Raw genomic sequence first — 57433 nt, 5'->3', positions numbered from 1 at the left:
GAAAGGCCAGTGGCCTGTATATGCTTCGAATGCGGAATCTTGGCAGCTATTTCGGCTCGGCCGTGACCGGGTCGTAGGTGATTTCGACTTTCGCCTTGTCGGTCGTGTAGTAAGTGACGGTGTAGGCGCCGCTGTCCCAATCGACCTCTTCCACATAGCGAAAATCATTGCGCTGCTCGACCTTGGCGATGATTTCCGACAGCTTCTTGGCATTCGGCGGCGGCAGTGGTCCGTCCGCGGCAAAGGCCGATCCGCCGAGGAAGAGAACGGCGACACCTGTTGCTAGGACAAGACTGGTCGCCAAAACAAATCTGGACATGGCTTTCCCTCACATTTCGATGAATAGAAACTCGTTTTCAGGCGGGTTTGTTCCGGCATCGCCGATGCGCCGCGCTATCGTGCAGGTGCCTTCAGCCTGACCTGCATCCCTCGGAAGAAAGGCAGCTTGCCGCGGAAATCGTGATCCGTATTTCCTGTAGGCACGAGAGCAGCGGAGACACGTTTTCAAGCCGATTTGCTCCACCTCCTGAAATTGCAACTGTTCCATTGTGCCACCATTGTCGCATCTTTCACCAGAGGCCGTCTCAAAATGCAATCTGGAGCGCGGCCCAAGTCGATAAAGTTGTTTTATTTCAATGCGTAAGGGTGATTATTTTACCAACAATTTCGAACAACGGCCAGCTAGGCATGGATGGTCCCGCGGCCTCCGACATATTAGCTGGTCGTGGTAGAGATTTTACCAAGACCCTGTTAGGTTCATGACAAGGCAGGGCGGCATCGGCGCGTTGCACCTGCCGGGCATCTTCTTCCAAAGCGGCGACATCTTTAGGGGCAGGTAGTCGCCTGCGCTGGCGAAGACCAGAAAAGACCGGGGCTCAGACATGGCTGAACGGAACTACACCCGTCAGCTTGCGACAATCATTTCCATAGACGCCGTCGGGTTCTCGCGGCTGATGGGTCTTGACGATGAATCGGCCGTCGCCGCGTTCGAGGAACGGCGCGACATCATCGCCGACAGTTGCAGCACCTTTGGCGGCCGGACCTTTGGCGACGCCGGCGACAGCATCATGGCCGAATTCGGCAGCCCGATCGAAGCGTTGCGCGCGGCGTTCGATTTTCAGGGCCGCATCGTCACGCTCAATTCATCGGTCGACGAAGCCATGCGCATGCCCTTTCGCGTCGGCATCAACACCGGTGACGTCATCGTTCGCGAAGGCCGGCTCTACGGTGACGACGTCAACATCGCCGCCAGGATCCAGGAGTTCGCGCCGCACGATGGTCTTGCCGTCTCGGAAACGACCTGGCACCACGTGAAGGACAAGACAGCGGCCGAGTTCATCGATCTCGGCGAATTCATGCTGAAGAACATCGCGTTGCCGGTGCGCGTTCTGATTGCGGGGCGCATCAGCAACGGATCGGCGCCCGCGACATTCGTCGCGGCCACGCCCCCAGCCAATGGTCAGCAGAAACTGTCACCCAAAGGTCCGCCCGCGATCGCGGTGCTGCCGTTCCGGGGCGATGGTGGCGAGCGCGACGTCGACTACATGGCGGACGGCATCGCCGAAGACATCATCTATGGCCTTTCGAACACCAGATGGCTCTCGGTGATCGCCAAGAGTTCCAGTTTCCAGTTTCGCGATGACACACTGGGGACGCGGGTGATCGGCAATGCCCTTGGCGCGCGCTACATTGTCAGCGGCACATTGATGCGCAATGGCGGACAGATCCGTCTGAATACCTCGCTCGCCGACGTCTCAAACGGGCGATTGGTGTGGTCTCAGCGTTTCGATCGCGACCTCGTCGACATCTTCAGCCTGCGCGACCAGATCGGCGCGGAGATCGTCTCGATCCTCGACAAGGAGGTCGACCGGGCCGAGCAGGCGCGCACCTTCCAGGTGCCGTGGGAAAGCCTGGAAACCTGGCAATTGGTGCGGCGCGGCCGCTGGCACATGAACCGGCGCACGCGAGGCGATACTGAAATCGCCCTGGACTTCTTCGAAAAGGCCTACCAGGAGGATTCTAATTCGAGTGCCGTGCTGAACGAACTGGCGTGGTGGTATTTTTGGCGGGCCTGGCTGCGCTTCGGCGACAATGACGATCTGAACAAGGTCGAGCAATACGCGCGCAAGGCGCTGCTGATGGACAGCCTGGATGCGCGCCCGCATGCCCATCTTGGCGCCATCGACATCATGCGGGGAGAGCCGCGGGCCGCGGTCGAGCACCTGGGGGAAGCGATCCACATCAATCCGAGCTTTGCCTTCGCGCGCTCGGCCATGGGCAGTGCCCGCCTTTTGCTCGGCGATGCCGCCGGCGCAATTCCGTTCTTTCTCGATACCGAGCGACTGAGCCCCTTCGACCTCTACCGGTTCCACAATCTGGGGGAATTGGCGGCGGCCTACAGCTTCGTCGAGGACTGGCCGTCGGTAATCGCCACCGCTGACCGTTCGCTCAACCTGTCGCCAGGTTATTTCTACGCCAGGTTCCTGAAGATCGGCGCTTTGATGCGCAGCGGCCGCGAGGAAGAAGCCAGGAGGGAAATGGCCGTTTTCGCAACCAGGCACCCGGATTTCTCGGAGCAACGGGTACGCTGGATACCTTTCGCCGACAAGGCGGCGAATGAATTCCTCATCGGCAATTTCGAAATGGCAAGGGCCCGCAACATGATCGAAGCGGGCGGACACTAATAACAACTGTGAGGGAATTCACATACGCGCAACCGCTGCGAACCTAGGCCAGAGGTAGCCGATATCGCAACAATGTGAACGGCCGGGGGGCTTGAATACGCATGTTCAGGATCAAGTATTTCGATGCTGTCCGCGAGGCCCGGGAAAACCAGCGGCCGCTGGCGGAAATGCCGCCATTCGACCTCGGACGGCTGCGTTCCAGCGGCCTCGCGGCGCGCATAGCAGGCTTCCTTTTCAATGATCCTCGCTGGGCGCTGGCGCTGCTGCGCCGGTTCTGGCCGAACCTTGCCTTCGGCAATTTCCTGCTCGTTACCAGGAACGCCGACGTGCGCGACATACTGGAGCGCGGCGACGAATTCCAGACACCTTATGGACCCGAGATGACCGAACTCGCTCGCGGGTCGAACTTCATCCTCGGCATGCAGGACGGCGCCGACTATCGCCGCATGAAGTCGTCGGTGCTGAGCGCTTTCCCGCCGGCCGAGGTCGAGGCCGCCGTCAGGCCGATCGCCGCACGCTATTCCCAGGAGATCATGATCCGCGCCAGTCCTGGCTTCGATGCCATCTCCGGGCTGATGAAGATCGTGCCGGTGCATATCTGCCGCGATTATTTCGGTCTCGAGATCGACGACGAATCCGAATTCGCCGACTGGGCAATCGCCTTGAGCGCGCTGTTCTTTTCCGATCCGCTGGCAAAGCCGGTCACGCGCGAGCTTGCAGTGGTGGCCGGCGACCGGCTGATCAAGGTCATAGACCGCTCCATCGACGCGATCAGGGAAAGGAGCGCGAAGGCCGAGCAGCCGCTGCCAAGACTTGTCGCCCTTCTCGATCAGGGCAAGCTGTCGCTGCCCGACCTCCATTCGATCATGCTCGGCATGATCGCCGGCTTCGTTCCGACCAATGTGCTGGCCGGCGGCAATTGCCTTGACGTGATCCTGTCCCGGTCCGACGCACGAAAGGCTATCGATGCGGCGCTCGCCGGGGACGACACCGGCAAGCTCGACCGGGCAATCCTCGAAGCCATGCGCTTCAAGCCGATCTGGGTCGGCCCTTGGCGCTATACGTCGCGCGACACCACGATCGCCAAGGGCACGCGCCGCGAGCGCCTGGTGAAGGCAGGAACGGTGGTCATGCCGGCAACGCTGTCGGCAATGTTCGACGCGGAAGCGGTGCGAAACCCGAACGCGTTCGACACCTCGCGTCCGCAACGCGACTACATGGTGTTCGGCCACGGCATTCATCTGTGCATTGGCGCCGAAATCGCCAGGGTGCAGATCGGCGAAAGCCTGCGTGCCCTGTTCCAGAAGCAGGGCGTACGCCGTGTCCGCGGCAGGGCCGGACGCATGACCAGCGTCGGCGCCTATCCGGAAAGCCTCAAGATCGACTTCGAGCGGCCCGCACTTTGCCGCACCGTCGACCATTCGATGGTGACGGTGGTCTGCCCAATCACCCAGACCGCGCCGCTGGACGCCATCCGCGACAAGGTCGCGGCGCTCGGCAATCCGGCCAATGAAGAGATCAGCACCGCGCTCCGCATTGCCGGCACCATACATTTTACCAGCCTGACCGTTGCCGGCACTGGCGAGACCGATGATGCGTCCGGTCTTGAGAAAGGCGTTGTGGTTCTCGAAGTCTCCGGCGACGGCAGCAGCGACGAGGTCATCGACACAGTCTCGCGGGCCATCGGTCACTGGTTGCTGCCGATTTTGGAAGACGTCTGCGGCCTGCCCGATGGCGGGGCGCTGAACGACTTCCTGCGCAAACACAATGTCGAGATATCGCCGTCTTTCGGCAGCAATGCCGGGCTGGTGTTTTCCGGCACGCCGGGACATTCGGTCCGCCGCATCCTGGCCGAAGCCGAGCTCGCCGACACCATTCGCGACGTCGTCGAACAGCCGCGCTATGGCAATGGCGACGCTGCCGCCGTGCTCACCGAGGCCCGCCGGCATGTCCAGTCGCTCGGCAGGTTCGACTGGGCGTTCCAGCCAGCCGAAAGCCTGCTCGAAAGACCGCCGGGAAAATGGTGGCAGGCCATAACCACGACGCTGCTGGCGCCGGCCGTGCTCATCACCGTCGCGCTGGTCGTGCTTGCCTGTTGGCGCATGACCTATGTGCTGGTGTTCGGCGATCCTGACGGCCTGACCTTCCCCAACATCGCCATTGCCGGTACGGCACTTCTGTTGGCCGTGCTCGGCCTGCTGGCGATAGCGATCGCGGTGATCGGCCTGTGCTTCGTCGCCTTGCGGCGTGTCGAAGACATCGATCGCCCTCACAACACGCCTGTCGACCTCGATGCGCTGGACAAGATTATCGTCCACGAGGACCGCACCGCCCAGAACCATTTGACGGCGATCTCGACGATGAAGGTCGGAACCTTGCGGCGGCTTGCGCTCAGGCTTTCCTTCTACCTGATCTCGATCTCGGCGCAGAAGGTGTTCAAGCCGGGCTTCCTTGCCACCATCAACACCATCCATTTCGCCCGCTGGGTGCTGCTGCCGGGCACCAACAGGCTGATGTTCCTTTCCAACTATGGCGGCAGCTGGGAGAGCTATCTCGAGGATTTCATCGCCAAGGCCGCGTCCGGGCTCACCGGTGTATGGAGCAACACAGAAGGTTACCCGCGCACGCGCTGGCTCTTCCTCGACGGTGCGCGCGACGGCGATCGCTTCAAGCGCTGGGCACGGCGCCAGCAGGTACCGACGCTGTTCTGGTATTCGGCCTATCCGGCCCTCAACACCATCCGCATCCGTACCAACTCCCGGATCAGGCGAGGGTTAGCGACCGCTACGGACAGCCAAGCGCGCGACTGGCTGAGTCTGTTTGGGTCATTGCCGCGTCCGGTGGCCCCAAGAACCGCCGTCCAAAAGACTGCCTCGTTGCTGGCGGATATAAGTTCGGCGTTTCCCGCGCCTCTCGAACAACAGCTGGAAACCGGCGAGATCCAATCCATATTCTTCGGCCCATTTGGTTCATTGGGCCATGCCCACATGCTGGCGATAGCCGTGCCGGATACACTTTCCCGGATCAGGCGCAAGGCGTGGCTGGAGTTCGTCGTCGCGCAAACGAGCTTCGGCGACGGCGCGCCGGCAAAGCGCGCCATGACGGTGGCGTTCGGCCCTGACGGCCTTCGCCGTCTCGGCCTGGAGGGTGGGGCCGACGACGATCCGCTGGGTACCTTTCCGGTCGCCTTTCGCCATGGCATGGGCAATCCCGAGCGCAGCCGCATCCTCGACGATGTCGGTGAAAGCGTGCCCGACAAATGGCGGTGGGGCTCGCCACGGAAACCGGCGGATGCGGTCATCGTCTGCTATGCCGAAAGCGCGGAGGTGCTGGCGGCCGAAATCGCCGCCCTGAAGCGAAAGACCACGGGCGCGGGGATGAAATTCGTCGCGGAACTGCCTCTTGCGGTGAAGCGCGAGGGCAAGCGCGCGGTGGAACATTTCGGCTTCGTCGACGGTGTTTCGCAGCCGATCGTCAGGGGCACGGCGCGCGCCAATGCCGGCGCGACACCGATGCATCTGGTGGCGCCGGGCGAGTTCCTGTTCGGTTATCGCGACGAGCACGGCTTCTATCCGGCCTCACCATCCGTCCGGGCCTCGCAGGACCGGTCCGGCATCCTGTCGGCGGTGCGCCGCAACCGGCAGATCGCAGGCCAGCCACCGCCGCCGCACGATTTCGGCCGCAACGGCTCCTTTCTTGTCGTGCGCCAATTCGAGCAGCACGTCGACATATTCGATGATTACTGCAAGGCCGCGGCCATGCAGGCGGCAAGTGAAACCGGCAACCCGGCCATCACGCCACGCTGGGTCGCCGCCAAGATGCTTGGCCGCTGGCCCGACGGCAGCTCGCTGGTGCGCAATCCCGACGGCCGACCCGGCCGCCCGGCCGACAATGATTTCGCCTTTGGCGCCGAGGACCCACAGGGACACCGCTGTCCGCTTGGCGCCCATGTCCGTCGCTCGAATCCGCGCGATTCGCTGGGCGAAGACCGAGAGACGCAAATCAGGATCGGCAAGCGCCACCGCATCATACGGGTCGGCCGCACCTATCTGAAACAGGACAAGAAGCGCGGGAAAGTCGAGAAGGGCCTGCTCTTCATGTGCCTCAACGCCGACATCGAGCGTCAGTACGAATTCATGCAGCAGACCTGGGTCTCATCGACCTCGTTCCAGGGGGTGGCTGGCGAAAAGGATCCGACCATCGGCTCGCGCGACGGCGGCGGCAGGTTCACCATCCCCTCCTGGGAGGGCGTCACCGTGCTGAAGGGCATCCCGCAATTCGTCACCACGCGGGGAGGGGGCTACTTCTTCATGCCGGGCAAATCGTCGCTGCGCTATCTGATTTCGCGACTCTGATTCGGGGACGCGTCCCCGAATCGGATTCGAGGGCGCACCCCGAATCACCGGATTCAGTCATCGCCGTCCTCAGTCGTCGTCCTGCGAAGCGGCGATATGACTGAGCGCCCTGGCGTCGATGATGCGCAGGCCGCCGCGCTTGATGGCGATGATCTGCCGGCTACGCCAGTCGTTGAGCGTCTTGTTGACCGACTCGCGCGTGGCGCCTAGGAACTCGCCCAGCTCGGACTGCGAGATCGGTATCCAGCCGGCGGCGTCAGCTATGACGCCGCCCAGAAAGACCAGTCGTTTTGCCAATCTCGCCTCGATGCCGAAAAAGGCCTGATCCCCGAGTTCACCGCTGACCCAGCGCAGCCGTGCGCACAAAAGTTCGATCATGGCGCGCGCCAGGGACGGATTTTTCTCCATTCGATCAAAGAGTTGTGTTCGGCTGAGCGAAACCAGCTCGCAGGCGGTGAGACAGATCGCGGTGGCCGTGCGCGGGCGTCCGTCAAGTGCCCCGATCTCTCCGATCAAACTGCGCGACAGCTCGATATTGGCCACCAGCTTTTGGCCACCAGGCGAATAGATCGAGATCTCCACCGTGCCCTTCATCACACCATAGATGCGGTCGGCGGCATCCTCCTGGACGAACAGATGCTGGCCGGCGGCGTAGCGTTCGAGTTTGCAACCGCTGAACAACAGATCGAACTGGCTCGGGTCGATACGCGCAAGGCGCGGCAGATCATCTCTGTCGTTCGCGCCAGCAAAAGCCATGTCCGTGCCCCAATTTCCGTAACTGCTAAAGTTTACGGCAAGAGTGGACGGCATCAAAGCCCGGTGTTCATCCATGTCACGGCTCCTTCGAAAGGCATGGGATCGGACACCGGCACCGTCCGGCATCCGATCCGCCTGCGTTGAAGGCCGTCTGCACGCGCGGCGGGAGGAGCCGAACGCGCAGACGGCAACTGTGAAATGCCTAGGTGATCAAAAACCCCGCCTTGGGCCGGTTGCATTCCGGGCCTCGAAATTTTGTTCCGTGCGGCCAATCGAATGTCGGCCGAGCGGGGTTAGTTTGCTCGAAAACCGGCCGCGGTCTGTGAAGGGCGTTACACAGCCCCTTTGCAGCAGCCGATGCCGCGCCGGCTCATTCTTCCTCGTGGAAGAGATGGGCCAACGCTGTGTCGAAGGTGAGTTCCAGAGCGTCGCCCGGTTCGAAGATCTTGTCTTCGTCGAAGGCCGCTATGAGGTTGCGACCGTCGCGAAGTGTCAGCTCAACGACCGTTTCGCTGCCCAACCGCTCGGCATGTGCCACGGTGCCGTGCAGCATGCCTTTTCCAGATTGCGCTGCCCTGAGATATTGCGGACGGATACCGAGGATGGCCTTGCCGTCCTTGCGGAACGGTCGTCTCCTTGTCGCCACCCTGATCGGGTCCAGTGACGGGTTGCCAACGGTTGCCGTTTCGCCATCGAGGTCCAGGATTTCGACGTCCAGGAAATTCATCGACGGGGCCCCCAGGAAGCCGGCTACGAACCTGTTGGCCGGCTCGTGATAGAGTTCCATTGGCGCTCCGATCTGCATGACTTGACCGTCCCTCAGGACGACGATCTTGTCCGCCAGCGTCATCGCCTCGACCTGGTCGTGGGTGACATAAATCATGGTAGTGCCCAGTTGCCTGTGCAGCCGGCCGATCTCCATGCGCATGTCCATGCGCAGCGCGGCGTCGAGGTTGGAGAGCGGCTCGTCAAACAGGAATACGGACGGTTTGCGCGTGATTGCGCGCCCGATGGCGACTCGCTGGCGCTGGCCGCCCGAAAGCTGGCTGGGACGGCGCTCGAGCAGATGTTCCATTTGCAGGATGCGTGCGGCCTCGGCGACCTTCCGCGCCTTTTCCTGCTTGGAAGCGCCGGCGATGGTGAGACCGAACGCCATGTTCTCGCGCACGGTCATGTGCGGAAAGATGGCATAGCTCTGGAACACCATCGCCACACCGCGTTCCTTGGGTTGAAGTTCGTTGACCGTCCGGCTTCCGATTTCGAGGATGCCTTCGGTTATGTCCTCGAGCCCGGCGATCAGACGCAGCAAGGTGGATTTCCCGCAGCCCGACGGTCCGACAAAGACAACGAACTCGCCATCGTTGACGTGGATATCGACTCCTTTGATGACGTCGACACGACCATAGGATTTCTTGACACCCTTGAACGAGACCTCAGCCATGACCGGTGGCTCCCGTTTCCTGGTTCATGCGCGGCAACTCTGGATCACCGATGGATCTGCCGGCCTTGAGGAGCGGGACATACCAGCTGTGCGGAATCCACTGGTCCTTGAGCGCGAGAACCATGTAGTCAGCCCTTCACACCGGTCGAGGCGATCGACGCGATGAAGGCGCGCTGCAGGAAGAGGTAGAAGATCAGCACCGGGACGGTGATAAGGGTGAGATAAGCCATGACCTCGCCCCAAGCGACGTTGAGTTGAAAGAAGTAGCCGAGACCGACCATGACGGGGCGGTAGTTTTCCTGCTGCACCACGATGAGCGGCCAAAGGTACTGTTGGTTATACATGACGAGGAATTTGAGGATGGCGGCGGTAGCCACAACCGGCCCCGAGAGCGGCATGACGACGCGATAGTAAACCTGCCACCAGCTCGCGCCCTCGACCCGGCTCGCCTCGATCAGTTCGCCCGGCAGGCCTTTGAAATACTGTACGAACAGGAAGATCGTCAGTCCGTCCGCGATCCAGGGGATGATCTGCACCCGGTACGTGTTGAGCCAGCCCCATTCCAGCCCATCGATCCCGATCCAGGGCAGTTTCGAGACCAGGAGCAGGAGCGGGATAGCGATGGTCTCGAAAGGGATGATGAATGTGGCGATGACGATCGAGAGCACCATGTCGCGCCCTCTCCACCGCAGGAAAACGAAGGAGAAGCCGGCCAGCGAACAGATCAGCAGCGACAAAAACACGGTCACCCCAGTGACCAGGACCGAATTGAAGACGAACAGACCGACAGGCGCCCGCCTGAACGCCGCGAAATAGTTGTCGAGGCTGATATCCCCGACGGGCAGGAAGGCGCGCAGGCTGGCGGTGTCCGCAAGGAGTTGACTGTCAGGCTTGAAACTCGAGGTGATCATGAACACCAGCGGGAGGATGAAGATCAGCGCGATCAGGCACAGCACCAGATAGCGGACGAAAAGCCTCAGGCCGTGATTGTCGGGATTGATGACCATGCTAGCGCTCCCGTGTCAGCCAGCGCTGAACGAGTGAAATCGTTAGCACGATGGCGAACAGAATGACCGAAATGGTCGAGCCGCCCGAGATGTCCTGTTTGCCGTAGCCGCGCTCGACCATCTGGAAGACGAGAGTCTGGGTGCTGTCGCGCGGACCGCCCTTTGTCATCACGTCGATCTGGGCGAAGACCGCGAAGGACTGCATGGTGATCACGACGACGACGAGCACTGCGGTGTTGCGCAGGCCCGGCCAAGTGACATAGCGGAAGGTCTGCCATTTCGAAGCCCCCTCGATCGCGGCGGCCTCGTAGAGCGTGGGGCTGATCGTCTGCAACCCGGCCAGCCAAATGACCATATGGAAGCCGACAGCCTGCCAGATCGACATGGCCATGATCGCCGGCAGCGCGGTCGAGGGGTTGCCCAACCAGTCGACGGGCTGGAAAAGGCCGAAGGTAAGGCCATGGAGGAGGGTGTTCAAAAGTCCGCTCTGGCCGGCATAGATGAACCGCCAGAGGAGCGCGACCACGACGATGGAGACCACAACGGGCATGAAGTAGATGGTCCGGAACAGGTTCATGCCCCTGACCTTGCGATTGATGAGCAAAGCGAGCACCAGCGCGAGGCCGCCCTGCACCGGCGCCACGACCAGGGCGAACAGGAAGGTGTTCACCAGCGCTTTCATGAACACGACGTCGCTGGCGATGACGACCATGGCGTTCCCGCCGGACTGCCAGCGGAACCACTCACGCATGCCACGATACTGGGGATAGGCGTCGCTGCGGGTGATCTCACGCAGGCGGGGATACTGGATTTCGCCGGCCCCGTCCCGGACCACTTCGCCGGCGTCGTTGCGCTCCGGCTCGAGCGTTACCACCCCAAGACCCAGGAGTTGCCTGTAGTTCTCCAACCCGACGAACCGGGTGGGATTCGGCGAGATCAGCCGCTGATTGGTCAACGAGAGACCGATCGCGAAGAAGAACGGCAGGATGATGAATGCGACGATGAGTGCGAACCCGGGCAGGGCGAATGTCCAGCCTGTCCGGTTCGAAAGGGTCAGTTTCGAGGCCATTTGCGATATCCGCCTCAGGAAGCCAGAAAGCGTGGAGTCCGCGGCAGGCGCGGACCCGGCGGCGCGACGGAACTACCGGTGACCGTAACCGCCATTGTTCGTGATATCGGCGTCGATTTCGTCGACCGCGGCATCGAGCGTGTCAGCCACGTCGGCGCCATTGGCGATGTCGGCCAGTGTCTTGGTGAAGACTTTGGACTGGACCACGTAACCCGGAGTGACCGGGCGTACCAGAGCCTGCGCCTTGGAGAGGTCGAAGAACACCGCGAGCGGGCCGCCAGCCTTGTAGTTCTTTGTCATCTGCGCCGCCGAGGGGGTGGACGGGATCAGACCGATACCATCGGAGAAGGCAGCGAGATACCTGTCCTGTGTGGCGAACTTGATGAATTCGGCAGCACCGTCCGGATGCGTGGACTTGGCCGAGACGCCGAACTGCCATGAACCGGCGCCGATCTTGTTGCCCGCGCCGAAATCGGGAGCTGGAAGGAAGACCACGTCATCCACGGCCGCCATCGTCGCCACCGCGCGCCAGTTGCCGTTCCACTGGAAGGCGAACTTGCCGTCGATGAAGCCGGTCTGTTGATCGGCGGCGTCCTCACTGGTGCCAGGCGCATAGCCTTCGGTGAACAGTGATTGCCACCACTTGCCAAAGGCCTGCGCGGCCTCGCCGTTCAGCGCGCCTTCCGCGGTCTGGTAGGTCGAACGGTCGACGATATCCCCGCCGAAGCTCTGCAGAAACGGCGAGAAAGCATAGGGATACCACTCGGTCTGATCGTTCATGCCGAGGTCGAGGGCATATTCATACTTACCGGAGGCCTTGGCGGCATCGAGCGCGGCCATGAATTCGTCGCGCGACCAGGGCTTGTCGAGGGTCGGGGTGCGCAGACCCAAACCATCCAAAGTCGACTGGCGTGCAAAAAGCGCCACCGCAGCGTCCCATAGACCGATCGAATAGAGCTTGCCATCCCACATACCCTTGGTGCCGGGCAGGAAGTCGGCGAACTCGCTCTCGTCGATCGGCAGCGGCTGCAGATAACCGGCCCAGGCCCAATTGGGCATGTTGGGGCCGTCAACGTCCAGGATGTCGGGCAATTTGCCCGCCAGCGCCGCCGCCGCGATGGAATCGTTGTAGCTCGCCTGCGGGAAGCTCTCCATGGCCACCGTCCAGTCGGACTGGCTGGCGTTGAAGTCCGAGATGATCTGTTTGAGGATCTTCGACTCCACCTCATTGCCGGCGCCGTGATACCACATGGTCAACTCCGTCTGCGCCAGCGCGGGCACACACAGGCAGCTCGACGCGAGCATCGCACCGGCGAGGAGTCTTGTCAGTTTCATCGCTTGTTCCTCCCTTTGGACTTAAGGACGCTGGCTGAAATTCAGGGGCCAGGGACCGCCAGGACGCAGGGCCGGAGCCGGCGTCCTGATTTCAGGCCGGCATTTGCGGCCTATGATGGGATGCCGCAATGTTCGCGGATGCGGGAAGCTTTTGCAACCGCGCTGTTTCACCTGGTCGGAGCAGGAGATCGTTGACGATTTCCTGCCGTCACACAGCTCATCCAGAACGAGATAGCAGCTCACCTAGGACGACTTCATCGTCCGTCAACGCTCTCCACCGGCCGTATTCAATATGCGGCCTGAGTGATTCCCAGGATAGATAGTGCTTGAAGTGTCGCCGACCGCCTGACGCATCGCCTGGACCAGGGCCGAGGCCAAAATCCAACGGCGCGATTTGCAGGCTGGGGTCCGACTGCGTTAAATGTCTGAATTTGCGAATGAAATTTGGTGGGCGATGCAGGGATTGAACCTGCGACCCCACCCGTGTGAAGGGTGTGCTCTCCCGCTGAGCTAATCGCCCGCTCGTTGCCCGAAGGCCAAGCGCGCCGCGATATAAGGGAGGCAGGCCCGCGAAGTCAAGGCGATGCCCGCAGGCGATGTCCCACCTTTGGCGGGGACCAGAATGCGATCGCGGCAGCGCGTGCCGCTCAGTGTGCCGCCGCGGCGATCAGCCGTTCCGCGAGATCCAGCGTCAGCGCGTCGAAATGCGAGATCACCGCCGACGGTTCGAATTCGCGCACATGACGATCAGTGTAGCCGAAATCGACGGCGACTACCGGAATGCCGGCCGCTTTCGCCGTATCGATATCGGTCTGCGAATCGCCGACCATCAGCGCACCGTTCGGGTTGCCGCCGGCGAGCGCGATGGTATGTGTGAGATGGCGGGGGTCAGGCTTGCGGAAAGCGAACGTGTCCTGGCCGCAGATCGCGGCGAAATGGCTTGCCAGGCCGAGCGCCTCGATCAGCGCCACCGAGTTGGCCTCGTATTTGTTGGTGCAGATGGCCAGGAGATAGCCGGCATTCTCGAACCGGGCTATCGCCTCGACGACACCGGGGTAGGGGCGTGACTTGCCGGGGATGTTGTCGGTGTAGTGATCGAGGAACAATCTCAGCAAGCGGTCATGCTCGTCCACCGCAAGCGATCTTTGCTGCGCGGCATGGGCTCGCTCGATCATCACCCGGCCGCCATGGCCGACGAAGCGCTTGAAGCCGGCCTCGTCGACAGCCGCGAGCTCACTGGCGGCGAGACTGTGGTTGAGGCTGTCCAGCAAATCCGGCGCCGTGTCGATCAGCGTCCCGTCGAGGTCGAACACGATGATCGGTCGAGTCATGGCCTGTCCTGTGACGATTGCATTGCGCAGGCGATACCCCCTGCGGTCCGATCAGGCAAGCCGGCCCATGCAAGCCGTCTGGACCAGTCCACAGCCAAGGTCTTTGAACGGGCGGGCAAAAATGCTAGGAGCGCGCAAACAAAAACGGGGCGCGACAGGGGCATGGATGCGAGGCAATTGAAGGTCGAGGCCGCGCGGGCAGCCCTTGCCCATGTCAGCGACGGCATGCGGCTCGGCATCGGCACCGGCACGACCGCCGAGGAATTCGTGCGGCTGCTCGCCCAAAAGGTCGCCACCGGCTTCACGATCGTCGGCGTGCCGACCTCGGAGCGCACCGCCATCCTTTGCCGCGAGCTTGGCGTGCCGCTGTCGGACCTGGAGGAGACGCCCGAACTCGACCTCACCATCGATGGCGCCGACGAGGTCGACCCGGCGCTGACATTGATCAAGGGCGGTGGCGGCGCGCTGCTGCGCGAGAAGATCGTCGCGGCGGCCTCCGCACGCATGATCGTCATTGCCGACCGTTCGAAAATGGTGGAGATGCTCGGCCGTTTTCCACTGCCCATCGAAGTCAATCAATTCGGCCTGCGCGCCACCGAAATCGCGGTCGGTGCGGCGGCCGCGGGACTCGGCCTTTCCGGTCCTGTCACATTGAGGATGACGGGGAGCCAGCCTTTTGTTACAGACGGCGGCCATTTTATCCTCGATGCATCTTTTGGCCGCATTCCGGATACAAGAGCGCTTTCGAATGCTCTCCACGCCATTCCAGGCGTTGTCGAGCATGGTCTTTTCATCGGGCTGGCGTCAGCGGCCATCATCGCCGGCGGCGACGGCATCCAAACCGTCCATGCCGCCCGAAAACCAGGGAGTTCTACCGATCATGATGTTGCATAACCGGGTTCGCCGTCTTTCCGCCATTGTCGCGGCTTCGGCCGTCTTGGCGTTTTCCGCGCCGGCATTCTCGCAGGACGTCACCGACGCGCATTTGAAGGCCGCGCGCGCCGCGGTCGCGGCGATCCATGCGACGGATCCGTTCGACAACATCCTGCCGCAGGCCGCGGCCGCGCTCGAGCAGCAGCTCATCCAGAAGAACCCCGACATGCAAGAGCTGATCGGCAAGACGATCAACGAGAAGGCGCTGTCGCTGGCCGCACGCCGCGCCGACCTCGAGAAGGAAGCAGCCCTTGCCTATGCCAAGGTGTTTTCCGAACAGGAACTCAACGACATCGCCGCCTTCTACAATTCTGCGTCCGGCAAGAAGCTGCTCGACAGTGGCCCGGCCGTGACGCGTGACCTGGTCAAGGCGGCCGACATCTGGCAGAACGGCCTCGCCCGCGATCTCGCCCAGCAGGTCGGCGAAACGCTGGCCGCGGCAGCGAAAGCCAAGGCGACGGCGGCGCCCGCGGATGCCGCGGCTCCAGTGGACGGCACACAGCCGGAAGCACCAAAGAACTGATTTCTTTCCGCGGCGGTTTCGCCACTGGACCAGAAAGCCCGGCTTGTCCGGGCTTTTCTTTTGATGCTTTGCGGCCTACCTGTCTCGAACGTTTCGAAGCATGAGGAGCCACGGCATGGCCGGTTACGACTACGATCTTTTCGTCATCGGTGGCGGCTCCGGCGGGGTCAGGGCGGCGCGTGTGGCGGCAGCGCTCGGCAAGCGCGTCGGCATTGCCGAGGAATACCGGTATGGCGGCACCTGCGTCATCCGCGGCTGCGTGCCGAAGAAGCTCTATGTCTATGCCTCGCAATTTCCCGAGCATTTCGAGGACGCCGCCGGCTATGGCTGGACGGTGCCGCAGGCAACTTTCGACTGGCCGACCCTGGTTGCCAACAAGGACCGCGAGATCAGCCGGCTGGAGGCCATCTACAAGAGGAATGTGCAAGGCGCCGGCGGCGAGACGTTTCATTCGCGCGCCGTGCTGGTCGACCCGCATGCGGTACATCTTCTCGGCGAAGACCGCACCGTCACGGCCGACCAGATTCTGATCGCCACTGGCGGCCGCCCGGCACCGCATCCGGCTCTGCCCGGCCATGAGCATTGCATCTTTTCCAACGAAGCCTTTGACCTCACGGAACTGCCGAAGGCGATCATGATCGAGGGCGGCGGCTACATCGCCGTCGAATTCGCCAACATCTTTCACGGCCTCGGCGTCGAAACCACGCTGGTCTACCGCGGCAAGGAGATCCTCTCCCGCTTCGACATGGACCTCAGGTGCATGCTGCATGAGACGATGGAAAAGAAGGGGATAAGGATCCTCTGCCATGCGGTGTCGGAATGGGTCCGCAAGCGGCCGGACGGCCGGCTTGACGCGGTTGTCAGCGGCGGCAAGGCGTTGACGGTCGATCAGGTCATGCTCGCCATCGGCCGCATCCCCAACACCGAAAACATCGGCCTTGAAGGCGTCGGCATCGAATTGACCAAGACCGGCGCGATCAACGTCGACCCATATTCGCGCACCAACATCGACAACATCTGGGCGATCGGCGACGTCACCAACCGCGTGCAACTGACGCCGGTGGCGATCCATGAGGCGATGTGCTTCGTCGAGACCGCCTTCAAGGACAATGCGACCGCGCCCGACCATGACACGATCGCCACCGCTGTTTTCTCGCAGCCGGAGATCGGCACGGTCGGGTTGTCGGAGGACGAAGCGATAAAGCGCTTTGCCGACATTGAAATCTACCGCGCCACTTTCCGGCCGATGCGGCACACGCTGTCGGGCCGTGACGAAAAGATGCTGATGAAGCTGGTGGTCGATGGCCTCTCGAAAAAGGTGCTTGGCGCCCATATCCTCGGGCCGGACGCCGGCGAGATGGCGCAGCTCCTCGGCATCCCGATCAAGGCCGGCCTCACCAAGGACGATTTCGACCGCACCATGGCCGTGCACCCGACCGCGGCGGAAGAACTCGTCACCATGTACAAGCCAACCTACCGGGTGAAAGATGGCGAGCGCGTCTGACGATGCCAGCCTTTTGCGCCCCACCGCGGCAATCGCGGTGGGGCGCAGGGAAAGGCTACAGGAGCGTTCCGCGCAGGATCACCATCGCCACCGAAAAATAGATCACCAGGCCTGTGACATCGACCAGCGTGGCGACGAAAGGGGCCGAGGCGCTTGCCGGATCGAAGCCGACCCGTTTCAGGGCGAACGGCAGCATCGATCCCGACAGCGAGCCGAAGGTGACGATTCCGACCAATGCCGCCCCGACCGTCGTGGCGATCAGCGGCCAGTGCGGACCGTAATCGTAGAAGCCCAGATACTGCCAGAGCGCGATGCGGCAGATGCCGACGACGCCGAGGATCGATCCGAGCACCAGACCGGTCGGCAATTCGCGCAAGGCCACCCGCCACCAGTCGCCAAGGCCGATCTCGCGTAACGCCAGCGCCCGGATGACAAGCGATGTCGCCTGCGAGCCGGAATTGCCGCCAGAACTCATGATAAGCGGTATGAACAGGGTGAGCACGATCGCCTTTTCCAGTTCGCCCTCATAGCTCTGCATGGCGTTGGCGGTCAGCATCTCGCTGATGAACAGAGCGCACAGCCAGCCGGCGCGTTTCTGGATCATGGCGAGAAAGCTCATCTTCATGTAGGGCTCGTCGAGAGCCTCCATGCCGCCGAAACGATGCACGTCCTCGGTCGTCTCCTCGATCATGGTGTCGATGATGTCGTCGATGGTGACGATGCCGAGGATCTTGCCGTGGTCGACGACCGGAACCGCGAGCAGGTCATACTTGGAGATCGTCTGCGCCACTTTTTCGCGGTCGGTCAGCGGTGACACCGTCACCGGCATGCGATCGGGGGCGATCGCCATGATCAGATCGTCCGGCTCGCCGGTGATCAGCCGGCGCAGGCCGGTCGAGCGCACCAGGACATGCGTCTTGGGATCGACGATGTAGATCGCGTAGACGGTCTCTCGTGTCCGCTCGACCTTGCGGATGTAGTCCAGCGTACGGCCTACGGTCCAGTCAGAGGGCACGCTGACGAACTCCGTCGTCATGATCGAGGCAGCGCTGCCTTCGGGATAGCCGAGAATGGCAAGCAGCGTCGAACGCAGCGGCGGCGCGAGGCCGCCGAGCAGTTCGGAACGCGCCGGCTCTTCCAGATCGCGCAGAAGGTCGGCGGCACGGTCGACCGACATGGCGGCCAGCAGCTTGCCGGCCTTGACGCGGGGCAGCGCCTCGACGAGGTCGGATGCGCGGTCGAGTTCCGGCTGGTCGAAAATCCCGACCAGCCGCTCGAACGGCACTTCACAAAGCAGCTCCGTCGCCGTTTCGCGAGGCTCGTGGTTCAGGGCCTCGACGACGTCGGCGACGTGATCGTTGGCAAGGATACGGGCGATCGCGACTGCATCGTCGCCCGCTACGGGGGAAAATTCGTTCATGGCTCACTCCTTGCCGTCCGGCAGGACGTGAACCTGTCAGGTCACGTCTAGGCGGACGGCGGTTGCGTTCGACTGTGACTGTCGCCAGGCATGGCGCGGTGACCTTTCTGCTCGCGGGTTTGGATTGGGATCTGCAAGCCGGCGCAACATAGGAGCGCTTCTTGCCGAGTCAATTGCTGTCAGGGCTGAAAACGGCAGCGAACGGGCCTCATCGCGAGACTGTGATCGGCGTTGGATTGCTGGCACTATGCCATCGTGTCGAAGCTATCTCTGCTTCAGCCGACGGGAGAAACGCAGCCATTTGTCCTCGACCGGCGTTGGCTGTGCGAGGATGGTGGTGAGTTCGCGAGGCAGGCTCGGAACCAATGGCTTCTTGGTCGCAACGCCATCCGTGATCGAGACCACGCTGTGGTAGAATTCGGCGCCTGAAAGCGATCTTGGCGGCACGGCCTCGTGCATGACGCTGATGACCGTCACATCGGGGCAATTGTCCTTGATCGCCTGATGGAAGGCGATCTTTCCGGCGGGATCGAGCGCGCCGGTCGCTTCGTCGAGGAACAGCAGTCCCGGCTGCTGCAGCAAAATGCGGGCGACAACCAGCTTCTGCTTCTGGCCGCCGGAGAGAACCTGATCCCAGATCTTTCCCTCGCGACTTTCGTCGGCCATGTGTTCGATGAAGTCGCCAAGGCCGGCCCTGTGCAGCGCCGATGCGACCTGTGTATCGGAATGATCGTGCTCGGAGCCAGGCAGGCAGGCCAGTTGCTTCAGCGAGACCTGCTGCAGCTTGACCTCCTGGGCGGCATAGAAACTCCTGACGCTCTCCGGGAAGACGATGGTGCCGCGGCCATAAGGCCAAAGCCCGTTGATCGCCTTGATCAACGAGGTCTTGCCGCAACCGGATTCGCCCTTGAGGAATGTCCATTCGCCGCGCCGGAAGCGCAGATTGGCGGCGCTAAGGAACGGCGATGCGTCTTCGCCCTGATGCGCCAGCTCAAGCTTCTGGATGGTCAGGCCGAAGACCGGGTTCTGACTGGCATAGCGGAAATCGGAAAGGCCGGTCTGCCGGTAGAATTCCTGCGGATGCTGGACGTTTTCAATGGCGTTCGCCAATTCGGTCACACGCTGGCTGTTGGCCCGGAGCGCCGCGATGGCAGGCATGACATGGATGAACCACGAACATTGGCTGATCAGCGAATTGACCATCTCGGAGCCGGTTATGTAGCCCTTGAGATCGAAGCCGTTGTGGATGAAGGGCACGAGGCCCGGCCCGTAAGCGACAATGCGGGCGCCGATGAAATTATAGATCAGCTCGAACGAATTGTAGCTGGTGTTGACGATGTTCAGCCGCGCCCAGGTGCGATCGATGTCGACATAGCGCTGGCTATGCATGGTCCTTTGCACATCCTCGCCGCGCGATGCGGCGACGTGGAAGCTGCGGCGTAGAAAAGTGGTCAGCTCGCCGCGATAGCTGCCTTCGGCCTGCTGCATCCTGACGTTGAGCCGTTCCAGCAACTTGCCCAATTTGACCGCGATCCAGGTGTTCAGCGGCACATAGGTAGCGACCGCCAGAAACGCCAGGACGGCGCTGCCATAGCTGCCGAGGAATTCCAGCCCTCGGACCTCCGCTGAGTTTTCAAGCAGTTTCTGACCAACGAAATAGAGCGAGGTGGCGACGGCCAGAACACCCATGGCAAGCCCAATGGCGCCGCCGGTCATGTCCTTGATCGATTCCTGGATGCGCTGGTCGATGTTGTCGGGAGCGGCGGAGCCGGACGAGCCATGCTGGGCATGGAAGTGCGTGTGATTGGGGTCAAGCAGCGCTTCGTTGAAGCGGCTGTCCAGCCAGCCGCGCCATTTGCGATGCAGCGTCGTGGAAACGAGGGTGCGGATGCCGGTAAAGCCGGCGTCCTTGAGCACAACCAGAAGGACAAGTATGCCGGCATTGGTCAGCAGCGACCGAAGCGGCGTGGTGTTTGCGGCATCGTGGAAGAAGGCGATCGAGTTGACCAGTTCGCCGGATGCTTCGGCGAACCAGACGCCGGATTTGCTGGAGAGCGCCGTGAGCAGCGCTATGATCAGCGTCAGCGTCCAGGCTTCCTTCCAGCGATCCGAGAACCAGTAGGCCCGCATCAGCCCCCAGAAGCTGCGCATGGAGGACACCGGCGTCAGGGGCGACTGCCTTTCGACATCGCGAAGCCATTTTTCCGATATTGAGTGTCGCTCTGGTCTACCGACCCGAATCACGATCCCGCCCAAACCTTTTTAGTTTTGTTACGAACAGTAACACCAATTGATCATTTTCTATTAATTTTTCTCCGGCTGCAGCGGATTGGCCTGACGGCCGTTGCCATGAAGCAACAGATTACGAGGCTGCAATGTCGTGTGATCAATTGTCGGAAGGCTGTTTATCCTTATAATTTCAGATAGTTGTCAGGTGGCACGCAGAACAGCAGACGTCTTACCTTGGGGAAGCTTCTCACACGGTTTTGTGAACGTCATCATCCACTCGAAGAACCAGGACTCTCGCTTTCAGCTGACGGAAACAGCTGAAAATGGCTCGGGATGATTCGGCTTTTCCTTACGTCACCGCACATACCGAGGGGCGATACGTGACCGGAAAAGTATTGCCGCACTCTGTCAAAGCGGCCCGCCGGAGCGACATGCGTCGTCGGCCAACTGCGCGGGCAGCAATGGCCATGATTTCTTCGTCAGCACGGCCAAGGAGGGGGAGGGACTCAGTCGACCTTTTCCAACTCGCCCCGCACCTTGGCCGCCGCCACCTGGCGAATGGCGTCGGTGAGCGTGCCGGCGTCCTGCGCGCCCATCACCGCATATTTGTCCTCAAGCAGGAAGCACGGCACGCCGGTGATGCCCATGCGCGAAGCGGTAGCGATTTCTGTCCGCACCGCGTCGACATCGGCGTCCGTCGGCAAAAGTGTCTCGACCACGGATGCGTCCATGCCGGCCTCACGGGCGGCTCCAATCAGCACGGCATGATCGCCGAGATTGGCGCCTTCCTCGAAATTCAGCTGGAACAGGCGCCGCACCAGCCGGTTCTGCACGGCTTCGCCGGCGGCGCCTGCCCAGCGGATGAGGCGATGCGCGTCCAGCGTGTTGGGCGCGATCTTGATCGCATCAAAGGCGAAGGAAATCCCTTCCGCCTCGCCCAGCGGCTCGATGCGGGCATGGATATCACGGATGCGCTGCTCGCTGCCGAACTTGGCCATCATATACTCGCGGCGGTCCTTGCCTTCTGGCGGGATGGTCGGATCGAGCTGGAACGGCCGCCAGCGTATATGCACCTCGACATCGCTCGCAGCGGCGACGGCCTTGTCCAGCCGCTTCTGGCCGATGAAACACCATGGGCAGACGACGTCGGAGACCACGTCGACCGTGATGGAGTTGTCGGCGCTCATGGTCGTCTCCTTGGCTTGTCTCAGTTGGGCTTCCGCCACCAGGTCGGCAGCTGATAACCGAATATGGGTGTCTTTTGCGGATGTTCCAGATAGGCCCAATAAGCGAGCCATTGTTGCGTGTTGTATTGCATGGGCACCATGTAGTTGCCTGAGATCAGCAGCCGGTCGAGAACGCGCACGGCAGCGACATAGTCTTCCTTGGTCCGAGCATTCAACATCGCGTTGATCGCAGCGTCGACAGCAGGATCGGCGACACCGGCGAGGTTGAACGATCCCTCGGTCTTGGCAGCGGCGGATCCCCAGCGCCCGAGTTGCTCGATGCCGGGCGACAGCGAGTTGTTGAAGCCGCTTGTTCCGATCAGCATCTCGAAATCGAAGCGTTGCTTGCGAGATTGGATCTGGTCGCCGTCGAGGGCGCGGATGGTGACGTCGATGCCGATCTTCTCCAGCGTGCGCTGGTAGATGGCGGCGAGGCGTTCTTCGTCCTGCGACGCCGTCAGGATCTCGAAGCCGAAGGGTTTGCCCTCGGGATCGAGCATCACCCCATCCTGCACGGTGTAGCCCGCGCCTTTCAACATGTCGAAGGCAGCCTTCAGCACCTTGCGGTCCTGGCCCGAACCGTCAGCGACGGGCGGCCGGTAGGTGCCGTCCATGACATCGGCCGGCACGCGGCCAGGGAAGGGCGCCAGAAGCGCCTTTTCCCGATCGTTGGCCGGGTGGCCGAGCGCGGAAAGCTCCGAGTTCTGCCAGTAGCTCATGGTGCGCGAGTATTTGCTGCCGAACAGGTTCTTGTTGGCCCATTCGAAGTCGTAGAGCATGCCGAGCGCGCGCCGGACGACAGGGTTGGAAAACTTCGGCAGCCGCGTGTTGAACAGGAAGCCGTTGACGACAGGCGGAATGCCCATGTCGAAGGTCTCGGCGATCACCTCGCCCTTGTGGAAGGCCGGGAAGTTGAGATCGCGCTCGCGCTTGACCGGATCGCTGTCATCGTCGATGGCGCAGATGCCTTTCTTGAACGCCTCCAGCTTGGCGTTGGCGTTGAGGAAATATTCGATGGTGATCTGGTCGTAATTGTCGAAGCCACGCTTCGATGGGATGTCCTTGCCCCAATAATTCGGGTTGCGCTTGAAGACGATGCGCTGGCCGGGCTGCACCTTGTCCACCGTGTAGGGGCCGCTGCCGATCACAGGCTTCAGCGTCGTCCTGTCGAAGGTGTCCTTGTCGAAAGCATGCTTCGGCACGATCGGCGTCAGGGCGATGATCAGCGGAAATTCGCGATTGGCTTTGTCGTTGAAGGTGAAGCGCACGCTATGCTCGCCGGTCTTCTCCAGCTTGGCGATCATGCTCATGCGGTCGCTGTAGGGCGGGCGGCCCTTGTCGGTGAAAACATCATAGGTGAACAGCACGTCCTCCGGCGTCACCGGCTGGCCGTCCGACCATTTTGCCTTGGGATCGAGGTGGAATTCGATGCTCTTGCGCTCCGGATCCATGTCGGCGCTGCTGGCGAGCAAGCCGTAGAGGCTGAAAGGCTCGTCATAGTTGCGCTGCATCAACGGTTCGAAGACCAGATTGCCGTAAATCGTGTCGATCATGCCTCGCGCGGTCGTGCGCAGGCTCTTCAGGATGAACGGGTTGAGATTGTCGAAGGTGCCGACGACGCAGTAGGTGATGCTGCCGCCTTTCGGCGCATCGGGATTGACATAGTTGAAATGCGTATAGCCGGCCGGCAGCGCCGGCTCGCCCTGCATGGCGATCGCATGTTTCGGCTCGGACAGCGCCGGCTGGAGCGAAAGGGTGACAAACGAGATCGCAGCGATCAGCCAAACAAGAATGCGGCCCATGACCGTCTCCTTACCGGGTCGGCTTGATGATTCGGAGCGCACACTAGCATGAGGCGGCCGCGCGACAGCCAATCGCGTCTTCAAGAATTGCGGCTATCGGGCTGGATTCGGCATCGCTTGCAGTGTAACACGCCGTCCGAAGTCATTCTGTTGCCTCATTTCGGCAACAGGTAGCTGGACCACACGGCGCGAAGAAGCCGGTCCCCGGGATCATTTGAGAGGAAGTGCACGACATGACGAGCCTGAACAGCAACGCATACCGCCTTTCGGCCATGGCCGCTGGCGTGGTCGGCTTTCTGGTCGCCGGGCTTCCTGCCGCCTCCGCGCAGCAGCAACAGCAGATTCCGCAAGGCTGGTTCAAGGCCTGCACCAAGCAGGAAGACGTCGACATCTGCAATGTCCAGAACATCACCACCGCCGGCAACGGCCAGCTCATCACCGGCGTCAGCCTGATCGAGTTGAAGGGCAAGGTGAACCGCAAGGTGTTCCAGGTCACGGTTCCGACTGGCCGCCTGGTTCCTCCCGGTATCGGCCTCCAGATCGACACCGGCAAGGCGCAGAAGCTCGACTATGTGATCTGCTTCCCCGACCGCTGCGTGGCGGAAGTGCCGTTGACCGACCAGCTCGTCGCCTCCTTCAAGAAGGGTTCGAACCTGACGCTCACTTCGGTCAATTTCCAGAATCAGCCGAACCCGATCAAGATCGCATTGACCGGCTTCAGCGGCGCCTTCGATGGTCCACCGCTGCAGCAGTCGGACATCGAGGATCGGCAGAAGAAGCTGCAGGATTTCGTCGCCAAGAACAACCAGGACTTCGCCAAGAAGCTCAAGGAAGAGCAGGACAAGGCAAAGACCGCCAACTGATCGGCGCGTTCTCGGAACAAGAAAAAAGCGGGGCATGTCCCCGCTTTTCTGTTCTTGGCCGATTCCGGAGTGCCGTCAGTGCCTTAACTGACGTTTCGGCTCGTAGCGGCCGTCCGGGCGTTTGTCGAACATCTCGCCGATCTGCGGATGCCGTACCGGTTCGCCAGACTGGTCCTCAAGCAGGTTCTGCTCGGACACATAGGCAATGTATTCCGTTTCCGAATTCTCGGCGAGCAGATGGTAGAACGGCTGGTCCTTGCGCGGCCGTGCCTCCGCGGGGATCGCCTCGTACCACTCCTCGGTGTTGGCAAATTGCGGGTCGACATCAAAGATGATGCCGCGGAACGGAAACAGCCGGTGGCGAACCACCTGTCCGATCGAGAATTTGGCCGTTTTCATCGTACTCACCACTTAAGTCTCAGGCGTGCCCCGCGCTCTTTGCGCAAAAAGACGCTCTAAGACCTTGAATCTACGCATTATGCCACCAAAAATCGAGCCCGACTTTAAGGCTGATCTCCGCTCTATTTGGCGCATGCGCCGCCTCAATTCAATCCCGGAGCGCTTGACGCGCGGTTAAGCTACGGGCTAGCCCGGCCCAAGGGTTTCAGCCAGCGCAAAAATGTCAGACGTCATCGGTCTCGTTCTTCCGTTCTTCGGTTTGATTTTCATGGGCTTCCTGGTGGCACGCATCACCAGGCAGCCGCTGGAAGCGCTCGGCTGGATGAACACTTTCATCGTCTATCTCGCGCTCCCGGCGCTGTTCTTCCAGCTGCTTGCCAAGACGCCGTTCGAGCGGCTGACGGAATGGAGCTTCATCCTCGGCTCGGTGTTGTCGACCTATGCGATCTTTTCATTGATGTTCGCATGGTCGGTGCTGACCTCGCGAGGCGAGATCGCGCAATCAACGATCAAGGCGCTTGCCGCTTCCTATGGCAATATCGGCTATATGGGACCGGGGCTTGCGTTGCTGGCGTTCGGCAAGGACGCCGCGGTGCCAGTGGCTCTGATCTTCTGTTTTGAAAACATCATCCATTTCGCCGTCGCGCCGATGATGATGGCACTTTCCGGCGACGACAAGACATCCCCGTCGCAGCTCATTCTGGGCGTTCTCAGGAAGATCGTGCTGCATCCGTTCATCATTGCGACCGCCTTGGGCGTGGTTGCCGCCTATATCGGCTTTCGCCCGCCGGAACCGGTCGAGCGTTTCCTCGATTATCTTTCGGGCGCCGCGGCGCCCTGTGCCCTGTTCGCCATGGGCGTCACCCTGGCGCTAAGGCCACTCAATCGCGTCCCGCACGAGCTGGCCTTGATAGCGGCGCTGAAGCTGATCCTGCACCCGTTGCTGTGCTATGTCGTGCTGAGCTGGATCGGCAATTTCTCGCAAACCTGGATTTTCTCGGCTGTGCTGCTGGCGGCATTGCCGACCGCAACCAATGTCTTCGTCATCGCCCAGCAATACGGGGTCTGGGTGCAGCGTGCCTCGGCCAGCGTGCTGATCACGACTTGCCTCTCGGTCGTGACGGTGACCGGGCTGCTCTACATGATCCGCCAGGGTGTGCTACCGGCGGACCTGTTTCCTTAAGCCGCCGGCAAGCGCGGCAAAACCGCTGCCGGGCCGCAACCCCTCGCGCATGAAGAAGGCGCGCAGCGGCGCGAAGCCGCCAAGCACGCCAAGGCCGGCGCTGCGCGCCAACTGGGCCGGCAGCATGTCCGAGAGCAGCGACCTGTTGAGGAGATTGACCGCGCTGCTGCGCGCCAGAATGTCGGGCCGGCGCCTGAAATCGTAGGCTGCGAGCGACTTGACCGCACCAGGGTCATCTTTATTTTTGCAGGCGATTTCAATCAGATCGTCGATATCCCTGATACCGAGATTGAGACCTTGCGCGCCGATCGGCGGAAACACATGCGCGGCCTCGCCGACAAGCGCCACCCGGTTGCGCGCAAAACGACGGGGCGTCACGCCCGAAAGCGGGTAGACCTGCCGGCCAGGCTCAACTGACACCCGGCCCAACATCGATTGCATTTGTTGTTCGACCCGCATCGAAAGCGTGGCGTCGTCCAGCGCGGCGAGTTCCTTTGCCGTCTCCGGTTCCACCACCCAAACGAGGCTGGACCGGTGGCCGGGCAGGGGCACCTGGGTGAACGGACCGGTCTCGGTGTGGAATTCGGTCGAGGTGAAAGCGTGCTCGCCGCGGTGGCCGAAATTGAGAACCAGCGCCGCCTGCGGCAGGGACCGGACGGATGTCGAGATGCCGGCAGCCTCGCGGGCCGGCGACAGGCGTCCGTCGGCGGCGACCGCCAGCGATGCCGTGACCTCGCTGCCATCGGCGAGAATGGCATGGGCATGACCGGCATCGAGCCGCCACGCCTCGACCATGGATTTTCGCCATTCTATACCGGAATGCGCCGCAACAGCCTTGGCAAGTGCCGGATTGAGCGCGCTGTTGGGCAGGTTCAGCCCGAACTCCTCCTCGCCGATCTCGCTGGCGCGAAAAGTGACCACCGGACTGCGCACCAACCTGCTGGTTGCATCGACGATGCGCATCACCTTGAGCGGTGCAGCCTTTGACCTCACCTCGTCGAGAACGCGCAACCGCTCGAGTATTTTCAGGGCGGGGTTCATCAAGGCCGTCGTGCGGCCATCAAGGCCGCCGGCCTCGGGTCCGACCAACGTCACGGCGAAGCCGGCGTCGGCAAAACCGAGTGCCGCGATCAGCCCCGCCGGGCCGCTGCCGGCAACCAGTATCGGCGCTGTCTTCTGATGGTCCAAATTCGGCTTCCGGGTCACGATGCAGGCTCATCGGCCTGCCAACGGATATAGGTCAGATCATGCGGCTTGATCAACGTGGCGATTCGGCCCATTCGATTGCCTTGGCGGTAGAGTTCAGTGGGCGCCGGCTTCGGAGGGGTGCGATACTGCTTGTCTGGGCAGCCGCCCTGCTAGTAGTCTCGGCATGAGCGGGGGAGAATTCAATGGCGGACCGGAGCAGGGCGAGGAAGAGAGAATCCGTTCTCTCCGGCCGCAACTGGAACCTTGCCGGCATCGCGGCCGGCATCGGCAAGCCGGACTGGCGGACCTCGTGAGCAAGAAGACAACGGCCAGGAAAATCGCCGAGCGGATTCCGATGCCGAAGAAGAAGGTCACTTGGCCGCAGGCGCGCGCTTTTTCGGTCCATCTCTTGACCGCGTCAGGCTCGTTCCTGGCTTTCCTGTCGCTGGTGGCGGCAAGCGAGGAGCGCTGGACGGCGATGTTCTGGTGGCTGGGGCTGGCGCTGTTCGTCGATGGCATCGACGGGCCGATCGCGCGCAAGCTCGACGTCAAGGAGATCCTGCCGACCTGGTCGGGCGAGCTGCTCGACAACATCATCGACTACGTCACCTACGTGCTGATTCCCGCCTTCGCGCTCTACCAGCGCGGCTTCATGGGCGAGGGCTTGTCGTTCCTGTCGGCGGCGATCATCGTCGTCTCCAGCGCCATCTACTATGCCGATACCGGCATGAAGACGAAGGAGAACTTCTTCAAGGGATTCCCGGTGGTCTGGAACATGGTGGTGTTCACCCTGTTCGTCATCGAGCCGGGACAATGGGTTTCCTTCGGCGTGGTCGTGGCGGCCGGCATCCTGACCTTCGTACCGATCAATTTCATCCATCCGGTGCGGGTGGTACGGCTGCGGCCGATCAACCTTGGCATGACGCTGCTTTGGTGTGCTTTCGGGGCGCTGGCGCTGGCGCAGGCAGCACTTGCCGCCTTCTATGACCAGATCGGTGTGCTCGGCGAGCAGGTAAGCATCTTCACCAAGATCGGTATCACGATCTCGGGACTTTACCTCGCCTGCATCGGCGGTATCATGCAGTTCTTTCCAAACCTCGGCGCCAAGCCGGATTCCAGGAAGACCTGATCTCCTAGAGAACCTGAGCCCAAGAGACAATGTCCAAAGCCATCCGTATCCATGCCCATGGCGGTCCGGAGGTCCTGACCTATGAGGACGCCGATCCAGGTCGGCCTGGAGCGGGGCAGATCCTGATCAGACACACGGCGATCGGCCTCAATTTCATCGATGTCTATCATCGCTCGGGCCTTTATCCGCCGCCCGGCGGTTTCCCGCTGATACCCGGTGGCGAGGCAGCTGGGGTGGTCATGGAGGTCGGCGCTGATATCGACTGGCTGAAGCCAGGCAATCGCGTCGCCTATGCCGTGAATGTCGGCGCCTATGCCGAACAGCGCGTGATCGCCGCCGACCGCGTGGTGAAGGTGCCGGACGGTATCAGCGACGAACAGGCGGCCGCCATGATGCTGAAGGGCATGACCGCGGAATACCTTTTGCGCCGTACCTTCAAGGTGAAGGCGGGAGACACGATCCTGTTCCACGCAGCCGCCGGCGGCGTCGGGCTGATCCTTGGCCAATGGGCAAAGCACCTCGGCGCAACGGTGATCGGCACCGCCAGCTCAACCGACAAGATCGAACTCGCCAAGGCACATGGATTCGACCATGTCATCAATTACCGCGAGCAGGATTTCGTCGCCGGCGTGCTTGCCATCACTGGCGGCAAGAAGTGCGACGTCGTCTACGATTCGGTTGGCAATGATACGTTTCCGGCCTCGCTCGACTGCCTGAAGCCGCTCGGCATGTTCGCCAGTTTCGGCCAGTCGTCGGGGCCAATCCCGCCATTCAGCATGTCGCTACTGGCGCAGAAGGGCTCACTGTTCGTGACGCGGCCGACGCTGTTCGTCTACAACGCAAGGCGTGAAGATCTCGAGGCGTCAGCCGCCGCGCTGTTCGACGTCGTGCTGAGCGGCGCGGTCAATGTCAGGATCAACCAGCGCTACGCGCTGAAGGATGCCGGCAAGGCCCATGCCGACCTTGAAGGGCGCAGGACGACCGGGACAACCGTTCTCGTCCCCTGACCTCGGCTTTTCGAAGGGTTGCTCTTTAGCCCTTGAGTTTCCGCTGAAATTCTTGAAGCTCTTTCAAGACGCGTGCCGCTTTCCGACGGGAGCCGGCCACGCATACCATACTCGCGGGAACACAGAACATATCTGGCAAACCAGATGGGAGGCACTGTGAGTGCAAATCAGGACGGCGCAAACCTGCTAGAGGTTCGTGGCCTTACCAAAATATTCGGCACGCTGACGGCGTGCGACCATGTCGATCTCAACATCGCCAAGGGCGAGATCCACGCGCTGCTCGGCGAGAACGGCGCCGGCAAGTCGACGCTGGTCAAGATGCTGTTCGGATCGCTGGAGCCCAATTCGGGTGAGATCTTCTGGAACGGCCAGGCGGTCCGGATCGCCAATCCGGGCTTTGCCAAGAAGCTCGGCATCGGCATGGTGTTCCAGCATTTCTCGCTGTTCGAGGCGCTGACGGCTGCCGAGAACATAGCGCTGTCGCTGGATGACGGTTCGCCCATCAGCACGATCGCCGCCAAGGCGAGGGCGCTTTCCTACAGCTATGGCTTGCCGCTCGACCCGGAATCGCTGGTCGGCGACCTGTCGGTCGGCGAGCGCCAGCGCATCGAGATCATCCGCTGCCTCTTGCAAACGCCACAGTTGATCATCCTCGACGAGCCGACTTCGGTGCTGACGCCGCAGGAAGCCGACAAGCTGTTCGAGACGCTCGAACGACTGCGCTCGGAGGGCAAGTCGATCCTCTACATTTCGCACCGGCTGGAAGAGGTCAAGCGCATCTGCGACCGCGCCACCGTGCTGCGCCACGGCAAGGTGGTCGGCCATTGCAATCCGCGCGAGGAAACCGCCGCGTCGCTGGCGCGCATGATGGTCGGCAACGAAGTCAAGGCAGTGGTGCGCGCCCCGGCCGAGGGTATCGAGACCGCGCAACCCCTGCTGGAGATCCGCGCGCTCAGCCGCAACCCGGCAACGCCGTTTTCGATCCCGCTGAAAAACATCAACCTCAATGTGCGCGCCGGCGAGGTGATCGGCATCGCCGGCGTCGCCGGCAACGGCCAGGGCGAGTTCTTCGAATCCGTCTCCGGAGAAGTGCTGCAGCAGGATGCGGCCTCGGTGCGCATCCGCGGCAAGGACGCCGGCGGCCTCGGCATCACCGGCCGGCGGCTGATGGGTGCCGCCTTCGTGCCCGAAGAACGGCTCGGCCATGGCGCGGCGCCGCGCATGAAGCTTTCCGAGAACCTGCTGCTGTCGCGCCATGCCACCGACGGCAAAGTCTTTGTCGGCGCCGGCGGCATGGTCAAAAGCGACGCGATCTACAGCGCCGCCCAGCGTATCATCAAGGCGATGGATGTGCGCAAGAGCGCGCCCGATCCGGAGGCGGCAGCGCTGTCGGGCGGTAATCTGCAGAAATTCATTGTCGGCCGCGAACTCGACCGCCGACCCGGGGTCATGGTCGTCAACCAGCCGACCTGGGGGGTCGACGCGGGTGCCGCCGCCCACATTCGCCAGGCGCTGATCGAGCTGGCGCGCAGCGGCTCGGCGGTGCTGGTCATCAGCCAGGATCTCGACGAACTGTTCGAGATATCGGACTCGATCGCGGTCATGCACAATGGCGAATTGTCCAGGCCGCTGCCGATTGCCGAGGCCACCTTCGAAAAGATCGGACTGTTGATGGGCGGCGCCGAGCCCGGCCACGCCGAACACACTCTGGAGACGGCATGATGCGCCTCGAACTCGTCAAACGCCCGCAGCGCTCGACGCTATTTTCGGCGCTGTCGCCCTTCATAGCATTCCTGCTGACGATCATCGCCGGCGCCATCATGTTTGCTCTGCTCGGCGTCAACCCCTTGAGTGCATTTGAGATTTACTTCATCGAACCGATCAGCCAGGTCTGGCAGCTGCATGAGCTGGCGATCAAGGCAGCGCCCTTGATCCTGATCGCGGTCGGCCTCTCGGTCTGCTACAGGGCCAATATCTGGAACATCGGCGCCGAGGGCCAGTTCATCCTCGGCGGTATTGCCGGCTCGATGATCCCGGTGCTGTTTCCGCAGTTCGAAGGGCCGCTGGTGCTGCCGCTGATGCTTTTGCTCGGCATGGTCGGCGGCGCCGCCTATGCGGCGATCCCGGCCTTTTTGAAGACACGCTTCGGCACCAACGAGATCCTGACCAGCCTGATGCTGGTCTATGTCGCCCAGCTCTTCCTCGACTGGCTGGTGCGTGGTCCCTGGCGCGACCCGCAGGGCCATGGTTTCCCGCAGACGGTGCAGTTCAACGACTCGGCCATCCTGCCGGAATTGATGCCGGAGTCCGGACGGGCAAACTGGGGTTTCGTCTTCGCGCTGGTCGCGGCTGTGCTGATCTGGATCCTGATGAGCCGGATGCTGAAGGGCTTCGAGGTCCGTGTGCTCGGCTCGAGCCCGAGGGCAGGGCGCTTCGCCGGCTTCGGCTTGAACCGCATGGTGTTCTTCGCCTTCCTGCTGTCGGGTGCCCTGGCCGGTCTTGCCGGCATCTCGGAAGTCTCCGGAGCCATCGGCCAGCTGCAGCCGGTGATCTCGCCCGGCTATGGCTTCACCGCCATCATCGTGGCGTTTCTCGGCCGGCTCAATCCGCTCGGCATCGTCGCCGCCGGCCTGGTGCTGGCGCTGACCTATCTCGGCGGCGAGGCGGTGCAAAGTGCGCTCGGCATCTCCGACAAGGTGGCGCGGGTGTTCCAGGGCATGCTTTTGTTCTTCGTGCTCGGCTGCGACACGCTCATCCATTACCGCATTCGTCTGATCGGCTTTGCCGCTCCCAAACTCGAAGCCGCACCGAAACTGGAAGAGGCCCGCTGATGGACGTCACCGTCAACATCCTTCTGACCATTGCCACCGCGGCGACGCCGCTGCTGATCGCGGCGATCGGCGAGCTGGTGGTCGAGCGCTCCGGCGTGCTCAATCTCGGCGTCGAAGGCATGATGATCATGGGCGCCGTCGGCGGCTTCGGTGCCGGCTATCTCACTGGATCGCCCTGGATCGGCCTGCTGGCGGCGATCGCGCTCGGTGCGCTGTTTTCGCTGCTGTTCGCCGTTATGACACTGTCTCTGGCCACCAATCAGGTGGCGACCGGCCTGTCGCTGACGCTGCTCGGCCTTGGCCTGTCCGGCATGATGGGCACCAGCTTCGTCGGCCAGCCCGGTCAGCGGCTGCCCAACCTCGACATTCCCGGCCTGACCTCGCTTCCCGTCGTCGGCAGGTTGCTGTTCGGCCAGGATCCGATCTTCTACATCTCGATCGCGCTGACCGCCGCCGTCATGTGGTTCCTGTTCAAGACCCGCACTGGGCTCACTTTGCGCTCGATCGGCGACAGCCACACATCGGCGCACGCGCTTGGCATCCATGTCATCCGCTACCGCTATCTCGCGGTGATCTTTGGCGGCGCCTGCGCCGGCCTGGCCGGCGGCCATCTGTCGCTGGTCTATACGCCACAATGGGTGGAGAACATGACCGCCGGGCGTGGCTGGATCGCGCTGGCGCTGGTCGTGTTCGCTTCCTGGCGGCCGTGGCGGGTTCTGACAGGCGCCTACATCTTCGGCGCCATCTGGATAGGTCAGCTTCACGTACAGGCAATCAATCTTCAGGACTTCGTCGATGCTCCGTGGATCATCTACAAGGTCGTCGCTTTCTTGAAATCGTTCCCCTCGCAACTGCTTTCTTCGCTGCCCTATCTGGCAACCGTGGTGGTTCTCGTTCTAATCTCGCGCAACAAGCGTCTGACGATGATGAACACGCCGGCTTCCCTGGGGCAGCCATTCGTTCCGGATCGTTGACAACAATAAAAGACGGGAAGCTCCAAGGCTTAACTCAGAGAGGTAACACAATGAAGAAACTGCTTATTGCCCTGATGACGACGACCGCCGCGTTGTCATTGGCGGCGACCGCCGAAGCCCAGGAAAAGCTGAAGGCGTGCTGGGTCTATACCGGCCCGATCGGCGATTTCGGCTATTCCTACCAGCATGACCAGGGCCGTCTGGAGGTGGAGAAGGCACTCGGCGACAAGGTCGAGACCGCCTATCTCGAGAATGTCTCCGAAGGCCCCGACGCCGACCGCGCCTTCGAGCGCCTGGCGCGCGAAGGCTGCAAGATCATCTTCGGCACCTCCTTCGGCTTCATGGACCCGGAGGTGAAGGTCGCCAAGAAATTCCCCAAGGTGATGTTCGAGCACGCCACCGGCTACAAGACGGCGGACAATCTCGGCATCTACAATGCCCGTTTCTATGAAGGCCGCTATGTGCTCGGCCAGATCGCGGCCAAGGAATCAAAGGCCGGCGTGGCCGGTTACATCGTTTCCTTCCCGATCCCCGAAGTGGTGATGGGCATCAATTCCTTCATGCTCGGCGCGCAGTCGATCAACCCGAACTTCAAGGCCAAGATCGTCTGGGTGAATTCCTGGTTCGATCCGGGCAAGGAGGCCGACGCCGCCAAGGCGCTGTTCGACCAGGGCGCCGACATCATCGTCCAGCATACCGATTCCACCGCCGCGCTGCAGGTGGCGGAGGAACGCAAGCTGCACGGCTTCGGCCAGTCTTCCGATATGATCAAGTTCGCGCCGAACGCGCAGCTCACCTCACTCACCGACGACTGGGGGCCATATTATATCAGCCGCGTCCAGGCCGCGCTCGACGGCACCTGGAAGCCGGGCAATGTCTGGCTCGGCATCAAGGACGGCGCCGTCAAGCTCGCCCCGTTCACCAACATGCCCGACGACGTGAAGGCAATGGCCGAGGCAACCACGAAGAAGATTTCCGACGGCTGGAACCCCTTCACCGGCCCGATCGCCAAGCAGGATGGCACGCCATGGCTCAAGGACGGTGAAGTCGCCGACGACGCCACGCTGCTCGGCATGAACTTCTACGTCAAGGGCGTCGACGACAAGCTGCCGCAGTAAGCAGCACGAGGTATCAAACGGAAAGGGCGCCGCATGGCGCCCTTTCTTGTTGGCTTTCTGCTTGAAAATATCTGCGTCAGACCGCCGTGCCGTAGAGATCATAGGCGTCGGCGCGGTCGATCTTGACGGTGACGATGTCACCGGCGCGCATCGGCCGCCGCGAATGGATGTGCACCGAACCGTCGATCTCGGGTGCGTCGTATTTGGTGCGGCCCTTGGCCGAATTGCCATGCGCCTCGTCGATCAGCACCGGCAGGCGCTTACCGACCTTTTTGGCGAGCTGCGTTGCCGAAATCTTCTGCTGGCGCTGCATGAAGCGGTGCCAGCGCGCTTCCTTGATCTCCTGCGGGACCTGCTCGAGGCCGAGCTCGTTGGAGCGGGCGCCCCTGACCGGCTCGTATTTGAAACAGCCGGCGCGGTCGATTTTTGCTTCGTCCAGCCAGTCGAGCAGCATCTGGAAATCATCTTCGGTCTCGCCGGGAAAGCCGACGATGAAGGTGGAACGGATGGCAAGGTCCGGGCAGGTCTCGCGCCAGCCGCGAATGCGCTCCAGCGTCTTTTCGCCATGCGCCGGCCGGCGCATGTTCTTCAGCACCTGCGGTGAAGCATGCTGGAAGGGAATGTCCAGATAGGGAAGGATCTTGCCCTCGGCCATCAGCGGGATGACATCGGCGACGTGTGGGTAGGGGTAGACATAGTGCATGCGCACCCAGACGCCGAGCTTGCCGAGTTCTTCCGACAGGTCGAGGAATTTCGCCCGCACCTCACGGTCGCCGAACATCGACGTCTGGTACTTGATGTCGATGCCGTAGGCGCTGGTGTCCTGCGAGATGACCAGGAGCTCCTTGACGCCGGCCTTGGCCAGCTTCTCGGCCTCGCGCAGAACATCGGCCGCCGGACGTGAGACGAGATCGCCGCGCAGCGCGGGGATGATGCAGAAGGTGCAGCGATTGTTGCAGCCTTCGGAAATCTTGAGATAGGCGTAGTGGCGCGGCGTCAGCTTGACGCCCTGCGGGGGCAGGAGATCGATATAGGGGTCGTGGCTCGGCGGCGCCGCCTCATGCACGGCCGCCATCACGCTCTCATAGGCCTGCGGGCCGGTGATGGCGAGAACGTTGGGGTGTTTTTCGCGAATGACGTCCGGTTCGGCGCCGAGACAGCCGGTGACGATGACCCTGCCATTCTCCGAAAGAGCGGAACCGATGGCGTTGAGCGACTCGTCGCGCGCGGAATCGAGGAAGCCGCAGGTGTTGACGACGACCAGATCGGCGCCGTCATGCTTGCGCGCGATCTCGTAGCCCTCGGCGCGCAGGCGCGTGATGATGCGCTCCGAATCCACAAGGGCCTTCGGGCATCCAAGACTGACGAAACTGACGCGAGGCGCTGCGGACATAAAAGAGTTTCCGGGTTTTCGGGATTGGCGGCGCATTACCACACTTATTGCGGCATTGGTATGGTCGTGCGCGGCAACCGCGAAAGCGCCCCTGGCCGGCGACGTCAGCCGACGGCGTTGTTCACGTGCGGCCAGACTTCCAGCGCGCCGCGATAGATCATGTCGACAGCGACATAGAGGATGATCAGCAGACCGACATAGGCGATCCAGCGATGGCGGTGCAGCAGCCTGGCGATGAAGGTCGCGGCCAGGCCCATCAGCGCGATCGACAGCACCAGGCCGATGATCAGCACGGAGAAGTGATCGCGCGCCGCGCCGGCGACCGCCAGCACATTGTCAAGCGACATCGAGACGTCGGCGACGACGATCTGCAGCGCCGCTTGGCCGAGCGTCTTGCGCTGCGCCTTGCCGGCCACGAGACTATCCTCGTCGAGATCGGAATCCGACAGCGCTTCGGTCGCTTCGTGCTCATCGGCATGCGAGGTGCGCAGTTCGCGCCACATTTTCCAGCAAACCCACAGAAGCAGAATGCCGCCGGCCAGCAACAGGCCGACAATGGCGAGCAATTGGACTGTGACGGCTGCAAAACCGATGCGCAGCACCGTTGCCGCCAGCACGCCAATAAAGATGGCCTTCTTGCGCTGTTCGGTCGGCAGGCCGGCTGCGGCAAGGCCGATGACAATGGCGTTGTCCCCCGCCAGCACGAGGTCGATGGCGATAACCTGGAGCAGGGCCGAGAAGCCCGCGGCGGTAAAAATTTCCATCAACTGGACGTCCCTCGCTGGTTCGCCGATCGTGCGCGTCGGGTGTCCGCCTACGTGTATGGTTCGAACGCGTCAAGAGACTGGTTGGGCGAATCCGGAATTCGGATCATTCCGGAGCAACGCAGGGCGCCAACCAAGAACTCAAAATACCACCAGTAAATATCTTGAATTCCCTAGTATTTTTCTGGTTCTCCAGTCTAGTCGTAGAGATTGTATTTCGCCCAATCGGCTTCCGGAATCTCCTCGCCGATCCGATAGCGAAAATCCAGAACCTTCATGTGGTCGGGCGCTGTCTGGCACTTGAATTTCAGCCGGTACCACTGCCCCTTGCTGCGAAAGGCAGCTCCAGGGCTCCTGATTGCATCGGCGCCCATTTCGGGTGTCGCAAACGCGTAAGCGACGACGCGATCGGCTTTGTATTTGCGATCGTCGTGGCTGATCCGGTCGAGCACTTCAGCGTCGCATCGCTGTTCGAGCCGGGTTTGCGGGTCGAGTTTCAACAGGCCGGCGCGCAAGGCGCTGTCCATGGCATTAGCCGGCAAAGCCAGCGTTGCTGATGCCAGAACGGCTAGACACAGCTTCTTCATGGGCGGGAGAAGCACCATATTTCGGCGGAAAAATCAACCGGACGAGGCATCACGACGCATGTTACTGCTAGCCAGACCGCCCGCTCACAGTGCTGGCCTTAAACGAGGGCTGAAGAGCAGTTTCAGATAGGTTCGGAACAGCATGATTTGCGCCGGCAGTGCACTCGGCTCATTCAACGCCTTGGACAGAACGATACCTCCTTCGGCCACGCCCATGACCATGTCGGCGAGGGCGCCCATGTCGACCGGCTCGTTAGGAGGGTACAACGCGCGGATATCCTCGATCATTGCGAGAAACCTGGCACGCCAGCCCAGGATTGCCGAACGATTCAACTCGCGAACCTCGGTGTTGAACATCCTGTCCTGATAGGCGGTCGTGGCGACCAGGCAGCCGGGATGCGCCTGCGGCAAATTCTCGAACAGTTCAGCGAGCATTTTCAGGCCGATCAGCATGGCATGCAGTGGATCGTCATTGAGTTCGCGCGCCCTGCCGAACAAGTCGTCGAAAATGCGATCCTCTTCCTCGATGTAGCGCCTGATCAACGCCTGCGCCAACGCGTTCTTGTCGGCAAAATGGTAGAAGAATCCGCCCTTGGATATCTCTACGGCCGCGACGATTTCGTCGATCGACGTCGCTTCGAAACCTTTCAGCAGGACAGCGTCCTGGGCGACGTCCATAATGCGCTGTCGCGTCGAACTCCCGCGTACATTTGTGCTCAAGGCATACCCGCTTTCTAGACCAACAGTACAAAATCTTGCGACGACGGCGGGCCGTCATGCCGGCTGCGGCTCTGCAAGACATTGTCTCTAAACAACAATTTTCGATTTATGGCCAGTATACCGTAAGCCAACTGGTTTTGGAACGCTGGTCCGTGGATGTTCTGGGCACTCGAAACCCCGAACCAGACGGCGCATCCGCGAGCTGAAGTCCGATGCGCATCAGGAGACAGATCAATGTTCGACCAAACCCGTAGAAACGTACTGGGTGCATCCGTGATCGGTGCAAGTGGCCTGCTGGGCGGTATCGCGTCCGGCGCCACTCCGGTGAACCAGCAGAACGACGTCAGAACAGTCCCGGAGCGCGGCCTTGCGCAAGTCGCTACCTTTCCGCTGCTCCAAGCGATTCACGGGCGCCGCTCGCGGCGTTTTGCGAAGGGCGCATCCATTCCGGACGGTCCGCTTGCCTATACGTCAAAATATCCTGCGGCGCCGATCACCGAGATGGAAAAGATGCTGCTCTTGACCACGGTGGCGGGCAATACAGGATGGGCAAATCTCATTCCGCACAACAAAAGCTACGCCCCAAAAATGCCGAACTATGCGGGCGCCGCCGGTGGCCGGACATTTCCGTCTTCGGCAGGGTTTCACACATCGGAGATCTTCTTCACCGACGACACCGGAGTCTATTTCCTGCCGACGCGGGACATGGCGTCCATCGTGCCGGTCGGCGGCGAGATTGACTTGGACGCGTATCTCGGGGCGCATCGGTCGCGCATCGTGAAACTGGCGGATCAACGGCTAGACGTCCCGCGCTCTCCCGAGCACATGGAGATGCACAACGAGTGGTGTGGCAATGTTCCCGGCAGCACGCTGATTATTCCTGTCGCGGATCTCGCCCAGCACATGGTGCTCACGCTTTGCTACCTCGTTCAAAACGGGGCCTGCGTCTACGACGACGTCAACGGCCGGCCAATCCCGGGGATGGAAAACTTCGCCGGGCTGGTGGATCTGCAAAATCCATATCCGCTGACCTTCGTAGAACAGCTGGCTCTCACCGAAGTCACCGTTGAAACCTCGACGGCCTGCTACGCAGGTGCCCTAATGCTACAGGCACTTGGTCTCGGTGGCTGGATGTACGATGGCCTCAATCCATTCACGGTTCAAGGCGCCAGCGGCGATCCTGCCGTTCCCGGTCTCGGGTTCCGGTTCGACATGATCCCCGGAAAACCATTGCCCCATGTGACCGGACTGCCGGGCGTGTTCGAAGCGCACTGCCCGCCGCATTTTCCGGACATGCGCGCTGCCGTTGAAGCGGTGGTCGAGCGCAAGTTCGGCAAGGGCGGGCCGTTCCATGGCGAGACAAAAGGCCCCTACAAGCACTCTGAGATAGTCCGCACCAGCGCCGCGCCGATGGGAACGGAGTTCGTCAACTGCGTGTCCGTGATGGCCCAATATATATACGATACTTTCGGCAGATTCCCGGCCACCGTGCCGGCGATCTTCAACCTGATGTATCTCCAGGCGCATCGGCTCGACACAGAGTTCTACGACACGCATTTCGCACCGGGCGCGTACCTTAGGACGCACGCGGAGCACGACAGCAATTGGGGCTGAGACCGTTGGGCCGCTCTTTCACAACTTGAGCCCCGATATTCCGATCAACGCAAAGCGAGGCCGAAGTCGAAAAGCCATGCCGTGCGGCAATTGGCAGTTGTGCCGCGGGAGGGAGAGAATCGACCACAAATGGCGGATCGGGCTGGGGGATGGGTTGATACGAGCCGCCGCGGCAATAGATTAGACGCGGGAGCCGAAGAATGCCTGCCGAAAGTATTCCTCACGGGAGAGGCTCGTGACGTCTGATGCCGACACGGCCATCCTTTCCGGGGCGATCGGGGACTACCGCGAGTTCGATCCTGCGGCCGCGCTTGAAAGACATTTCCAGTGTGTCTGGTCCAATGCGGTGCGACCGGATGGAGGAAACCTGTCGGCCGTCGTCCCGGATGGCTGCGTCGACATCACCTGGATCGACGGCGAGCTGATCGTGGCAGGCCCCGACGTTGCCGTTGCCCTCTCAGCGCTGACACCCGGTCGCACTGTGATCGGCGCGCGCTTCCGGCCAGGTGCGGCAAGCCGGTGGCTCGGCCTGCCGATGTCGGAGATCGTCGGCGGCCGGGTGGCGCTCAGCCACTTCTGGGGAACGCAGGCACGCGAGATCGCCCGCAGAATTGGCGATGCGCCCTCCACGTTAGAACGGATGCGGGTAATGGAGAGGGCACTCTCCAGACGCGCAGCCGATATCGAGCCGCCGCCTCCGGACATGGGATTTGCCTTTAACGCGCTGAAGACCGAATCAGCCGGTCCGGGCATGGCGGTGATCCTCGACCGGCTGGATGTCAGCCCGCGAACGCTGCGCCGCCGCTGCCAGCAGGCTTTCGGCTATGGCCCGAAGACGCTCGATCGCATTCTCCGCTTCCAGCGCTTCCTGAGCCTGGCGCGACAGTCGGGCGGTGAACGCCTTGCCGGCCTCGCCTTCGAAGCAGGCTATAGCGACCAGGCGCATCTTACCCGCGAGGTGCGGCGCCTGTCGGGTTTTTCACCCGCGGCGGTTTTGCGGCAGTACGGCGCCTGACTGGCCGTTTTGTTCAATACGCCACTGTGACATCAACCTAATCTGCCTTCATCGGAAGGAGGCAGATATGACCATCTACAAATCCCGCATCATCACCGTGTCCATCGACCGGGACTGGCGCGAAGTCTACGACTTCGCCTCCATCCCGGAGAACTTCCAGCGATGGGCGGCAGGTCTCGGCAGGCGCTTCGAGCAATCGGGCGAAGAGTGGACGGCGGAGGATCCGGACGGCCGGCTCATCCGCATCCGTTTCTCCCGGCCCAACGAATTCGGTGTCCTCGATCACATTGTCTTTGCCGAGGACAAGGAAACCCGCAATGCGGTGCGCGTGGTTCAAAACGCGACCGGCGCGGAGGTGATGTTCACGCTTCTGAAGGCGCCTGACATGACGGAGGAGGTGTTCGCCGCCGACGCCGTTGCGGTGGAGCGCGACCTCCAAGCCTTGAAAGCATTGCTCGAACGCTGAGCATCAAACTCACGAAAGGAGAAGATCATGGCCAAATCCAGCAACGACAAACGCATCGACTATATCGAGTTTTCCGTCGGCGACATCGCACGCTCGCGCGACTTCTACGGCAAGGCCTTCGACTGGTCATTCAAGGATTATGGACCGGGCTATTGTGAGTTCAACGACGGCCGCCTGACCGGCGGCTTCGCTCTCGGTGGCCAGGGCAAGGCGGCCGGCGGCCCGCTGGTGATCCTCTATGCCGACAAGCTTGACGAGATCCAGCGCCGCGTCGAGGAGGCCGGCGGCAAGATCGTCAAGCCGGCCTACTCCTTCCCAGGCGGCCGCCGCTTCCATTTCTGCGATCCCGACGGCTACGAGCTGGCGGTGTGGTCGGAGAGGTGAGGAAGGTGGAAAGGGGCGTCGGGCCAGATCCGGCGCCCCGCGCCATGGCGAAGATGTTCAGCAAAACCCTGGGGTTGTCCAATTGGTCGACATACCGGGGTTTCTTGTGCTTTCCGGTGCGTGCCCATCAAGATCGGCGATGAGACCATTGGTGCGGTTGGGATCGGCGGCGCTCCCGGTGGCAACCCTCGACGGGGAATGCGCCATGAAAGCGGCGGAAAAAATCAAGGACAAGCTAAAATAGTGCTCGGCGATAAGGCACGCGGTGTCGAAGTGCTATGGTCTCCGCCCGTGCCTTGCTAGCAGCCAATCAAAACGCGCCTTGGGCGGCCAGTTGCTTGTGCTTTTCGAAGATCGCCAGCTTGTGCGGATAGGTGATCCGCACCTTGGCGTTGCAGCCGTCGCATCTGATGTGCGCGATCGTTCTCAGCGCGGAGCCCTTCCTTACCGTCGGATGCGAGCAATCCGGACAACCGAATGTGAGCGCGATATCGGACAAGTTTTCGGCTAAACCCATTTCCATCTCCTTCGCGGCGATTGACGACACCATTCAAAGCCGTCGTGTGTGAAACTGATATGAAGGCGCTCACACAATGACCGAAGAAGCTCGCTGTCCCGCAATCAGCGAGCCAACTCTGGCGAGTCTCTATGTGCAATTCAGATGCCAATCCGATCGTGCCAAAACGGGACGAGGTATGCCGAGAGTTAGGAGATCCAGCGCATCGAGGAGGCCGGCTGTAGGATCGCGGTGTAGGATTGCCAAGCCGGCTTACCTTCCCGGGCTGTGACCTGGTCGGCTATGGCTGGAGATGTGGCCGGAGAATTGAAGAAGTGGAAAGAGGCGCCGGGCCCGGTCCTGCGCCTCTTTCGAACGGTTTGGCTGGACTTGTGACGCTATCGGGGTAAAGCGAAGATGCTCCAGCCCACGTGAGATGCACCGACACTTGCGTGGCGGTCAGTCAGGCCTTGCTTCGTGTTGAAGCGCCTATTCTGCCTCGTTCATGTCTTCCTTCTTGAGGATCGGCGTGTCGGCAGTTGTCGCGGTGTCAGCGGTTGTCTGCGTACCGCTGTTCGCGATGCTTGCCACTTTGGTTTGCTGATCGACGGAAGCGGTCGTTTTGGTGTGGCCAACACATTCCGCCGCGGCGCCGGACACGGAAAGGCCTAGGGCGGCGGCGACTAAGATGGTGGTTTTCATCCTATGACTCCTGGCTTTGTGAGAGTGCACCGCAGAGTAACGCCATATCCCCAGTTCGAAAAATCAACTTTTTCGTACCGCTCTATGCGGGGAAGACGTAGCCCGCGAAGCTCCATCGAAATTGGTGCCCTTCTCGCCTATGATAGATTCCAGGAATGTGTACTCAGTGCTTAGCATTTGCAGCGCTTTTCACTATCGTAGACTGCGGGTTGCCAATAGGTTCGGTTGGGCTTCGGGTTTGGCACCACTCTGGCGAAATTCTTCTTAGACGCCAGCATCACTCGCCTGTCGTATTCTTGAACTCCCGTCGATTTAACGAGGCGAGCCGCGATCACCTTGCCACTCCCGTCAGTGGAGAAACTTACAAGCGCTTCTCTCGCACAACCGCTGATCAACATCGACAGGCAGATCAAGAAAAGGAAGCGTCTCATGATTGTCCCTTTTGGCCACAAGGGGCCTCTCATGAAACCTTGAGTGAATCAATCCATATTTAAGGGTAGGGACGTTTGATACCCTATCGGCTTTGGAAGCTGGCGCAACGCTAGGACGCGCGCAAGCTTTGCCGTCTCCTCCGAACAGGTGATGACCGGACGCGACTTCACTGTAACGTCGCGGCAGGTATGCCCGATAAGGTGAGGAATGCCTGTTACAAGGCACTCGAAGGAAGAGCTTCATGAGCAACATCCCTATAGTCGAACCGTTTTGCGTCTCCGACACCTTTGTCACCGGCGCCGGACCACTCCAGTTCATGGGCGACAATCTCAGGCTGACCTTGTTTGTGGCGCAGCGCTTTAGCTACGACGGCGACAGTGATGGCCCGGAGAACGCCGTGGTGGCGAAGCTTGTCGGGAGCCGAGCCGACATGTTGCAGATCGCTGCCGCCATCGTGCGAGGCTGCAATGCGGAAGGAACGCCACTCGAGAAGGTGACGGAGAGCTTTGTCGATTTCCTGGAGGCACCGAAGGGTCGGCACTGACAAACCGGCAACCTTGCCGCATGAAGCGAAATCGGTAGAAGGCTTCCCTGTGAGGTGAGGGCGGCGAGGGCCGGCAACCGATCGATTGCGACCCCCACCGAAATGCTCGCCATGCCGGCCGGGATCAGCTAGCCACTGGCGTGTTGAGAAGCTGCTGCTCCCAAAGATACGCGATGCCGCTGCCGCCGAAGTGCTGGATGAGAATCTCGGTCAGCTCCTCGACATGCTCGGTGCGCGCCCAATCGCGTTGCCATTCGCCAGCGAGCGCCATCACGGTCATCACGTTCGCGCCGGCCGCGATCATTCGCTGGATGGCAACTTCGTGAGACTCCGTCGAAATCCCGCCCGACGCGTCGGTGATCACGGTCACGTCCCAGCCTTCGCCGGCGGCCTGGATCACAGGCATTGCGACACAGACCTCGGTCCACAGGCCGGCGATGATCAGCTGCTTGCGGCCGGTCGCCTTGACGACGTTCACCACATTCTCGTCCTGCCAGGTGTTCACCCAGGTGCGATCGATGACTTCCTGGTTCGGAAATACGTCGGTGATCTGCTTAAAGAGAAGTCCACCGCGCGCCGCGATCACGCTGGTGAGAATGGTCGGAACATTGAAGGCTTTTGCCAGCTTCGCCAGTGCGGTCGTGTTGTTGACCACCATGTGCGGATCGTGGCTGTTCAGGTTTGCGAGCTGGTAGGGTTGGTGATCGATCAAAACGAGGACCGAGTCTTCAGGACGAAGAAGCGAATCGAGGCCGTTACGAGGGGTCATCAAGACTTCCTTTCTCTGCCGCTATGGACGGCGATGGGTTCACGGGAGACATGCGCCAGCGGGCGACATTGCCTGGACGCAATTTGCTGTTCCTCTTGGTGATGCGGTAGTGCCATAGTCAGGCAAGCAGTGTCGCGAAACGAGGAACGCCGAATTTGGACATCGAAGATCTACAGACATTCGTCGCGGTAGCCGATGCAGGGGGCGTATCGGCCGCCGCGCGCCGGCTCGGCATCTCCAAATCGATCGTCAGCCGGCGGCTCTTCAGGGTTGAAGCGGAGCTTGGCGTCCAGCTTCTTGCACGAACGACCCGCGGCGCCGCGCTCACAGAAGCGGGAATCACGTTCAGGGACCATGCGGCCCGAGCCAGCGCCGAGATCGATGCGGCCAGGGAAACGATCCTCCCCGCCGGGGAACTGCGCGGCCGCCTGAGAGTTGCCATGCCGCTTTCTTTTGGCCTAACCCACTTTGCCCCCGTGCTTGCGGAAATGGCACAACAACACCCGCAGCTCCACATCCATACCTCCTACAGCGATCGCTTCGTCGATCTGATCGCTGAAGGTTTCGATTGCGCGATCCGGGTTGGTTATCTCCAGGACTCCAACCTGATCGCGAAGCGCGTCGGGCCGATCCATGGAAAGCTCGTCGCAAGCCCGGATTATATCAAAGCGCACGGTTCACCCGAGACGGTGGAGCAGCTAGTCAACCATCAGGCCCTCATGCAAGGAACGGAAGCCTGGCAGTTCATGGACGGCGACAAGATCGTCACGGCTCAGCCGCATGGCAGGTTCAAGGCCGACAACGCTACGGCGCTTGCCGCTGCCGCGGCGGCAGGACTCGGCATCGCCTGGCTCCCCGATTGCATCACATACGAATATGTGGCCTCCGGCGCGCTCGTTCCGGTGATGACACGCTATCCGGTACCTCCGGGGGCCGCATATGTCGTACGCCCGCCGGGTCAGCACTCCACGCGGAAAGTGCGAGTCCTCATCGAAATGCTGATCGAATGCTTCGCACGAAATCCAGACGTTTGGGGTGTGTAACGACCAGCGCATGCCTAGTATAGCAGGTAATTTGTGCGGCAATCGGCGGCGTTTGGCGGAGGGAGTGGGATTCGAACCCACGGTGGGCTTGCACCCACGCCGGTTTTCAAGACCGGTGCCTTAAACCGCTCGGCCATCCCTCCAAGCTTGATTTCGTTATATTTTCTGGCATTTTCCACGGCTCGAATTAGGCCGCCGTTACCATTCGCTACCGAAAGAGCTTCAAGGCATCGCCTTTACCGCGCTCCGGATCGCAGCGTCAACCTATTCCGCTACATCTGCCTGCATTCTTGGCACCGCCAACACCGGGCTCATGTCCGCTTCGGTGGCGCTTTGAATAGTCGCCCCCAATAGAAGGCACCTCCCTATTGACGATCTCCCGCAGCGGTGCACAAAGTATTTGTGGGTTATTGGGGGAACTTCTGAAATGAAGAGAAACGTTCTCGTGGCTGCAGCCGCGGCGCTGGTGCTTTCAGGATGTCAGACAGATGCGAATTCGCATTGGGAACAAATTGGAGCTGGTCCGACGTTGGAATATGCCAACGCTCAATGCAACATCGGCGCAATGGGTGTCGATCGAGGTATGGTAGCCTGGGGTACGCCGAGCTACGTTGCCGGTGCCCAACTCGGGAATGCGATCGGCAACGCAATTCGTCAGGCTGAATTCAAAAAGAACTGCATGATCATGCAGGGTTGGAAGCAGGTGCCGAACACGCAGAAATCTGTTTTGGCAACGTCAAATCTACCTGCACAGCAGTCACCCATGCAGGCAGCTTTGACTGAGTGGGGTGCAGCCAGCAATAGATGCACTGTGGAGAAGGACAAGGCCGCTTGCCAGCATCGAGATCAGTTGGAGATCCGACTCAAAGCCATGGGAGCGCACATCTGACAGGGAGTCGCTGTCCGGCTCCGCACCCGCCTGGTGGCGCCGATGCTCGAAAAGCTGTGGCTTTTCATACCGATCGCCTTGCCGGTTCGTGCCACAATCTTGCCCGGTTCCGACCACAATCGGTTAATACGCTGATAAAGAATTCCTGCGCACAAGGGGAATGGAATCAGGGCGTCGCTGGCATTTGTCCATCGGATCTTTGGCTCCTGGGGTTCGGGTTGTAGTGCGCCTGTCGAGACTGTAGGGGAACATCAGAAAATGCAGCCTGTGGCGCGCCCACATTTCCGTCGCGCTTCCGCTTTTGTGTTACTGGCCTTGTCGGCCGCCTTCTTGGCATCGTGCGCGACACCCGAACCGAAGGCGATGGTCAACACCAAGAAGCCCCGCTCCAAGGAATATTTCTCCGAGGCCGAATATGGCGTGAAGGCCAGCCCGCGCGTCACCTTCAAGATGTCGGGCCTGCAGCGTGGCGGCGGCCGCGACCAGCTCGGCAAGCCCTATCAGGTGCGCGGTAAATGGTACTATCCAAAGGAGGACAGGGGCTATGCCAAGGTGGGTCTGGCCTCCTGGTATGGCGAAGCCTTCCACGGCCGGCTGACTGCCAATGGCGAAGTCTACGACATGACGCATCTGACTGGCGCGCATCCGACGATGCCGCTGCCGAGCTATGCGCGGGTCACCAACATGAAGACCGGCAGCTCGGTCATCGTGCGGGTCAACGATCGCGGTCCCTACCATGATGGGCGCATCATCGACGTGTCGAAGCGCGCCGCCGAAATGCTCGACTATGCCAATAGCGGCACGGCCAAGGTGAAGGTGGAGTATGTCGGACGGGCGCCGCTCGACGGCAATGACGACCAGTATCTGATGGCGTCCTACCATCCCGGCAACAGGGCGCCGGATCCATCGGATGGCCTGCCGACCGGCGTGATGATCGCCATGAATGGACCGTCGCCAAGTCTGCCAGTGGGCACCCAGGCCGTGCCGTTTCCCGGCCAGTTGACCAATTCCGGATCGGTACCCGAAGCACAGCCTGTCATGTCGGCGCAGACGAGCATCGGCGATGTGACGCTGCCCGATTTCGGGCCGATCGTACCGCAGCGCCCGGAAATCAACCTGCCGCCGCAATCGCCATTCAGCGTGGCGTCGCTGTCTTACGCGGATGAGCGCGTGGAGCGCGCGTCCAACGCCTTTGCCGCGCTCGATGGCAACGGCATGTCGCCTGCCGAAATCCTCCAGTCGTGGAAGCGGGGTAACCCGGAAGCGCCGTCTGCCGGTTCGCCGACGGAGTATGTCGCGGCGGGCTCGTTCGAGGATGCCGCCGAGGCGAAGCGCGTGGCGGCGCAGCTTTCCGGCTTCGGCAGGACCGAAATCCAGCGCTCCGAACTCGACGGCGAGGACTGGTATTCGGTCAATCTCTACCCTGACGGCCATGGCAGCCTGGACGAGATGCTGCAGGCGGCGTGGTCGCATGGTGCGCCTGACGCGCTCGCCGTGCGGAACTGACCGCGAGGCAAGTTTTTCTGTCTTGCGTTTGTTTCGCGCGGAAAAAGCCTGATAGCTTGTAGGGCCTGCCCTGAAATGCCGGCTGACGGGTCGAACCTCTGATGAATTTTCGCCGCGCTTGGCCTTTTGCCGGGCTCCCTTTTGCTGGTCTCCTGGGTCTTGGCCTGCTGCTGGTTTCGCTGGCGCCGGCGGCGGCGCAGCTTTTCGAGACCAAGGCCGCGCAGGCGTTCATGATCGATGCCGAAACCGGCACGGTGCTGTTTGCCAAGGATGCCGACAGGCCGATGCCGCCGGCATCGCTCGCCAAGCTGATGACAATGGAAGTGGTCTTCAACGCCATCAAGTCGAGGCGCATGACGCTCGACGATACATTCGTGGTCAGCGAACACGCCTGGCGCACGGGCGGCGCGCCGTCTGGAACCTCGACCATGTTCGCCAAGCTCAAATCGGCGATCCGGCTGGAGGACCTCATCCAGGGCGTGACGGTCCAGGCAGCCAATGACGGCTGCATCATCGTTGCTGAAGGCATCGCCGGATCGGAGGCGAATTTCGCGGCGCAGATGACCGAACGCGCCAGGCAGATCGGCCTCACCAAATCGACATTCGTCAATTCGACCGGCCTGCCGGCCGACGGTCAGCAAACGACGGTTCGCGAGCTTGCGCTACTGGCCTTGCATATCTGGCGCGATTACCCGGATCTCTATCGCTACTACGGGCAGAAGGATTTCACCTGGAACAAGATCCTGCAGAGGAACCGCAACCCGCTGCTGGCGATGGATATCGGCGCCGACGGCCTGGCGGTCGGCGCCAGCCAGACCGGCGGTTTCGGCATTGTCGGCTCGGTCAACCAGAACGGCAGGCGGTTGATCGTGGCGATGAGCGGTCTGGCCAGCGACCGCGAGCGCGCCGAGGAGGCGCGAAAGCTGCTCGACTGGGGCTTGCGCTCCTTCCAGAAGACCGAGATTTTTGCTGGAGGTGAGGTGGTCGGCGAGGCCCAGGTTTTCGGCGGCGCCAAATCCGGCGTGGCGCTGAAGGCAAAGGGCCCGGTGACGATCTTCCTGCCGACCGCCAACGGCGACAAGGTGACCGCCAGCATCGTCTATGACGGGCCGGTTGCGGCACCCGTGGAGGAGGGGCAGAGGGTGGGGGCGCTGCGCGTCTGGATCGGCGACACGCTGAGCCAGGAGACGCCGCTTTTCGCGGCTGAGTCGGTCGGTGTTGGATCGTTGCCGCAGCGTGCGTTCGATGCCGCCACGGAACTGGCCGTCGGCTGGTTGCGTTAGCGGCGCTACGGTGGACCTTTTTCCCGGCCGGGACTATGACCATCCCCAGGCACCGACAGAGGCGGTACGATTGGCGCGCGGATTTTTCATCACCTTCGAAGGCGGCGAAGGAGCAGGCAAGTCGACGCAGATCGAGCGGCTGGCCAGGAAGATGCGCGCCAAGAAATATGATGTCCTCGTCACGCGTGAGCCGGGCGGCTCACCGGGCGCGGAAGCTGTCAGGCATGTCCTGCTTTCGGGTGCCGCCGAACCGTTCGGCCCCAAGATGGAGGCGCTGCTTTTTGCAGCCGCGCGTTCCGATCATGTCGAACAGGTCATCCGGCCGGCGGTCGAGCGCGGTTCGATCGTACTTTGCGACCGCTTCATGGATTCCTCGCGCGTCTACCAAGGCGTCACCGGCGGCCTCGATCCGGCGTTCATGGACGCACTGGAAGAGGTTGCCATCAACGGCATGGCGCCCGACATGACGCTGATCTTCGATATCGACCCGACCGAGGGGCTGCGCCGCGCCACGGCGCGGCGGGGCAGCGATGCCGATGCCGACCGTTTCGAAAAGGAGACGCTCGATATCCACCAGCGCCGCCGCGAAGCCTTTCTGGCGATCGCGGCTGCCGAGCCGGAGCGTTGCATCGTCATCGACTCGTCCGCCGATCCCGACGTGGTGGAGAACGTCGTCACCGCCACGGTGTTCGCAGCCCTGGAGGCGTTGGCGCCAACACACAGCAAGCAGGCGTCGCCGGCATGATCTTCGAACGCATCGCCCCTGAGCAGCACGACACGCTGGACGGCGTACCGGAGCCGTCCGAGACCCCGCGCCTGGTCGGGCATGGCCAGGCGGCGAACATGCTCGCGTCAGCCTATCGCTCGGGCAAGCTGCCCCATGCGCTGATCTTTGCCGGCCCGGTCGGCATCGGCAAGGCGACGCTTGCCTTCCATCTGGCGCATCATCTTTTGAAGCATCCGGCATTCGAGCAGGCGCCCGATGTTCTTGCCGTTCCCGACCCGGCGTCATCGCTGTTTCGCCAGATCGCCACCGGCGCGCATCCTTCGGTGCTGCATCTGACGCGCCCGGCGAACGACAAGACCAAGAGTTTCAAGACGGTCGTCACCGTCGACGAGATCCGCAAGGTCAGCCGCTTCCTCTCGCTGACCTCGCATGACGGCAGCTACCGCGTGGTGATCGTCGATCCGGCTGACGACATGAATATCAACGCCGCCAATGCCTTATTGAAGAATCTTGAAGAACCGCCGGCGCGGACTTTGTTCATTCTCATCGTGCATGCGCCCGGCAGCCTGCTGCCGACGATCCGGTCGCGCTGCCAGATGGTGCGGCTGACGCCGCTCGATGCCGAAAGCCTGATGGCCGTTCTGGAAGGGTTCGAACCACCACCGCCCGACAATCCCGCGGCGCGCGCGGCACTGGCCGAGCGGGCAGGGGGCAGTGCGCGCGCCGCGATCCTGTTGACGCAATATGGCGGACTGGAAATCGCCGAGACCCTCGATGCCCTGGTGACGGCGAGAAGAGGCGACGTCGCCGGCGCCTATCGCCTGGCGGAGGCGGTCGCCGGTCGCGACCAGGCTATCCAGTTCGACATCTTCAACCGCCGTGCGCTCGACCTGCTTGCATCAGGCGCCAGCGAAGCAGCGCTTGCCGGCGATCTGGCGCGGGCGAAAACGCTGTCGGATACTTGGCACGAGGCGCTGAACGCTATATCTGAGACGGATACCTACAATCTCGACAAGAAGCAGCACGCCTTGACCATGATCGACCGCCTGAATTCCGCAATGCGAATGTGACCGGATCCGGCCCCGCGTCGGGATGGCAATCGCCGCCCCGATGCGATATCCACCGCCTCACATTCATTCGGACATTCATGACGGTTCATTCATGTCACGCGACACATTCTATATCACGACCGCGATTTCCTATCCGAACGGCAAACCGCATATCGGCCATGCCTACGAGCTGATCGCCACCGACGCGCTCGCCCGTTTCCAGCGGCTTGACGGCAAGCGGGTTTTCTTTCTTACCGGCACCGACGAGCACGGCATCAAGATGCTGCAGACGGCAAAGCGTGAAGGCATTTCACCGCGCGAGTTGGCCGACCGCAATTCGGCGGAATTCAAGCGCATGGCCGTTGCGCTCAATGCCTCCAATGACGATTTCATCCGCACCACCGAAAAGCGGCACTACGCTGCCTCCCAGGCGATATGGAAGGCGATGGCCGCCAATGGCGACATCTACAAGGGCGGCTATGCCGGCTGGTACTCGGTGCGCGACGAGGCCTATTACGGTGAAGAGGAAACCGAAGTCCGCCCCGACAATGTCCGCTACGGCCCGCAGGGGACACCAGTCGAATGGGTCGAGGAGGAGAGCTACTTCTTCCGCCTCTCGGCCTATCAGGACAGGCTACTGGCGCTTTACGAAAGCCAGCCGGACTTCATCGGCCCGAGCGAACGGCGCAATGAGGTGATGAGTTTCGTCAAGTCCGGGCTGAAGGACCTGTCGATCTCGCGCACCACTTTCGACTGGGGCGTGCCGGTGCCGGGCGACGAAAAGCACGTGATGTATGTCTGGGTCGACGCCTTGACCAACTACATCACTGGCGTCGGCTATCCCGATGAAGACGCTGATGATTGGCACTTTTGGCCGGCGGATGCGCATATCATCGGCAAGGACATCGTTCGTTTCCACGCCGTCTATTGGCCAGCCTTCCTGATGTCGGCGGGCATCCCCCTGCCGAAGCGCGTCTTCGGCCACGGTTTCCTGTTCAACCGCGGCGAGAAGATGTCGAAGTCGGTTGGGAACGTCGTCGACCCTTTCACCATGGTCGAGCACTACGGCGTCGATCAGGTGCGTTACTTCTTCCTGCGTGAAGTGCCGTTCGGCCAGGACGGCAGCTACAGCCACGAAGCCATCGTCAACCGCACCAATGCCGATCTCGCCAATGGTCTCGGCAATCTGGCGCAGCGCTCGCTGTCGATGATCGCCAAGAACTGCGGTGGCGTTGTGCCGCGGCGCGGCGACCTCCTGGATGCCGACAGTGCGATCCTCGACCAGGCGGTGGATGCGCTTGGCGCGGCGCGCAAGACGATGGCAGAGCAGGGCATCCATTTGGCGCTGACGGCGATCTTCGGCGTGGTGGCCGAAGCCGACCGCTATTTCGCCTCGCAGGAACCTTGGGCGCTGAAGAAAACCGATCCTGTCCGTATGGAGACGGTGCTTTGGACGACCGCCGAGATCGTACGCCGCGTGGCGTTGTTGTGCCAGCCTTACATCCCGGGGTCGGCCGCCAAGCTGCTCGACTTGCTGGCGGTGGCGGCGGACAAGCGTGACTTTGCGCATGTCCACGCCGACTATGCACTGGTGCCCGGTACGGCATTGCCCGTGCCGGAGGGCGTCTTTCCGCGTTACGTCGAACAGCCGGACGCGAACGCCTGATGCTGGTCGACAGTCACTGCCATCTCGATTTTCCTGATTTCGCTGAGGAGCGGGCGGCCATCGTCGCCCGCGCCAAAGCGGCCGGAATCGGCCGCATGGTGACCATCTCGACACGCGTGAAGCGATTTCAGCAAATAATTGAGATCGCTGACTCTTTCGACGATGTCTATTGCTCTGTCGGCACTCATCCACACAATGCCGCAGAAGAGCTTGATGTGACGACCGAAGAACTCATACGCCTATCCGCGCATCCCAAGGTGGTGGCGATCGGCGAGGCCGGGCTCGATTATTTCTACGACCATGCGCCGCGCGATGCGCAGGCACAGGGGTTTCGCACCCATATCGCCGCCGCCCGCGAGACGGGGCTGCCGCTGGTCATCCATTCGCGCGACGCCGACGGCGACATGGCGGATATCCTCGAGGATGAAACAGGGAAGGGCGCCTTCCCCTTCATCCTGCATTGTTTTTCCTCCGGACGCCGGCTGGCGGAAGTGGGCGTCAAGCTCGGCGGCTATGTGTCCTTTTCCGGCATCCTGACCTTCAAGAATTCGGCCGAACTGCGCGCCATCGCCGCTGATGTGCCGCATGAGCGCCTGCTGGTCGAAACCGACGCGCCATATCTGGCGCCGGTGCCGTTTCGCGGCAAGCGCAACGAGCCGGCCTATGTCGCGCATACGGCCAAGGTTCTGGCGGAAACGATCGGCGTCGGCGAGGCCGAGATCGCCGATATCACGACGGACAATTTCTTTCGGCTGTTCAGGAAGCTGCCGCGCCCGGACACGCAGGCATCAGCATGAGCGACCGGCTGCGTCTTACCATCCTCGGCTGCGGCTCGTCGCCGGGCACGCCGCGCATCACCGGCGACTGGGGCAATTGCGATCCCACCAATCCCAGGAACCGGCGCATGCGCACCGCCGCCCTTGTCGAGCGGATCGCGGCGAATGGCAGCCGAACCACCGTCGTCATCGACACCGGGCCGGATTTCCGCGAGCAGATGCTGCTGGCATCGGTCAAGCGTATCGATGCCGTCGTTTACACGCATCCGCATGCCGACCATATTCACGGCATCGACGATTTGCGCGGCTTCGTCCTCGAACAGCGCCAGCTGATCGATATCCATGCCGACCAAGACACCATGCTGCGCATGCAGCAAGCGTTCGGCTATTGTTTCGAAACGCCGCCAGGCAGCTCCTATCCACCGATCGTCAACGCCCACATCATCGATCACGCCAGGCCGGTGGTGATCGAAGGAGAGGGGGGTGCCCTCACCCTCCAGCCGCTGCCGCAGTTCCATGGCGACATCATCTCGCTCGGTTTTCGCATCGGCGGGCTCGCTTATTGTCCCGATATCAGCGGCTTCCCGGACGCTACGGTCGGGCGGATGCACGGCCTGGAGATGCTGGTCATCGACGCGCTGCAATACAGGACGCATCCGAGCCATCTGTCGCTCGGTCAGGCGCTTGACTGGATCGAAAAACTGGCGCCGAAAAAGGCCGTGCTGACGCATATGCATGTGCCGCTCGACTACGCCACGGTGATGGCCGAGACGCCAGCCAACGTCGAGCCGGCCTATGATGGCATGGTGATAGAAATCCCTTATGAATCAGTGTGATACGGATAGCGCTTCATATGCGTATTCGGCTCTTTGGCCCGAATATCAGCAGCGTTCCAATCCGCTTATAGCCCATACGGGGATAAAGCAGCGCCCCGGCATGTGTCGCGGCCAGCACCGAGCACCGCGACCCGTGGGCCCGGTCGTCATGCAACATTTTCGACATAAGCGCCTGGCCGATGCCGCGACGCCGGTGCGAAGGCTCGACATACATGTCCGCGCACCACGTGGCGCCAACTGCATCCACGCTTCGCACGCGTCCAACGATATCGTCGCCATCGACCGCCACATATTGGCGGAACGGCGCTCCGTCGCCGAGCAGATCATCCGCGATCGGCCGCCTGCGCATGATCTTTCCCAACTGCGCCGCCCGTTCGACTGTCCGCACGCGTTCGATCGAAACAACCGCCGGCGGCTTTGGAATCTGGCTCAGTGGCTGGACGAAAAATCCTTCCGTCCGAAGCAGCCGGTAGCCGAGAGCCCTGTACCCGGAACGCGTCGGCCCATCCGATTCCTCGTTCGCGATCACAACTGATATAGCGAAGCCGGGCCGCGCATGCTGCCGCACGATCGCGTCAGCTTCCTCGGCGGTGATGTCATGGACGACCCATTCCTCGCTGCGGTAGTCGCGAGGATTCTTGCGCACGGCATCGCGCATCAGCCACAATGGCCCGACGCGGCTGGCCTCGTAAGGAAAGGTGTGGCTCTTGCCGATGCTGTAGCCATGCACGAACACCTCGATCGCCGCTTCGATCTCACGCTTTGCTGTCGTCATCCGGGCAGCCTAGCGTTGGCCATCGGCTCAAGGCAACACGCCAAGCCTATGAAAATCGCCAGTAATTCCAACTGCCAGATCTATCCATCAGTTCCATAATCTATCTTATGCGACTTTCAGATGTAGCAGCTGAGACAGTTAAGCATGCGGCTGTCGGCGGCGTGCTCAGCCATTTCCATTCGAGCGGTCGGGGCCAAGAGTGCCGCCCCACTATTCCAGAATGACGACGGCTTCCACCTCGAAGAGCATGGGGTCAATTGCAAGCTTGGGAACAGGAACCAGAGTCTGTGCCGGCAGCGCGTCGCCGAACATTTCCTTGACGTTCCTGGTCAGCACCTCGAGCTTGGACATGTCGTGATCGACCACGAAGACCGTTAGCTTGGCGACCTGATCCGGCCTGGCGCCGATCCCCTCAAGCGCGGTGCGCAAATTCGCGTAGGCCTGTTTAACCTGGACAGCGAAGTCGGGCGACAAGGCTCCCGTGCTGTCCTGGCCGCCCTGTCCGGAGATGTAGGCCACCCGCACGTTGCGGGGCGCGATCACCGCCGTGCTGTAGCCATTCGGTGACGGGTCGTAGAGGTTTTGTGGATTGACGATAGTCAGCTTTCGATCCTCGCTCGCAGTCGTCGCAGTGGGAATGGTCATGATGATTAGGCCTCCGATAAGCCGATGCTTGATTGCACGTGACATGTCTTCTTCTGTTGGCTCCGCGGATTGCGGGTGACGTACCTCGCGGCCGGCGCGATTGAACTTTCGCCATATCAGTCATACGATGTACCATACGATGTACGAGTCATCGTATGGTACATTGTACTAGTCAAGCGGTTGGCGCCGACATTCCTGACGGCGCCTGCCAAAAATTGAAGTTCGGTCAGCGAGAGAAAGACGAATGGCAGCCAAGCGTAGCGGCGCCCCAAGCAAACGGTCTCTCCGGACAAGGCCCCAGCCCGTGCTGGAACCGACCGGTGAACCGCCTCTCTCCAGGGAGCGTATCGTGGCGACCGCGGTAGAATTGCTGGACGCTCAAGGGCTCGATGGATTGACGATGCGTGGGCTGGCCGAGCGCCTTGGCTCGGGCGTAATGAGCCTGTATTGGCACGTCGACAACAAAGAGGATGTCTTTGATCTGGCGCTCGATTCGGTGCTCGAGTATCGCGGACCGCCGCAAATGGCCGAGTCTCAAGACTGGCGCGCAGATATCGTTCATATGCTCGAGGACTGGCGCGCCAGCATGCTGCGCCATTCTTGGTCGGCGTCGCTGTTGCCGCGCCGGGCGCTCGGCTCGAACATCCTCAGTCGCCTGGAACTGTTGAGCAAGACCTTGTCCAAAGCCGGTGTAGCGGACACGGATTTGAACGTCGCCATATGGTCGCTCTGGAACTATGTTATGGGCGCCACCATCACCCGGGCGAGCTTCGACCTCTCGGACGACGACATGGCCGCCGCGCAGCAGCGCCTTACCGGCGAACGCTATACGACAATCGAACGCTCTCGTCTGCTGTTGGATAACGATTGGGACGGCGCTTTCCGGAAAGGCCTCGACTTCCTGCTCGATGGCCTCGCTCCAAGATAATAGAGATTGCTTTCATCGCCCCCTACCCGGCCGGTGTCGCACCTTCCGAACTCTGCAACAGGACCTCCGAAAATGCATCTCGGCTTTCTCGATTTTCCCGCGCAGCTGCCCGGCGGCGTGCAGCCGCGCATCGTGCTGTTCGGCGCGCCGCATGGCAGCACCTATCCCGGGGCCGATCCCTCCGGTTTCGCCGGCGCGGCGGCCGCCATTCGCGCCGCCAGCCAGGACGATGCGCAGTTCCTCGACAATTGGGATTTCGACCTTGGCGGACCCCTCTTCGACGGCCGTGAGCCTTGCTGCGTCGATGCCGGCGACCTGGCGACGTCGGTCCTCGACAATGCGGGAAACCGCAAGCTGATCGAAGAGAAGACGCGCGCCGTCCTCGCCGCCGGCGCCGCACCGCTGATGATCGGGGGCGACGATTCCGTGCCCATCCCCTTCATCGCCGGCTTTGCCGATCATGGCCCAATCTGGATCCTGCAGATCGATGCCCATATCGACTGGCGCGACGAGCGTTATGGCGAGCCCTTGGGCTATTCCAGCACCATGCGCCGGGCGAGCGAGATGCCACATGTCGCCGGCATCGTCCAGGTGGGCATCCGTGGTGTAGGCAGTGCCCGGCCCTTGGAGGTCGAGACCGCCAGGCGCTGGGGCGCGCACCTGGTCACCGCACGGGAGATCCACGCCGAGGGCATTGAAGCCGCCCTCAGGCACATACCTTCGGGCGCGCGCGTGGTCGTAACCCTCGACTGCGACGGGCTCGATCCCAGCGTGATGCCGGGCGTCGCCGGCCGCACGCCCGGCGGGCTGACCTATCAGCAGGCGATCGGGCTGATCGAGGGGGTGAGCCAGCGCGGACGCCTTGCCGGCTTCGACCTCATCGAATTCCAAACGACCGCCGATATCGACGGCATCACGGCGCTCACCGCCGCCCGCCTGCTCGTCAATGTGATCGGACGCATCGTCAGGCAGGTTTGAGGTGATCGGCACGTGCAACCTGCCGATCGGCCTGCGCACCTGGGGACGTTAGAAAGCCAGGCTGGAGCTGTTGCGCTAAAAAAATTCGCCGAGGAACGCCGCCGCCTCATCCGAGATGCCGACGATCTTGTTCGTTGCC

The 57433-nt window shown here is 61.8% G+C and carries 52 protein-coding genes and 2 tRNA genes; 29 read left to right on the top strand and 25 right to left on the bottom strand.

All coding sequences use genetic code 11. From position 1 onward, the window contains the following. Positions 1-46: 46 nt before the first annotated feature. Positions 47-319 carry a PepSY domain-containing protein gene (locus CN311_RS12410; RefSeq protein ID WP_097574004.1) on the bottom strand — a complete coding sequence of 91 codons (273 nt, stop codon included), beginning with the start codon at positions 317-319 and terminating at the stop codon, positions 47-49. Between the two features lie 562 nt (positions 320-881). On the opposite strand from CN311_RS12410, the gene CN311_RS12405 reads away from it, so the two are divergent. Next, entirely contained in the window at positions 882-2684 is a 1803-nt protein-coding gene (locus CN311_RS12405) for an adenylate/guanylate cyclase domain-containing protein (protein WP_097574003.1), read from the top strand. Between the two features lie 101 nt (positions 2685-2785). After that, positions 2786-7039: a cytochrome P450 gene (locus tag CN311_RS12400; protein ID WP_097574002.1), complete on the top strand. Its 4254-nt coding sequence runs from the start codon at positions 2786-2788 to the stop codon at positions 7037-7039. Between the two features lie 69 nt (positions 7040-7108). Here CN311_RS12400 and CN311_RS12395 read toward each other — a convergent pair whose 3' ends face one another. From CN311_RS12395 to CN311_RS12365, 8 genes are all read right to left on the bottom strand, one after another. Next, positions 7109-7795 (bottom strand): Crp/Fnr family transcriptional regulator, encoded by a 687-nt coding sequence (locus tag CN311_RS12395; RefSeq protein ID WP_097574001.1) that lies wholly within the window; start codon positions 7793-7795, stop codon positions 7109-7111. 370 nt (positions 7796-8165) lie between these two features. Next, complete coding sequence (locus tag CN311_RS12390) at positions 8166-9236, bottom strand: ABC transporter ATP-binding protein (protein WP_097574000.1); 1071 nt, start codon at positions 9234-9236, stop codon at positions 8166-8168. Further along, on the bottom strand, positions 9229-9360 hold the full coding sequence (locus tag CN311_RS33635; protein WP_280954033.1) for a hypothetical protein: 132 nt from the start codon (positions 9358-9360) through the stop codon (positions 9229-9231). The genes CN311_RS12390 and CN311_RS33635 overlap by 8 nt, the downstream gene beginning before the upstream one ends. Positions 9361-9364: 4 nt before the next feature. Further along, positions 9365-10243, bottom strand: a complete 879-nt coding sequence (locus CN311_RS12385) for a carbohydrate ABC transporter permease (RefSeq protein ID WP_097573999.1) — start codon at positions 10241-10243, stop codon at positions 9365-9367. A 1-nt stretch (position 10244) separates the two neighbouring features. Then, on the bottom strand, positions 10245-11312 hold the full coding sequence (locus CN311_RS12380; protein ID WP_097573998.1) for a carbohydrate ABC transporter permease: 1068 nt from the start codon (positions 11310-11312) through the stop codon (positions 10245-10247). 72 nt (positions 11313-11384) lie between these two features. After that, positions 11385-12647, bottom strand: a complete 1263-nt coding sequence (locus tag CN311_RS12375) for an ABC transporter substrate-binding protein (protein WP_097573997.1) — start codon at positions 12645-12647, stop codon at positions 11385-11387. Between the two features lie 445 nt (positions 12648-13092). Beyond that, a tRNA-Val gene (locus tag CN311_RS12370) sits at positions 13093-13167 on the bottom strand. Positions 13168-13294: 127 nt separating this feature from the next. Continuing rightward, a complete protein-coding gene (locus tag CN311_RS12365; protein ID WP_097573996.1) occupies positions 13295-13978 on the bottom strand; it encodes a phosphoglycolate phosphatase in 684 nt (227 codons plus the stop codon). Between the two features lie 162 nt (positions 13979-14140). On the opposite strand from CN311_RS12365, the gene rpiA reads away from it, so the two are divergent. From rpiA to gor, 3 genes are all read left to right on the top strand, one after another. After that, positions 14141-14872 carry a ribose-5-phosphate isomerase RpiA gene (rpiA, locus tag CN311_RS12360; protein WP_097573995.1) on the top strand — a complete coding sequence of 244 codons (732 nt, stop codon included), beginning with the start codon at positions 14141-14143 and terminating at the stop codon, positions 14870-14872. Next, a complete protein-coding gene (locus tag CN311_RS12355; protein WP_097573994.1) occupies positions 14859-15434 on the top strand; it encodes a DUF2059 domain-containing protein in 576 nt (191 codons plus the stop codon). The genes rpiA and CN311_RS12355 overlap by 14 nt, the downstream gene beginning before the upstream one ends. A gap of 115 nt (positions 15435-15549) precedes the next feature. Further along, positions 15550-16938: a glutathione-disulfide reductase gene (gene gor / locus CN311_RS12350; RefSeq protein ID WP_097574034.1), complete on the top strand. Its 1389-nt coding sequence runs from the start codon at positions 15550-15552 to the stop codon at positions 16936-16938. 55 nt (positions 16939-16993) lie between these two features. On the opposite strand, the gene mgtE is transcribed toward gor, so the two are convergent. The 4 genes from mgtE to CN311_RS12330 all read right to left on the bottom strand — a co-directional run bounded on the left by mgtE (position 16994) and on the right by CN311_RS12330 (position 23615). Further along, complete coding sequence (gene mgtE, locus CN311_RS12345) at positions 16994-18358, bottom strand: magnesium transporter (RefSeq protein ID WP_097573993.1); 1365 nt, start codon at positions 18356-18358, stop codon at positions 16994-16996. A gap of 264 nt (positions 18359-18622) precedes the next feature. Beyond that, a complete protein-coding gene (locus CN311_RS12340; protein WP_165779682.1) occupies positions 18623-20509 on the bottom strand; it encodes an ABC transporter ATP-binding protein/permease in 1887 nt (628 codons plus the stop codon). Between the two features lie 584 nt (positions 20510-21093). After that, the gene (locus CN311_RS12335) at positions 21094-21774 is read right to left on the bottom strand and encodes a DsbA family oxidoreductase (protein ID WP_097574032.1); all 681 of its coding nucleotides are present in this window, start codon (positions 21772-21774) and stop codon (positions 21094-21096) included. Positions 21775-21794: 20 nt separating this feature from the next. Beyond that, on the bottom strand, positions 21795-23615 hold the full coding sequence (locus tag CN311_RS12330; protein ID WP_097573992.1) for an extracellular solute-binding protein: 1821 nt from the start codon (positions 23613-23615) through the stop codon (positions 21795-21797). Positions 23616-23848: 233 nt separating this feature from the next. Here CN311_RS12330 and CN311_RS12325 point away from each other — a divergent pair, with 233 nt between their 5' ends. Further along, positions 23849-24478, top strand: a complete 630-nt coding sequence (locus CN311_RS12325; protein WP_097573991.1) for an invasion associated locus B family protein — start codon at positions 23849-23851, stop codon at positions 24476-24478. Between the two features lie 75 nt (positions 24479-24553). On the opposite strand, the gene hspQ is transcribed toward CN311_RS12325, so the two are convergent. After that, complete coding sequence (gene hspQ / locus CN311_RS12320; RefSeq protein WP_165779681.1) at positions 24554-24877, bottom strand: heat shock protein HspQ; 324 nt, start codon at positions 24875-24877, stop codon at positions 24554-24556. A gap of 220 nt (positions 24878-25097) precedes the next feature. On the opposite strand from hspQ, the gene CN311_RS12315 reads away from it, so the two are divergent. Then, entirely contained in the window at positions 25098-26060 is a 963-nt protein-coding gene (locus tag CN311_RS12315) for an AEC family transporter (RefSeq protein WP_097573989.1), read from the top strand. On the opposite strand, the gene CN311_RS12310 is transcribed toward CN311_RS12315, so the two are convergent. After that, entirely contained in the window at positions 26037-27248 is a 1212-nt protein-coding gene (locus CN311_RS12310) for a UbiH/UbiF family hydroxylase (RefSeq protein WP_097574031.1), read from the bottom strand. The genes CN311_RS12315 and CN311_RS12310 overlap by 24 nt on opposite strands. A 355-nt stretch (positions 27249-27603) precedes the next feature. On the opposite strand from CN311_RS12310, the gene pcsA reads away from it, so the two are divergent. From pcsA to CN311_RS12280, 6 genes are all read left to right on the top strand, one after another. Next, positions 27604-28377, top strand: coding sequence for a phosphatidylcholine synthase (pcsA, locus tag CN311_RS12305; protein ID WP_208866480.1), 774 nt, complete (start codon positions 27604-27606; stop codon positions 28375-28377). A 29-nt stretch (positions 28378-28406) separates the two neighbouring features. Then, positions 28407-29384: a quinone oxidoreductase family protein gene (locus CN311_RS12300; RefSeq protein ID WP_097573988.1), complete on the top strand. Its 978-nt coding sequence runs from the start codon at positions 28407-28409 to the stop codon at positions 29382-29384. A gap of 144 nt (positions 29385-29528) precedes the next feature. Further along, positions 29529-31106: an ABC transporter ATP-binding protein gene (locus tag CN311_RS12295; RefSeq protein ID WP_165779679.1), complete on the top strand. Its 1578-nt coding sequence runs from the start codon at positions 29529-29531 to the stop codon at positions 31104-31106. Then, positions 31103-32215 (top strand): ABC transporter permease, encoded by a 1113-nt coding sequence (locus CN311_RS12290; RefSeq protein ID WP_097573987.1) that lies wholly within the window; start codon positions 31103-31105, stop codon positions 32213-32215. The genes CN311_RS12295 and CN311_RS12290 overlap by 4 nt, the downstream gene beginning before the upstream one ends. Continuing rightward, a complete protein-coding gene (locus CN311_RS12285) occupies positions 32215-33189 on the top strand; it encodes an ABC transporter permease (RefSeq protein ID WP_097573986.1) in 975 nt (324 codons plus the stop codon). The genes CN311_RS12290 and CN311_RS12285 overlap by 1 nt, the downstream gene beginning before the upstream one ends. Positions 33190-33239: 50 nt before the next feature. Further along, the gene (locus tag CN311_RS12280; protein WP_097573985.1) at positions 33240-34307 is read left to right on the top strand and encodes a BMP family ABC transporter substrate-binding protein; all 1068 of its coding nucleotides are present in this window, start codon (positions 33240-33242) and stop codon (positions 34305-34307) included. Between the two features lie 76 nt (positions 34308-34383). Here CN311_RS12280 and rimO read toward each other — a convergent pair whose 3' ends face one another. The 4 genes from rimO to CN311_RS12260 all read right to left on the bottom strand — a co-directional run bounded on the left by rimO (position 34384) and on the right by CN311_RS12260 (position 37771). Next, positions 34384-35700: a 30S ribosomal protein S12 methylthiotransferase RimO gene (gene rimO / locus CN311_RS12275; RefSeq protein WP_097573984.1), complete on the bottom strand. Its 1317-nt coding sequence runs from the start codon at positions 35698-35700 to the stop codon at positions 34384-34386. Positions 35701-35804: 104 nt separating this feature from the next. Then, complete coding sequence (locus CN311_RS12270) at positions 35805-36464, bottom strand: TerC family protein (protein ID WP_097573983.1); 660 nt, start codon at positions 36462-36464, stop codon at positions 35805-35807. A gap of 197 nt (positions 36465-36661) precedes the next feature. Next, positions 36662-37069 carry a DUF930 domain-containing protein gene (locus CN311_RS12265; RefSeq protein ID WP_097573982.1) on the bottom strand — a complete coding sequence of 136 codons (408 nt, stop codon included), beginning with the start codon at positions 37067-37069 and terminating at the stop codon, positions 36662-36664. A gap of 66 nt (positions 37070-37135) precedes the next feature. Further along, entirely contained in the window at positions 37136-37771 is a 636-nt protein-coding gene (locus CN311_RS12260; RefSeq protein ID WP_245440813.1) for a TetR/AcrR family transcriptional regulator, read from the bottom strand. Between the two features lie 234 nt (positions 37772-38005). On the opposite strand from CN311_RS12260, the gene CN311_RS12255 reads away from it, so the two are divergent. The 4 genes from CN311_RS12255 (at position 38006) to CN311_RS12240 (ending at position 41250) form a co-directional block, all read left to right on the top strand. Beyond that, positions 38006-39385 (top strand): hypothetical protein, encoded by a 1380-nt coding sequence (locus CN311_RS12255; protein ID WP_208866478.1) that lies wholly within the window; start codon positions 38006-38008, stop codon positions 39383-39385. Positions 39386-39620: 235 nt separating this feature from the next. After that, positions 39621-40400 (top strand): helix-turn-helix domain-containing protein, encoded by a 780-nt coding sequence (locus tag CN311_RS12250; RefSeq protein ID WP_097573980.1) that lies wholly within the window; start codon positions 39621-39623, stop codon positions 40398-40400. Positions 40401-40467: 67 nt separating this feature from the next. Further along, positions 40468-40866: a polyketide cyclase gene (locus tag CN311_RS12245; protein WP_097573979.1), complete on the top strand. Its 399-nt coding sequence runs from the start codon at positions 40468-40470 to the stop codon at positions 40864-40866. A 27-nt stretch (positions 40867-40893) separates the two neighbouring features. Continuing rightward, the gene (locus tag CN311_RS12240; RefSeq protein WP_097573978.1) at positions 40894-41250 is read left to right on the top strand and encodes a VOC family protein; all 357 of its coding nucleotides are present in this window, start codon (positions 40894-40896) and stop codon (positions 41248-41250) included. A gap of 310 nt (positions 41251-41560) precedes the next feature. On the opposite strand, the gene CN311_RS12230 is transcribed toward CN311_RS12240, so the two are convergent. Both CN311_RS12230 and CN311_RS12225 read right to left on the bottom strand, forming a co-directional pair. Continuing rightward, positions 41561-41767, bottom strand: coding sequence for a hypothetical protein (locus tag CN311_RS12230; RefSeq protein WP_008875786.1), 207 nt, complete (start codon positions 41765-41767; stop codon positions 41561-41563). A gap of 468 nt (positions 41768-42235) precedes the next feature. Beyond that, entirely contained in the window at positions 42236-42448 is a 213-nt protein-coding gene (locus tag CN311_RS12225; protein ID WP_097573977.1) for a hypothetical protein, read from the bottom strand. 673 nt (positions 42449-43121) lie between these two features. Between CN311_RS12225 and CN311_RS12220 the strand changes: the two genes are divergently transcribed. Further along, positions 43122-43424: a hypothetical protein gene (locus tag CN311_RS12220; protein ID WP_097573976.1), complete on the top strand. Its 303-nt coding sequence runs from the start codon at positions 43122-43124 to the stop codon at positions 43422-43424. 124 nt (positions 43425-43548) lie between these two features. On the opposite strand, the gene CN311_RS12215 is transcribed toward CN311_RS12220, so the two are convergent. Beyond that, entirely contained in the window at positions 43549-44193 is a 645-nt protein-coding gene (locus tag CN311_RS12215) for a hydrolase (RefSeq protein WP_097573975.1), read from the bottom strand. A 155-nt stretch (positions 44194-44348) separates the two neighbouring features. On the opposite strand from CN311_RS12215, the gene CN311_RS12210 reads away from it, so the two are divergent. Then, the gene (locus CN311_RS12210; protein WP_097573974.1) at positions 44349-45236 is read left to right on the top strand and encodes a LysR family transcriptional regulator; all 888 of its coding nucleotides are present in this window, start codon (positions 44349-44351) and stop codon (positions 45234-45236) included. A 53-nt stretch (positions 45237-45289) separates the two neighbouring features. On the opposite strand, the gene CN311_RS12205 is transcribed toward CN311_RS12210, so the two are convergent. Then, positions 45290-45379, bottom strand: a tRNA-Ser gene (locus CN311_RS12205). Positions 45380-45663: 284 nt separating this feature from the next. Between CN311_RS12205 and CN311_RS12200 the strand changes: the two genes are divergently transcribed. The 8 genes from CN311_RS12200 (at position 45664) to CN311_RS12165 (ending at position 53968) form a co-directional block, all read left to right on the top strand. Continuing rightward, on the top strand, positions 45664-46125 hold the full coding sequence (locus CN311_RS12200; protein ID WP_133117166.1) for a hypothetical protein: 462 nt from the start codon (positions 45664-45666) through the stop codon (positions 46123-46125). A 258-nt stretch (positions 46126-46383) separates the two neighbouring features. Continuing rightward, entirely contained in the window at positions 46384-47631 is a 1248-nt protein-coding gene (locus CN311_RS12195) for a septal ring lytic transglycosylase RlpA family protein (RefSeq protein ID WP_097573972.1), read from the top strand. A 101-nt stretch (positions 47632-47732) separates the two neighbouring features. Beyond that, complete coding sequence (locus CN311_RS12190; protein ID WP_208866477.1) at positions 47733-48914, top strand: D-alanyl-D-alanine carboxypeptidase family protein; 1182 nt, start codon at positions 47733-47735, stop codon at positions 48912-48914. Positions 48915-48984: 70 nt separating this feature from the next. Then, positions 48985-49659 carry a dTMP kinase gene (gene tmk / locus CN311_RS12185; protein WP_097573971.1) on the top strand — a complete coding sequence of 225 codons (675 nt, stop codon included), beginning with the start codon at positions 48985-48987 and terminating at the stop codon, positions 49657-49659. Next, positions 49656-50711 carry a DNA polymerase III subunit delta' gene (locus CN311_RS12180; RefSeq protein WP_097573970.1) on the top strand — a complete coding sequence of 352 codons (1056 nt, stop codon included), beginning with the start codon at positions 49656-49658 and terminating at the stop codon, positions 50709-50711. The genes tmk and CN311_RS12180 overlap by 4 nt, the downstream gene beginning before the upstream one ends. 91 nt (positions 50712-50802) lie before the next feature. Beyond that, complete coding sequence (metG, locus tag CN311_RS12175; RefSeq protein WP_097574026.1) at positions 50803-52356, top strand: methionine--tRNA ligase; 1554 nt, start codon at positions 50803-50805, stop codon at positions 52354-52356. Continuing rightward, positions 52356-53153: a TatD family hydrolase gene (locus CN311_RS12170; RefSeq protein WP_097573969.1), complete on the top strand. Its 798-nt coding sequence runs from the start codon at positions 52356-52358 to the stop codon at positions 53151-53153. Before metG ends, CN311_RS12170 begins: the two co-directional genes overlap by 1 nt. Beyond that, complete coding sequence (locus tag CN311_RS12165; RefSeq protein ID WP_097573968.1) at positions 53150-53968, top strand: MBL fold metallo-hydrolase; 819 nt, start codon at positions 53150-53152, stop codon at positions 53966-53968. The genes CN311_RS12170 and CN311_RS12165 overlap by 4 nt, the downstream gene beginning before the upstream one ends. Positions 53969-53981: 13 nt before the next feature. On the opposite strand, the gene CN311_RS12160 is transcribed toward CN311_RS12165, so the two are convergent. Together CN311_RS12160 and CN311_RS12155 are read right to left on the bottom strand one after the other, a co-directional pair. Further along, entirely contained in the window at positions 53982-54743 is a 762-nt protein-coding gene (locus CN311_RS12160) for a GNAT family N-acetyltransferase (protein ID WP_097573967.1), read from the bottom strand. Positions 54744-54953: 210 nt separating this feature from the next. Then, positions 54954-55433, bottom strand: a complete 480-nt coding sequence (locus tag CN311_RS12155; RefSeq protein ID WP_097573966.1) for a RidA family protein — start codon at positions 55431-55433, stop codon at positions 54954-54956. 199 nt (positions 55434-55632) lie between these two features. Between CN311_RS12155 and CN311_RS12150 the strand changes: the two genes are divergently transcribed. Continuing rightward, the gene (locus CN311_RS12150) at positions 55633-56316 is read left to right on the top strand and encodes a TetR/AcrR family transcriptional regulator (protein WP_097573965.1); all 684 of its coding nucleotides are present in this window, start codon (positions 55633-55635) and stop codon (positions 56314-56316) included. Between the two features lie 72 nt (positions 56317-56388). Further along, positions 56389-57294, top strand: coding sequence for an arginase family protein (locus CN311_RS12145; RefSeq protein ID WP_097573964.1), 906 nt, complete (start codon positions 56389-56391; stop codon positions 57292-57294). Positions 57295-57433: the final 139 nt, after the last annotated feature.

Origin of the sequence: Mesorhizobium sanjuanii, assembly GCF_002529485.1 — a bacterium.
Classification (GTDB): Bacteria; Pseudomonadota; Alphaproteobacteria; order Rhizobiales; family Rhizobiaceae; genus Mesorhizobium; species Mesorhizobium sanjuanii.
Note: the sequence above shows the minus strand (reverse complement) of the source record. Positions and strands in the feature narration are given on the sequence as shown.

Coding starts and splice junctions, on each gene's coding strand:
- CN311_RS12410 (WP_097574004.1), bottom strand. CDS start 319: ATGTCCAGATTTGTTTTGGCGACCAGTCTTGTCCTAGCAACAGGTGTC.
- CN311_RS12405 (WP_097574003.1), top strand. CDS start 882: ATGGCTGAACGGAACTACACCCGTCAGCTTGCGACAATCATTTCCATA.
- CN311_RS12400 (WP_097574002.1), top strand. CDS start 2,786: ATGTTCAGGATCAAGTATTTCGATGCTGTCCGCGAGGCCCGGGAAAAC.
- CN311_RS12395 (WP_097574001.1), bottom strand. CDS start 7,795: ATGGCTTTTGCTGGCGCGAACGACAGAGATGATCTGCCGCGCCTTGCG.
- CN311_RS12390 (WP_097574000.1), bottom strand. CDS start 9,236: ATGGCTGAGGTCTCGTTCAAGGGTGTCAAGAAATCCTATGGTCGTGTC.
- CN311_RS33635 (WP_280954033.1), bottom strand. CDS start 9,360: ATGGTTCTCGCGCTCAAGGACCAGTGGATTCCGCACAGCTGGTATGTC.
- CN311_RS12385 (WP_097573999.1), bottom strand. CDS start 10,243: ATGGTCATCAATCCCGACAATCACGGCCTGAGGCTTTTCGTCCGCTAT.
- CN311_RS12380 (WP_097573998.1), bottom strand. CDS start 11,312: ATGGCCTCGAAACTGACCCTTTCGAACCGGACAGGCTGGACATTCGCC.
- CN311_RS12375 (WP_097573997.1), bottom strand. CDS start 12,647: ATGAAACTGACAAGACTCCTCGCCGGTGCGATGCTCGCGTCGAGCTGC.
- CN311_RS12365 (WP_097573996.1), bottom strand. CDS start 13,978: ATGACTCGACCGATCATCGTGTTCGACCTCGACGGGACGCTGATCGAC.
- rpiA (WP_097573995.1), top strand. CDS start 14,141: ATGGATGCGAGGCAATTGAAGGTCGAGGCCGCGCGGGCAGCCCTTGCC.
- CN311_RS12355 (WP_097573994.1), top strand. CDS start 14,859: ATGATGTTGCATAACCGGGTTCGCCGTCTTTCCGCCATTGTCGCGGCT.
- gor (WP_097574034.1), top strand. CDS start 15,550: ATGGCCGGTTACGACTACGATCTTTTCGTCATCGGTGGCGGCTCCGGC.
- mgtE (WP_097573993.1), bottom strand. CDS start 18,358: ATGAACGAATTTTCCCCCGTAGCGGGCGACGATGCAGTCGCGATCGCC.
- CN311_RS12340 (WP_165779682.1), bottom strand. CDS start 20,509: ATGCGCAGCTTCTGGGGGCTGATGCGGGCCTACTGGTTCTCGGATCGC.
- CN311_RS12335 (WP_097574032.1), bottom strand. CDS start 21,774: ATGAGCGCCGACAACTCCATCACGGTCGACGTGGTCTCCGACGTCGTC.
- CN311_RS12330 (WP_097573992.1), bottom strand. CDS start 23,615: ATGGGCCGCATTCTTGTTTGGCTGATCGCTGCGATCTCGTTTGTCACC.
- CN311_RS12325 (WP_097573991.1), top strand. CDS start 23,849: ATGACGAGCCTGAACAGCAACGCATACCGCCTTTCGGCCATGGCCGCT.
- hspQ (WP_165779681.1), bottom strand. CDS start 24,877: ATGAAAACGGCCAAATTCTCGATCGGACAGGTGGTTCGCCACCGGCTG.
- CN311_RS12315 (WP_097573989.1), top strand. CDS start 25,098: ATGTCAGACGTCATCGGTCTCGTTCTTCCGTTCTTCGGTTTGATTTTC.
- pcsA (WP_208866480.1), top strand. CDS start 27,604: ATGCCGAAGAAGAAGGTCACTTGGCCGCAGGCGCGCGCTTTTTCGGTC.
- CN311_RS12300 (WP_097573988.1), top strand. CDS start 28,407: ATGTCCAAAGCCATCCGTATCCATGCCCATGGCGGTCCGGAGGTCCTG.
- CN311_RS12295 (WP_165779679.1), top strand. CDS start 29,529: ATGGGAGGCACTGTGAGTGCAAATCAGGACGGCGCAAACCTGCTAGAG.
- CN311_RS12290 (WP_097573987.1), top strand. CDS start 31,103: ATGATGCGCCTCGAACTCGTCAAACGCCCGCAGCGCTCGACGCTATTT.
- CN311_RS12285 (WP_097573986.1), top strand. CDS start 32,215: ATGGACGTCACCGTCAACATCCTTCTGACCATTGCCACCGCGGCGACG.
- CN311_RS12280 (WP_097573985.1), top strand. CDS start 33,240: ATGAAGAAACTGCTTATTGCCCTGATGACGACGACCGCCGCGTTGTCA.
- rimO (WP_097573984.1), bottom strand. CDS start 35,700: ATGTCCGCAGCGCCTCGCGTCAGTTTCGTCAGTCTTGGATGCCCGAAG.
- CN311_RS12270 (WP_097573983.1), bottom strand. CDS start 36,464: ATGGAAATTTTTACCGCCGCGGGCTTCTCGGCCCTGCTCCAGGTTATC.
- CN311_RS12265 (WP_097573982.1), bottom strand. CDS start 37,069: ATGGTGCTTCTCCCGCCCATGAAGAAGCTGTGTCTAGCCGTTCTGGCA.
- CN311_RS12255 (WP_208866478.1), top strand. CDS start 38,006: ATGTTCGACCAAACCCGTAGAAACGTACTGGGTGCATCCGTGATCGGT.
- CN311_RS12245 (WP_097573979.1), top strand. CDS start 40,468: ATGACCATCTACAAATCCCGCATCATCACCGTGTCCATCGACCGGGAC.
- CN311_RS12240 (WP_097573978.1), top strand. CDS start 40,894: ATGGCCAAATCCAGCAACGACAAACGCATCGACTATATCGAGTTTTCC.
- CN311_RS12230 (WP_008875786.1), bottom strand. CDS start 41,767: ATGGGTTTAGCCGAAAACTTGTCCGATATCGCGCTCACATTCGGTTGT.
- CN311_RS12225 (WP_097573977.1), bottom strand. CDS start 42,448: ATGAAAACCACCATCTTAGTCGCCGCCGCCCTAGGCCTTTCCGTGTCC.
- CN311_RS12220 (WP_097573976.1), top strand. CDS start 43,122: ATGAGCAACATCCCTATAGTCGAACCGTTTTGCGTCTCCGACACCTTT.
- CN311_RS12215 (WP_097573975.1), bottom strand. CDS start 44,193: ATGACCCCTCGTAACGGCCTCGATTCGCTTCTTCGTCCTGAAGACTCG.
- CN311_RS12200 (WP_133117166.1), top strand. CDS start 45,664: ATGAAGAGAAACGTTCTCGTGGCTGCAGCCGCGGCGCTGGTGCTTTCA.
- CN311_RS12195 (WP_097573972.1), top strand. CDS start 46,384: ATGCAGCCTGTGGCGCGCCCACATTTCCGTCGCGCTTCCGCTTTTGTG.
- CN311_RS12190 (WP_208866477.1), top strand. CDS start 47,733: ATGAATTTTCGCCGCGCTTGGCCTTTTGCCGGGCTCCCTTTTGCTGGT.
- CN311_RS12180 (WP_097573970.1), top strand. CDS start 49,656: ATGATCTTCGAACGCATCGCCCCTGAGCAGCACGACACGCTGGACGGC.
- metG (WP_097574026.1), top strand. CDS start 50,803: ATGTCACGCGACACATTCTATATCACGACCGCGATTTCCTATCCGAAC.
- CN311_RS12170 (WP_097573969.1), top strand. CDS start 52,356: ATGCTGGTCGACAGTCACTGCCATCTCGATTTTCCTGATTTCGCTGAG.
- CN311_RS12165 (WP_097573968.1), top strand. CDS start 53,150: ATGAGCGACCGGCTGCGTCTTACCATCCTCGGCTGCGGCTCGTCGCCG.
- CN311_RS12160 (WP_097573967.1), bottom strand. CDS start 54,743: ATGACGACAGCAAAGCGTGAGATCGAAGCGGCGATCGAGGTGTTCGTG.
- CN311_RS12155 (WP_097573966.1), bottom strand. CDS start 55,433: ATGTCACGTGCAATCAAGCATCGGCTTATCGGAGGCCTAATCATCATG.
- CN311_RS12150 (WP_097573965.1), top strand. CDS start 55,633: ATGGCAGCCAAGCGTAGCGGCGCCCCAAGCAAACGGTCTCTCCGGACA.
- CN311_RS12145 (WP_097573964.1), top strand. CDS start 56,389: ATGCATCTCGGCTTTCTCGATTTTCCCGCGCAGCTGCCCGGCGGCGTG.